Annotated in this window: 57 protein-coding genes and 1 tRNA gene (1 of these 58 only partly in view); 36 read left to right on the top strand and 22 right to left on the bottom strand. The window is 62.7% G+C overall.

All coding sequences use genetic code 11. The annotated features are described in order from the left end of the window. The 14 genes from BW09_RS05470 to BW09_RS10905 form a co-directional block, all read left to right on the top strand. Positions 1-393 carry the final stretch of a tyrosine-type recombinase/integrase gene (locus tag BW09_RS05470; RefSeq protein WP_181161752.1) on the top strand. It extends 501 nt beyond the left edge of the window, so only the last 393 of its 894 coding nucleotides appear in the window; its start codon lies off the left edge, out of view; the stop codon is at positions 391-393. A 342-nt stretch (positions 394-735) separates the two neighbouring features. Further along, on the top strand, positions 736-1,587 hold the full coding sequence (locus BW09_RS05465) for a tyrosine-type recombinase/integrase (RefSeq protein ID WP_100496529.1): 852 nt from the start codon (positions 736-738) through the stop codon (positions 1,585-1,587). Between the two features lie 165 nt (positions 1,588-1,752). Further along, the gene (locus BW09_RS05460; protein WP_140463590.1) at positions 1,753-1,944 is read left to right on the top strand and encodes a hypothetical protein; all 192 of its coding nucleotides are present in this window, start codon (positions 1,753-1,755) and stop codon (positions 1,942-1,944) included. A gap of 133 nt (positions 1,945-2,077) precedes the next feature. Beyond that, positions 2,078-2,245 carry a hypothetical protein gene (locus tag BW09_RS05455; RefSeq protein ID WP_240542049.1) on the top strand — a complete coding sequence of 56 codons (168 nt, stop codon included), beginning with the start codon at positions 2,078-2,080 and terminating at the stop codon, positions 2,243-2,245. A 10-nt stretch (positions 2,246-2,255) separates the two neighbouring features. Further along, on the top strand, positions 2,256-4,355 hold the full coding sequence (locus BW09_RS05450; RefSeq protein WP_140463592.1) for a hypothetical protein: 2,100 nt from the start codon (positions 2,256-2,258) through the stop codon (positions 4,353-4,355). A 3-nt stretch (positions 4,356-4,358) separates the two neighbouring features. After that, positions 4,359-5,015 (top strand): ATP-binding cassette domain-containing protein, encoded by a 657-nt coding sequence (locus BW09_RS05445; protein WP_140463595.1) that lies wholly within the window; start codon positions 4,359-4,361, stop codon positions 5,013-5,015. 178 nt (positions 5,016-5,193) lie between these two features. Further along, positions 5,194-5,667 carry an ATP-binding cassette domain-containing protein gene (locus BW09_RS05440; RefSeq protein WP_240542050.1) on the top strand — a complete coding sequence of 158 codons (474 nt, stop codon included), beginning with the start codon at positions 5,194-5,196 and terminating at the stop codon, positions 5,665-5,667. 186 nt (positions 5,668-5,853) lie between these two features. Then, entirely contained in the window at positions 5,854-6,582 is a 729-nt protein-coding gene (locus BW09_RS05435) for a hypothetical protein (RefSeq protein WP_140463597.1), read from the top strand. Next, the gene (locus BW09_RS05430; RefSeq protein ID WP_140463599.1) at positions 6,579-7,205 is read left to right on the top strand and encodes a cytochrome C oxidase subunit IV; all 627 of its coding nucleotides are present in this window, start codon (positions 6,579-6,581) and stop codon (positions 7,203-7,205) included. Before BW09_RS05435 ends, BW09_RS05430 begins: the two co-directional genes overlap by 4 nt. Before the next feature lie 156 nt (positions 7,206-7,361). Then, a complete protein-coding gene (locus BW09_RS05425; RefSeq protein ID WP_140463601.1) occupies positions 7,362-7,595 on the top strand; it encodes a hypothetical protein in 234 nt (77 codons plus the stop codon). A 131-nt stretch (positions 7,596-7,726) separates the two neighbouring features. Beyond that, a complete protein-coding gene (locus tag BW09_RS05420) occupies positions 7,727-8,254 on the top strand; it encodes a hypothetical protein (protein WP_240542051.1) in 528 nt (175 codons plus the stop codon). Beyond that, the gene (locus BW09_RS05415) at positions 8,251-9,192 is read left to right on the top strand and encodes an ABC transporter ATP-binding protein (RefSeq protein WP_140463603.1); all 942 of its coding nucleotides are present in this window, start codon (positions 8,251-8,253) and stop codon (positions 9,190-9,192) included. Before BW09_RS05420 ends, BW09_RS05415 begins: the two co-directional genes overlap by 4 nt. Next, positions 9,189-9,974 carry a hypothetical protein gene (locus tag BW09_RS05410; protein WP_140463605.1) on the top strand — a complete coding sequence of 262 codons (786 nt, stop codon included), beginning with the start codon at positions 9,189-9,191 and terminating at the stop codon, positions 9,972-9,974. Before BW09_RS05415 ends, BW09_RS05410 begins: the two co-directional genes overlap by 4 nt. A 138-nt stretch (positions 9,975-10,112) precedes the next feature. Beyond that, positions 10,113-10,388 (top strand): hypothetical protein, encoded by a 276-nt coding sequence (locus BW09_RS10905; RefSeq protein ID WP_181161756.1) that lies wholly within the window; start codon positions 10,113-10,115, stop codon positions 10,386-10,388. A 28-nt stretch (positions 10,389-10,416) separates the two neighbouring features. Here BW09_RS10905 and BW09_RS05405 read toward each other — a convergent pair whose 3' ends face one another. Both BW09_RS05405 and BW09_RS05400 read right to left on the bottom strand, forming a co-directional pair. Then, the gene (locus BW09_RS05405) at positions 10,417-11,613 is read right to left on the bottom strand and encodes a histidine kinase (protein ID WP_258184997.1); all 1,197 of its coding nucleotides are present in this window, start codon (positions 11,611-11,613) and stop codon (positions 10,417-10,419) included. Beyond that, positions 11,589-12,287, bottom strand: coding sequence for a response regulator transcription factor (locus tag BW09_RS05400; RefSeq protein ID WP_140463607.1), 699 nt, complete (start codon positions 12,285-12,287; stop codon positions 11,589-11,591). The genes BW09_RS05405 and BW09_RS05400 overlap by 25 nt, the downstream gene beginning before the upstream one ends. Before the next feature lie 187 nt (positions 12,288-12,474). Here BW09_RS05400 and BW09_RS05395 point away from each other — a divergent pair, with 187 nt between their 5' ends. The 6 genes from BW09_RS05395 (at position 12,475) to BW09_RS05370 (ending at position 18,797) form a co-directional block, all read left to right on the top strand. Then, on the top strand, positions 12,475-13,494 hold the full coding sequence (locus BW09_RS05395; RefSeq protein WP_140464790.1) for a hypothetical protein: 1,020 nt from the start codon (positions 12,475-12,477) through the stop codon (positions 13,492-13,494). Next, a complete protein-coding gene (locus BW09_RS05390) occupies positions 13,491-14,561 on the top strand; it encodes a hypothetical protein (protein WP_140463611.1) in 1,071 nt (356 codons plus the stop codon). Before BW09_RS05395 ends, BW09_RS05390 begins: the two co-directional genes overlap by 4 nt. Then, positions 14,558-15,250, top strand: a complete 693-nt coding sequence (locus BW09_RS05385) for an ABC transporter ATP-binding protein (RefSeq protein WP_219846517.1) — start codon at positions 14,558-14,560, stop codon at positions 15,248-15,250. The genes BW09_RS05390 and BW09_RS05385 overlap by 4 nt, the downstream gene beginning before the upstream one ends. A 67-nt stretch (positions 15,251-15,317) precedes the next feature. Further along, the gene (locus tag BW09_RS11105; RefSeq protein ID WP_240542055.1) at positions 15,318-15,890 is read left to right on the top strand and encodes a hypothetical protein; all 573 of its coding nucleotides are present in this window, start codon (positions 15,318-15,320) and stop codon (positions 15,888-15,890) included. A 79-nt stretch (positions 15,891-15,969) separates the two neighbouring features. After that, complete coding sequence (locus BW09_RS05375) at positions 15,970-17,094, top strand: glycosyltransferase family 2 protein (protein WP_140463613.1); 1,125 nt, start codon at positions 15,970-15,972, stop codon at positions 17,092-17,094. After that, the gene (locus BW09_RS05370; protein ID WP_140463615.1) at positions 17,091-18,797 is read left to right on the top strand and encodes a glycosyltransferase family 39 protein; all 1,707 of its coding nucleotides are present in this window, start codon (positions 17,091-17,093) and stop codon (positions 18,795-18,797) included. The genes BW09_RS05375 and BW09_RS05370 overlap by 4 nt, the downstream gene beginning before the upstream one ends. 131 nt (positions 18,798-18,928) lie before the next feature. On the opposite strand, the gene BW09_RS05365 is transcribed toward BW09_RS05370, so the two are convergent. Further along, complete coding sequence (locus tag BW09_RS05365) at positions 18,929-19,360, bottom strand: hypothetical protein (protein WP_140463616.1); 432 nt, start codon at positions 19,358-19,360, stop codon at positions 18,929-18,931. Positions 19,361-19,609: 249 nt separating this feature from the next. On the opposite strand from BW09_RS05365, the gene BW09_RS05360 reads away from it, so the two are divergent. From BW09_RS05360 to BW09_RS05335, 6 genes are read left to right on the top strand one after another with little or no spacing between them, the layout of a single operon-like run. Continuing rightward, complete coding sequence (locus BW09_RS05360) at positions 19,610-20,011, top strand: MobC family plasmid mobilization relaxosome protein (protein ID WP_081892082.1); 402 nt, start codon at positions 19,610-19,612, stop codon at positions 20,009-20,011. After that, entirely contained in the window at positions 19,993-21,435 is a 1,443-nt protein-coding gene (locus BW09_RS05355; RefSeq protein ID WP_140463618.1) for a relaxase/mobilization nuclease domain-containing protein, read from the top strand. Before BW09_RS05360 ends, BW09_RS05355 begins: the two co-directional genes overlap by 19 nt. 30 nt (positions 21,436-21,465) lie before the next feature. Next, a complete protein-coding gene (locus tag BW09_RS05350) occupies positions 21,466-22,383 on the top strand; it encodes a DUF3801 domain-containing protein (RefSeq protein WP_140463620.1) in 918 nt (305 codons plus the stop codon). Positions 22,384-22,393: 10 nt separating this feature from the next. Further along, the gene (locus BW09_RS05345; RefSeq protein ID WP_140463622.1) at positions 22,394-22,717 is read left to right on the top strand and encodes a hypothetical protein; all 324 of its coding nucleotides are present in this window, start codon (positions 22,394-22,396) and stop codon (positions 22,715-22,717) included. Next, positions 22,714-23,112 (top strand): hypothetical protein, encoded by a 399-nt coding sequence (locus BW09_RS05340; RefSeq protein ID WP_140463624.1) that lies wholly within the window; start codon positions 22,714-22,716, stop codon positions 23,110-23,112. Before BW09_RS05345 ends, BW09_RS05340 begins: the two co-directional genes overlap by 4 nt. Further along, positions 23,109-24,791 (top strand): VirD4-like conjugal transfer protein, CD1115 family, encoded by a 1,683-nt coding sequence (locus BW09_RS05335; RefSeq protein ID WP_140463626.1) that lies wholly within the window; start codon positions 23,109-23,111, stop codon positions 24,789-24,791. Before BW09_RS05340 ends, BW09_RS05335 begins: the two co-directional genes overlap by 4 nt. Positions 24,792-24,877: 86 nt before the next feature. Here the strand turns inward: BW09_RS05335 and BW09_RS05330 are convergent, their stop codons facing one another. Continuing rightward, positions 24,878-26,194, bottom strand: coding sequence for a HAMP domain-containing sensor histidine kinase (locus tag BW09_RS05330; protein ID WP_140463628.1), 1,317 nt, complete (start codon positions 26,192-26,194; stop codon positions 24,878-24,880). Beyond that, entirely contained in the window at positions 26,191-26,853 is a 663-nt protein-coding gene (locus BW09_RS05325; RefSeq protein ID WP_107043669.1) for a response regulator transcription factor, read from the bottom strand. Before BW09_RS05325 ends, BW09_RS05330 begins: the two co-directional genes overlap by 4 nt. Before the next feature lie 198 nt (positions 26,854-27,051). Between BW09_RS05325 and BW09_RS05320 the strand changes: the two genes are divergently transcribed. The 7 genes from BW09_RS05320 to BW09_RS05290 all read left to right on the top strand — a co-directional run bounded on the left by BW09_RS05320 (position 27,052) and on the right by BW09_RS05290 (position 33,081). Continuing rightward, on the top strand, positions 27,052-27,456 hold the full coding sequence (locus tag BW09_RS05320) for a hypothetical protein (protein WP_140463630.1): 405 nt from the start codon (positions 27,052-27,054) through the stop codon (positions 27,454-27,456). 36 nt (positions 27,457-27,492) lie between these two features. Continuing rightward, a complete protein-coding gene (locus tag BW09_RS05315; protein WP_140463632.1) occupies positions 27,493-28,179 on the top strand; it encodes a hypothetical protein in 687 nt (228 codons plus the stop codon). 32 nt (positions 28,180-28,211) lie between these two features. Continuing rightward, positions 28,212-29,264 (top strand): peptidoglycan-binding protein, encoded by a 1,053-nt coding sequence (locus BW09_RS05310; protein WP_140463634.1) that lies wholly within the window; start codon positions 28,212-28,214, stop codon positions 29,262-29,264. Between the two features lie 16 nt (positions 29,265-29,280). Further along, positions 29,281-30,009 carry an ATP-binding cassette domain-containing protein gene (locus BW09_RS05305; RefSeq protein ID WP_140463636.1) on the top strand — a complete coding sequence of 243 codons (729 nt, stop codon included), beginning with the start codon at positions 29,281-29,283 and terminating at the stop codon, positions 30,007-30,009. Then, on the top strand, positions 30,006-31,118 hold the full coding sequence (locus BW09_RS05300) for a hypothetical protein (RefSeq protein WP_140463638.1): 1,113 nt from the start codon (positions 30,006-30,008) through the stop codon (positions 31,116-31,118). The genes BW09_RS05305 and BW09_RS05300 overlap by 4 nt, the downstream gene beginning before the upstream one ends. Before the next feature lie 107 nt (positions 31,119-31,225). Next, positions 31,226-31,298, top strand: a tRNA-Lys gene (locus BW09_RS05295). Between the two features lie 526 nt (positions 31,299-31,824). Next, entirely contained in the window at positions 31,825-33,081 is a 1,257-nt protein-coding gene (locus BW09_RS05290) for an ISL3 family transposase (RefSeq protein ID WP_219846841.1), read from the top strand. Positions 33,082-33,420: 339 nt separating this feature from the next. On the opposite strand, the gene BW09_RS05285 is transcribed toward BW09_RS05290, so the two are convergent. The 10 genes from BW09_RS05285 to BW09_RS05240 all read right to left on the bottom strand — a co-directional run bounded on the left by BW09_RS05285 (position 33,421) and on the right by BW09_RS05240 (position 47,020). Beyond that, positions 33,421-34,833: an ATP-binding protein gene (locus tag BW09_RS05285; protein ID WP_140463204.1), complete on the bottom strand. Its 1,413-nt coding sequence runs from the start codon at positions 34,831-34,833 to the stop codon at positions 33,421-33,423. Positions 34,834-35,148: 315 nt separating this feature from the next. Then, positions 35,149-36,147, bottom strand: coding sequence for a hypothetical protein (locus BW09_RS05280; RefSeq protein WP_140463206.1), 999 nt, complete (start codon positions 36,145-36,147; stop codon positions 35,149-35,151). Positions 36,148-36,178: 31 nt separating this feature from the next. After that, positions 36,179-36,724, bottom strand: a complete 546-nt coding sequence (locus BW09_RS05275) for a hypothetical protein (RefSeq protein WP_140463208.1) — start codon at positions 36,722-36,724, stop codon at positions 36,179-36,181. A 28-nt stretch (positions 36,725-36,752) separates the two neighbouring features. Next, a complete protein-coding gene (locus tag BW09_RS05270; RefSeq protein WP_140463210.1) occupies positions 36,753-38,072 on the bottom strand; it encodes a CHAP domain-containing protein in 1,320 nt (439 codons plus the stop codon). Next, entirely contained in the window at positions 38,072-40,432 is a 2,361-nt protein-coding gene (locus BW09_RS05265; RefSeq protein ID WP_140463212.1) for a VirB4-like conjugal transfer ATPase, CD1110 family, read from the bottom strand. Before BW09_RS05265 ends, BW09_RS05270 begins: the two co-directional genes overlap by 1 nt. 2 nt (positions 40,433-40,434) lie before the next feature. Further along, the gene (locus BW09_RS05260; RefSeq protein WP_140463215.1) at positions 40,435-40,800 is read right to left on the bottom strand and encodes a PrgI family protein; all 366 of its coding nucleotides are present in this window, start codon (positions 40,798-40,800) and stop codon (positions 40,435-40,437) included. Between the two features lie 29 nt (positions 40,801-40,829). Then, complete coding sequence (locus BW09_RS05255; RefSeq protein ID WP_140463218.1) at positions 40,830-41,681, bottom strand: hypothetical protein; 852 nt, start codon at positions 41,679-41,681, stop codon at positions 40,830-40,832. Positions 41,682-41,745: 64 nt separating this feature from the next. Next, on the bottom strand, positions 41,746-41,949 hold the full coding sequence (locus tag BW09_RS05250; protein WP_033494380.1) for a hypothetical protein: 204 nt from the start codon (positions 41,947-41,949) through the stop codon (positions 41,746-41,748). 162 nt (positions 41,950-42,111) lie between these two features. Then, positions 42,112-45,024, bottom strand: a complete 2,913-nt coding sequence (locus BW09_RS05245; RefSeq protein WP_140463220.1) for an LPXTG cell wall anchor domain-containing protein — start codon at positions 45,022-45,024, stop codon at positions 42,112-42,114. A 286-nt stretch (positions 45,025-45,310) separates the two neighbouring features. Further along, the gene (locus BW09_RS05240) at positions 45,311-47,020 is read right to left on the bottom strand and encodes a SpaH/EbpB family LPXTG-anchored major pilin (protein WP_140463223.1); all 1,710 of its coding nucleotides are present in this window, start codon (positions 47,018-47,020) and stop codon (positions 45,311-45,313) included. A 407-nt stretch (positions 47,021-47,427) separates the two neighbouring features. Between BW09_RS05240 and BW09_RS05235 the strand changes: the two genes are divergently transcribed. Further along, positions 47,428-48,597, top strand: coding sequence for an ImmA/IrrE family metallo-endopeptidase (locus tag BW09_RS05235; protein WP_181161753.1), 1,170 nt, complete (start codon positions 47,428-47,430; stop codon positions 48,595-48,597). After that, entirely contained in the window at positions 48,594-49,157 is a 564-nt protein-coding gene (locus BW09_RS05230) for a DUF4411 family protein (protein ID WP_140463228.1), read from the top strand. Before BW09_RS05235 ends, BW09_RS05230 begins: the two co-directional genes overlap by 4 nt. A gap of 83 nt (positions 49,158-49,240) precedes the next feature. Here BW09_RS05230 and BW09_RS05225 read toward each other — a convergent pair whose 3' ends face one another. The 6 genes from BW09_RS05225 to BW09_RS05205 all read right to left on the bottom strand — a co-directional run bounded on the left by BW09_RS05225 (position 49,241) and on the right by BW09_RS05205 (position 52,809). Further along, entirely contained in the window at positions 49,241-49,459 is a 219-nt protein-coding gene (locus BW09_RS05225) for a hypothetical protein (RefSeq protein ID WP_033494383.1), read from the bottom strand. After that, positions 49,456-50,037: a ParA family protein gene (locus BW09_RS05220; protein WP_140463231.1), complete on the bottom strand. Its 582-nt coding sequence runs from the start codon at positions 50,035-50,037 to the stop codon at positions 49,456-49,458. Before BW09_RS05220 ends, BW09_RS05225 begins: the two co-directional genes overlap by 4 nt. Positions 50,038-50,081: 44 nt before the next feature. Next, positions 50,082-50,666 (bottom strand): WhiB family transcriptional regulator, encoded by a 585-nt coding sequence (locus BW09_RS05215; protein WP_181161754.1) that lies wholly within the window; start codon positions 50,664-50,666, stop codon positions 50,082-50,084. After that, positions 50,663-52,015 carry a helix-turn-helix domain-containing protein gene (locus BW09_RS10895; RefSeq protein WP_181161755.1) on the bottom strand — a complete coding sequence of 451 codons (1,353 nt, stop codon included), beginning with the start codon at positions 52,013-52,015 and terminating at the stop codon, positions 50,663-50,665. Before BW09_RS10895 ends, BW09_RS05215 begins: the two co-directional genes overlap by 4 nt. Continuing rightward, the gene (locus tag BW09_RS10890) at positions 52,012-52,164 is read right to left on the bottom strand and encodes a hypothetical protein (RefSeq protein WP_181162073.1); all 153 of its coding nucleotides are present in this window, start codon (positions 52,162-52,164) and stop codon (positions 52,012-52,014) included. The genes BW09_RS10895 and BW09_RS10890 overlap by 4 nt, the downstream gene beginning before the upstream one ends. A 192-nt stretch (positions 52,165-52,356) precedes the next feature. Then, positions 52,357-52,809 carry a helix-turn-helix domain-containing protein gene (locus BW09_RS05205; RefSeq protein WP_140463235.1) on the bottom strand — a complete coding sequence of 151 codons (453 nt, stop codon included), beginning with the start codon at positions 52,807-52,809 and terminating at the stop codon, positions 52,357-52,359. 451 nt (positions 52,810-53,260) lie between these two features. On the opposite strand from BW09_RS05205, the gene BW09_RS05200 reads away from it, so the two are divergent. Further along, the gene (locus BW09_RS05200; RefSeq protein WP_044089324.1) at positions 53,261-54,859 is read left to right on the top strand and encodes a C69 family dipeptidase; all 1,599 of its coding nucleotides are present in this window, start codon (positions 53,261-53,263) and stop codon (positions 54,857-54,859) included. A 407-nt stretch (positions 54,860-55,266) separates the two neighbouring features. Here BW09_RS05200 and BW09_RS05195 read toward each other — a convergent pair whose 3' ends face one another. Then, positions 55,267-56,310, bottom strand: a complete 1,044-nt coding sequence (locus BW09_RS05195) for a glycosyltransferase family 2 protein (RefSeq protein WP_140463237.1) — start codon at positions 56,308-56,310, stop codon at positions 55,267-55,269. Positions 56,311-56,783: the final 473 nt, after the last annotated feature.

Below are 56,783 nucleotides of genomic sequence, written 5' to 3'. Positions count from 1 at the left end.
GGCAAGGGCGCGAAGGACAGGATCGTGCCGCTGACCGACGAGCTGGCCGACGCGATCCTCGCCTCGCCCAAGGGCTGGCTGTTCCCGCACGTCAGTGGCAAGGGGCCGGTGTGCGGCGACACCGTGTATCGCAGGATACAGCACGCGACCGGTTGCTCGCCGCACACGCTGCGCCACCGGTTCGCGACCGCCGCGTACATCAGCTCCGGCGGCGACATCCGCGCCGTGCAGGAGCTGCTCGGCCATGAAAGCCTCGCCACCACGCAGGCTTACGTGACCGTCACCCCGCTCAACCTGCGTTCCGTGGTCAACTCCGTCAAGCAGTACGGCGAGGGCATGAACGTCGGGCAGGTCGTGTCCACCGGCGGCGAAACGACGCCGACTACAGAGTGACAACGTAAGCATAAACGGTCTCTCCAAACTGCCAAAAGGTTTTGGAGGGGCCGTTGTTTCGTTAAACGATTAGATTTACCGATACCGTAAATGAACGGTAAACGCAGTCTGAACTTCCCGTGCAGGTGTGCGGCTGGAATGATTGTTAACGTTGTCATAAACGCGGTTCTACGCTACCGTCTTGTGCTTCGGGCTTGACGGAAAGGGACGAGTATGGCCAGCGATGGCCGGCCCGCTTCAAGGACGAACCATCATACGCGCCGCACCGCCGGCGACGACCAGATACCCGCACGTCTCTCCCTGACCACGTCGGCGTATCGGAAAGCAAGACGAGAGAACCCCATGAGCAAGAAGAACATGATGCCCGAACCGTGGAACGACTGGGTCGACGAATGGTCCGCGGACATGCGGCTGCGCAGCCTGAGCGAGAACACCATCAACCTGCGCCGCTACCAGATCGGCGCGTTCGCCCGGCACACCGGCAAGCATCCCGGCGAGGTCACGGCCAGCGACATCCGCAAATGGCTCGGCCGTAAGGGACTGGGCAATGCGGCCAAACGCGGCGACCGATGCATGTTCTCCATGTTCTACGGCTGGGCGCAGCGCAACGGGAAGCGTCTCGACAACCCCGTGGAGGGCATGCCGACCATCAAACGCGAACAGCGCAAGAAACGAGCCGCACCAGAACAGGCCGTCCTCATCGGCCGCGACAGCAGCGACCCGCGCACCCGGCTGATCATCATGCTCGCCGCCGACGCCGGCCTACGCCGCGCCGAAATCGCCCAAGTGCGCGGCGACGACCTGATCGACGACGAACTCGGCTGGAGCCTGATCGTCCACGGCAAAGGAGGCAAGGACCGCATCGTGCCGCTAAGTGACGAACTCGCCCGGGAGATCCGCCGCCGCGGACCGGGCTGGCTGTTCCCCGGCGAGAAGGGCTGCGACCACATCTGCGGCGACACCGTATACCGACTCGTCAAGGACGCCACCGGGTACCCGCCGCACTCCCTGCGCCGCAGGTTCGCCACAGCCGCGTACATCACCTCCAACGGCAACGTCATGGCCATCAAGGAACTGCTCGGCCACGAAAGCCTCGCCACCACACAGGGCTACATCACCGTCAGCGGCCGCATGCTGCGCACCGTCATCGAACAAGCCCGCGGATACGAAGCACGAGGAACGGGAGACGGATAAAGAACCTTCGCCGGCAGTTATGCCCGCAAAAATTACAAGTATGGAAACACACTCTGACGATTGATGATGCGATGCAGCTGTCATGCGATTGCTTGACAGCATGTTGTCCCGTCCTGCATGGCGATGCTATGGATCGATGTATCAGATTGTCGAAGGGAATTCGTCATGGATGGTCACACGGTATCGGTCAGGCTTGCGGTCTGGTTCGAGGGTGTCAAGTGGCGTATTGCCGGTGGTCGTCGGGCGACGTTGCACTGGTGGTATCTGGTGTTGGCCGGCGTGCCGATTGCATGGATCGGATCTGAGGAAATCGTGGCTCCGCCTTGGGGAAACCGAGCTGGCGGGATGACCACATGATGAGAACCGCGTGCATCGTCCGTTCGGATGATGCACGCGTTCATCCCCTCGCCCGATGGCTGATGCCAGCGATTCGAGGGAGTATGAGACCATAGCGTTCGCCGCGAGGTTGCGGCGGGAAGGGGGAAGCGTCATGAACAGGCTGTTGAAGGTCGCCGTTTGTGTGTTGACGGTGGTGTTGGTCTCGGACGAGATGCTCGCCCTGCAGCACGAATACGGCAAGACGCTGATCGTCGTGACCCATGACACCGGCATCGCCGCGCAATGCGACCGGGTGCTGGAACTACACCACGCGGCATGACAGGGAGGCCATGATGCGGGGCAGGACCATTCAGCTTGCGATACTGGTGGCGGTGCTGGTCGCCGCTGTCGGTTCGTTTGTGATGCTTAGCGGGTTGGATGCCGTGGCGCCGTTGGGTGTGCGGGGCACGGTGCAGGTGTCTGGGTCGACGCCGTCCGCGCCCAGTGCGTCGACCATCGCGGGAGTCGAACGGACGGCTAGTGACACGGGCACCGACATCGTCAAATTGGTGGAGGATATCAGGGACCCGGGCGGGTCGCGCACGCTGTATGTGGCCGTCGGGGACAGGTCGGGGGAGCCGGCCGGTTGGCTGGCCGACGGGTATCCGGGGTTCACGCGTTCGATGACCACGACGGTATTGTCGTTCTCCCGGCTTTCGGGTCAGGACCCGCGCGGCAGCTACTACGTGTACGGTGATCCGGCCGCGACCCGGGCGTTCGCCGAGCGGTTCCGCACGGACGGGTACGAGGTGGATGTCAAGACCGACTACACGGCTTCGTACGCGCAGTGGCTGAGCAATCAGCCGCTGGGGGTGAGCTTTGCGGTGACGGTCCTGCTGTGCGCGATGCTGGCGGGCATGTTCGCGTTGATGAACGTCAAAGGGTATGCCGTGCAGCGTCTGCAGGGCAACTCCAGCTGGAGCGTCATCGCGCGTGACGTCCGCGCCAACATCCGCCAGACTCTGGCTGCGACCCTGGCTGTGCTGCTGGGGTTCACGGGATTCCTGGCCCTGTACAACCATGCGTCGCATATGGGCGCGGCATTGGCGTTGGCGTGCGGCGTGTTCGCCGTGTTCCTCATGGTGATCGTCGTGGCGTATCTCATCGGGTTTATGGTGGCGTCCCGTTCGCCGCTGCTGGCATCGCTCAAGGGACGACTGTCGGCGCGTTTGGCGTCCGGGCTGATCTACTGCGTGCGCGTGCCCGCCGTGATCCTGGCCGTCTGGGCGGTCACTTACGCGGGGATGGCCGCAAGCCAGGCCCTGGACCAGGCCGAAGCCCAACAGGCATGGGCCACGGCGGGCCAAGCCAGCGCCATCAGACTCAACCCCCGGCTCTCCTCCGATGAGCAGGACCGGTATTCGACCGCAACGGGCCAATGGCTGATCTCGCAGGAACGACAAGGCAGGATGATCCTCGCCGAAGAGGGATACACGCTGGAACAGCTTTCCGCCGTTACGAACCAGACGGGCTCGCCGGCGGACGGCGCGGTTTCCCTGTCCGGGAACGTGCTGGTGGTGAACTCGAACTATCTGCACGCGCAGACGGTGCAAGACGCCTCGGGCCGGCGGATCACACAAGTGCCGGGCCAGGGGGTACTGGTGGTGATACCCGCATCGAAACAGGACCAACGCGAGAAGATCGAGAACATCGTACGGGCGTTCATCGGCTCGCAGAGCCAGATGCATGGCGTCGCGACGCCCCGGATCACCGTGCTGACGGGCAAGCCCGGCCAGTCCCTGTTCGGCTACGGACAGCAGAACATGCCGAACCAGAAGACCCTGTTCCACGACGCGGTGCTCGTCGGCGTGGATTCCGACACCGGAATATTCTCGCCCGACGACTACACGGCCTACGCCTCCGCGGGCAACGCCATGCTCACCGACCCGGACCAGGCGCTCGTCTCGCTGCGCGAGGCCGGACTGCAGCCGTTCATCTACGCCGTGAGCAGCGTCAGCGCGAAGGCGGCCGCGGACTTCGCGAAGCTCCAGGCGAACCTGCGCATCCACCTGATGAACGTGCTCGTCGCCATCGCCATCCTCATCGCCTCGGCCATCGCCGCCGCCCAGACGCATGTACGCGGCGGTGCCCAACGCATCTTCGCCCGCTACGTGCACGGCTGGAGCTTCCCGGCCACCCATCGGCTCGCGATCACCGCGGAAACCATGCTGGCCCTCGCCCCGATCCTCTTCTCGGCATACCTGGTCATCCAAAGCGGACTGCGCGCCGGAACCCCTATGGGCGCCCGGAGCGTCGCCGACATCTACCTGCTGGGCGGATGGCAGCCCGCGTTCATCGCCGCTGTCACCGTCGTGAACATGCTCGTCTACCTGCTGGCGACCGCACGCTACGCGCGTATCCTCGCCGCCAACCACTCCAGAGAGGAATAAACCATGCACGACCACCACTGCCTGCCCGGCGCGCCCATCATCGCGACCGGACTCGGGAAGACCTTCGGGAAACGAACCCTGTGGCACGATCTCACGTTCCGCATCGAACCGGGACAGATGATCGCATTGACCGGACCGTCCGGCTCGGGCAAATCGACGTTGCTGAACATCATTGGCCTGCTCGACCACGCCACCGCCGGAACCCTGGAATGCGGGCCGGACGACCTGACGGCCATGAACCCGCGTCATGCCAGACTGTTCCGCAAACGCACCTTGGGCTACCTGTTCCAGGACTACGCGCTGATCGACAACGCCGACATCGAACAGAACCTCGACGTCGCAATGCACGGCACAGCCAGCCGGCAGGACAGGCGAAACCGAATCAGCCGGGCATTGGGCCGCGTCGGGCTCAAGGGACGTGAGCACGACCCCGTCTACCGGCTCTCCGGCGGCGAACAGCAACGCGTCGCGTTGGCGCGACTCATCGTCAAACGGCCCGGCGTCATCCTCGCCGACGAACCCACCGGCGCCCTCGACCACGACAACGCCGACATGGTCATCCACACCCTGCGCAGCATGGCCGAGAACGGCGCCGTCGTCATCATCGCCACCCACTCCGACCACGTCGCCAACGCCTGCGACGGCACCATCCAACTATGACGTGCCGCAAAAGGAAGGTATGGCGCATGAGCGAATTCCGCGATTGAGATTGATGTCATGCGATCGCTTGACAGCATGTTGCACTTCCGAACAGCAATGGATTAAATGAAACACGTGGTTCCGGGGCAAGGCACTCTTGGCTTGTACCTCTAGAAACACATTTCTTGAAAAGAGGATCATGTCAGTTATATCAGCGACCAATCTTTCGATCGGGTACAAGAATTCCCCGATTGTCAGTGACATCAACTTGCGGTTGAATACGGGTAGGATCGTCTGTCTGCTCGGGGCGAACGGCGCGGGCAAGACCACGTTGATGAAGACGCTGCTTGGACGAATAAGGCCCGTGAGCGGGGAGGTCACATACACCGGGACGAATATCAACGAGATGTCCGCGGCGATCGACCACCCCAGTTTCTTTCCTTACCTGAGTGGTAGAGAGAACGTCGAGGTGGTCTCCGCGTTCTGGGGTCTGGACGTGGACCCGGGTACGGCGTTGAACAGTGTGGGTATCAATCAAGCGGCGCATGGGCGGAAGGCGAAGGACTACTCGACGGGCATGAAAGAGCGTCTGGAGCTCTGTCTCGCCCTCGTGCCGCATCCGAGGTTCCTGTCCTCGACGAGCCGCAGAACGGCCTGGACCCCGATGGCATAGCCTCTCTGTCCGAAACGCTTCGCGCCTATCGGGACAAGGGCAACTGCGTCGTCATCTCCACGCATCTGCTCCATGAGATCCAGGGAGTCCCGGACGAATGCATCGTGATTCGACATGGCCGGGCCGTGCAGGTCACGGATCTGACCGGGGTGAACCTCGCGGATCTATATCAGGGGAGGTAGGGTCGTGAGCGCCGTTTCTCCTGTTCGCGCGTTGGTCGCCTATTACTGGAACGTATGGTATTTCCTCGCCGCGGCGTTCGGTGCCGTGGCGTCCCTCCTGCTGGGTGCGTGGATTTCAAGCGCGGCAAACGGAACCCCGATAACCGGAGGATACAGCTTCTTCTTCACCGGCACCCAGCCGGTGATTTGTCTTGCGCTGCTCTTCGTGTGCGATGCCAGGGTTGCGAAGGCGCACTATGGAGGTCTGCCCCGCCACGTGTATTCCGCATGGAAGCCATGCTCGCTCAGAACCATATTCCGGGCTCTGATTCTGGCCGCTGTGAACTTGCTGAGCGTATTGTGCTTCGACGTCATCATGGTTCTGACGGGTACCGGGATGCATCCGAATCTGGCTGCTGTCCTGTGCTTCGTCGTGCTGCAGAGCCTTGCGATTTCCCTGATCTACTCAATGATCGAGATTGCCGTCAATCCCGAAGTCGCCGGGATCGTCTCGGCCATCCTTTGCTATGCATGGGTTCTTCTGCCAGGCGACCTGTCCGACTATGCGACGCCCTACGTCGCGAACGCCCTACGGGTCGTCGGACTGAACCTGAACGGCACCGTGATGTCGCCGGCGGAAACGGCGAGCCGATCGCCTGTCGGCCCTGTGGTGGTGGTCGTCCCGATTGTGGTGCTCCTGGTTGTCTATGTTTTGTTGAGCTGGTTCCGTCGCGAAGGAGTGGACAGGAAATGAAGTCCCTATTGCGTATCGGGCGCGTGGCATTGATCCGTTGGTCGACGCTCACCTTTGTGGCCGTGCTGCTGCTTCCGCTGTTCTTTTTGCGTTACGGGAGCATGGGCGCGGTGGCGCAGTCGGCGATGGTGATGGCGCTTCCCATAACCACGGCCGGTCTCGTCTTCTCCCATGCGAGGGTGCCCCGCTCGTATCGTTCCTTCAGCATCCACGATCGGCTCCTGCTTCGCTTTACCTTGAAGTCACTACTGCTTGGCGTCGCGGTCAGCATCTGCCTGACTCTACTGTACGGATTTGCCGTCGGATTTATCGTCAATAAGAGACCGCTCTCGTTGCATGTCGCTTTGATGTTTGCGTTCACCGCTGTCGTTCTTTCCCTTGCATGCTTCGTCCTGCGACTCTGGGCCAGTCCTGTTGTCGCTTGGAGCATTGTCGGCTTCTTCATTCTCGCCGGCCTTCCGGTCAGCTCCGGCATGTTCGAGGGCTCGCCGATTCTGCATGCCGTTATACCGACCACATGGATGCTAAGCGGGACGCGCTTTGCCGGTTATGTGATTCCGGTCGGTGCAGTTGTTGCCATGGCAAGTGCATGGCTGCTGCTTAAGGCGGTGAAACGTGTCTAGATAACCCTGACTGGATTCTCACATGTGAGGATACAGCACTTCCGCAGATCAACATCATGTCATGCGATTGCTTGACGGGATGTTGCCCCGTCGATTGTCCTCGGATTGAATGGATATAGCGACGAAACCGAGTCCCGAGGAAGGGAAGTGATCGCAATGGAAAAATCCACTGGCGAAACACCGGTGCAAGAACGTGAAAGAAAAGTATCGTATCGTTTGCCCGTAAAATGGTGGGAGTTTTTGGCGTACGTGTTGATCCTTGCAATGGCATTGGTTTTCAACGCGATGCAATTCCCTAAATGGGTGGTCGTCCCACTCGTTCTAGCAATCCTATCAGTCCGGGCCACCCGAATACTTCTCGCAAAAAGAAAGAAGGATCGGGCAGATTAAGCCTATGAGCAAGGACATCACATGATGAGACCATAACGGCTGTCATGCGATCGCTTGACAGCATGTTGTCCCGTCCTGCATGACGCCGCTATAGCTTGATGTGTCACAGTGATTGTCGAGGGGGATTCGTCATGGATGGTCGCACGATATCGGTCAGGCTTTCGGTCTGGTTCGAGGGCGTCAAGTGGCGTATCGCCGGTGGTCGGCGGGCGACGTTGCACTGGTGGTATCTGGTGTTGGCCGGCGTGCTGATCGCATGGTTGGGTGTCGCGGAGGTCGTGGCGTTGCCAGCGTATGGCGGGTATGCGCGGGAGGTGTTCTCGAACCTGTTGGCCGGGGTGCCGTCCGCGCCACCAGCCGCCGTGCAGGTGACGGTGTTCCAGTGGTCGTGTTCGGCGGCTTGGCTGGTGTCGGCGTATCGGCAGTGGGCTCGCCGCCAGTTCGCGTGGATGATCGTGACGATGGTGTGCAGTCTGCTGTATGTGCCGTTCGTGGTCTATCTGGTGCATGAGGTGATGGACCAGCGTAAGGGAGTCGTCCGTTTGGAGGAGAAACCGGCGGAACCGGATGATATCGTTGCCGACGATGGGACGGCCGACGACGAGACGGATGCGCAAGCCCCGGAACCGCCGGTTCGTCACGGCGAGGTTTTGTCATGAACACTGTGGTCGAGGCCCGTGGCTTGATCAAGCGGTATGCGTCCGGTCCGACGGTTGGCCCGATCGATTTCGAGGCCCGGCCGGGTCAGGTGCTGGCGGTGGCCGGGTCGAATGGTGCGGGCAAGTCCACCACGCTGCGCATGGTGCTCGGCCTGTCCGCTCCCAGTCAGGGGCGGGCGTTGGTCATGGGATGCCCGTACCGGCGGTTGGAACAGCCGGGATTGCATGTGGGCGTGTTCCTGGGTGGGCGTCTGGGCGACGAGTCGATGACGGGCGGCGAGTATCTGACGTTCATGGCCGGCATGATGGGATTGCCCGACGTGCGCCGTCGTGTGCGTCACGTGCTGCGCGATTGCGGGTTGGACCGTTGGCCGAAGGCCCGGATCAAGGGGTATTCCACAGGCATGCGCCAACGGCTGGGCGTGGCCGGGGCGATGCTTGCCGACGCGCCGATCATCGTATTGGACGAGCCGTTCAACGGGCTGGACATCGCCGGCAGGCTGTGGCTGCACGGTTTGCTGCAACAGTGGGCCGCCGCCGGCAAGACCGTTATTCTGGCCGCCCACGAGATCGACGAACTGCAACGCATAGCCACCCATGTGCTGATCATCATGCACGGCAGGCAAATGGCCTGCGGTTCGCTCGAACAGGTCGCCGCTGCCGGTGGAGGCGAGTCGGGAACCGTGTTCCGGTTCGCTCCCGACGCGAACGAAACCGGGAAAGCTCTGGCGTTGGACGATCTGACCGCGATGGGAGCCGACATTCGTTCCTTGGAGGACGGCCAATACCTGGCCCGACGGACGGACGCGGCCGACGTGTTCGCCGTCGCGGCCAGACGCGATGTTCCACTGGTCCGGCTCGACCACGTCGAGCCGACGCTGCGCGAGGTGATGACCGGCATGATTCGCCGATCCTCGGGAAAGGAAGGCACGTCATGAACGGGTGCAACCAATGTTTGCGACGCATGATGCTGCTCATGCGTTACGTGGTATGCCGCCCGGCGCCGCTCATGGCATGGGCCGGACTACCGGTGGCGTTCGCCGCGTTCGCCGCACTGACCAGCGCCTCCGTCAGACTCATGCTCTCCTCCGGTTCCACACTCGATGGTCTCGCCACGCTCACGGGATTGGGGCCAAGCATCGCCGGGGCGGTCATGCCCATGAGCGAACCCGTGGCGATCATCGCTGCGCTGCTGTCCGTCCGCGTCCTGACCAACACGGCCACGGCCATGCCGTTGTTCCTGATCGAACCGAAACGAACACGACTGTTCCTGACCCTGTGCGCCGACATCGTCGCTGTCGGTCTCATCACGGTCGCAGTCGGAGGGCTCGCCGCGACCGGCGCCTCCCGTCTCATCCTCGGCTCGGTCGTACCGGCGCGAGTATGGCCCGCGCCGCTGTCCGTATCGTTGTTCCTCTGCTTTCCCGTGGCTCTGATACTTACAGGGCGCATGCTTGTCGCCGCCTCACTGTGTGTGGCCTTCAACTCGGTCGGCAAGGGCGCGGTCGTCTACATCGCCTTGTATTATCTGCTGCCCATCGTCGTAGCGAATCTGCCGAACCCGCGGACGTTGCACGAGTGGCTACCTTCCATCGCCGGCACCGCCATACTGGAACAGTCTCCCAACATGAATCCGACGTTGAGCGGGCTGGTCGCACTGGCATACGTCATCATCGCGGTCACCGCCGCATGCGTGGCCCAGACGCAAAGGGACGTCTAAAACCATGCAGAAGAACTTGCTTATGGCTGCGAAGACTCCTGTCATGCGATTGCTTGACATGATGTTGCACCGTCGACCGTTCTCGGATTGAATAGATATAGCGATGAACCCGAGTCCCGAGGAAGGGAAGTGATCGCAATGGAAAAGTCCACTCATAACATGTCGGTGCAAAACGGCGGCGTCAGACGGCTGGTCATGATCCTGGTGTGCGTATCCGTAGCATTGCAGGCTCTCGCGTTCGCGATCCCCGGAGACGTCCTGAGTTTGTTTTGTCGAGCCGCTGGAGTGTTGCTGCTGATCGCGGCCCTGCTTGCGGCTTTGAAAGGCGACGTGAAATCAAACTCCTTCCTTGCTGTAGGGATTGGCGTAGCGGCGGGTTTGGCCGCCATCGCTCTGGTGATTGCGCTCCTGTAACCCGAGCTGCAGAATCTGACGATGTTTTTCATGGCTTGCTCGGGATGCAGACGTCCAGTTGCCAGTGTCGCTGTTCCGTGCGGATGGCGAAGCTGCCGTTGGCGGTTTCGATGATGGTGCGGTAGCGGTCGAGACCGCTACCCAATCCAAGTTTCCCGTCATGTTCGGCGCTAGTGTCGCTGACGGAGATGCGGATGTCGTTTGCGTCGAAGCTGGTGGAGACGGCGTACCATTCGGTCGGGTCGGCGTGTTTGGCGATGTTCGCGTACAGTTCGGTCAACAGGCCCGTGAGCAGTCGCATCATGTCGGGCGGGAGCGGATGGCGGAGTTTGCCGAGCAGATTGTCGCCGGTGAAACCGAGCGATTCGAGTCTCGTCTCCTCGTCGTCGATCAAGGATTGCAGTTCTCCCTGTTGCGCGGATACGAGATCGCCGGCTGGAATCGGCGCCGGTGTTCCGTCTTGTGCTTCCGACGGTTCCGGCTGCGGCTGCCGCGATGGCTGTGTTTCCAGTGAGTCGATGACCGCGTGCGTGTGGGTCATGGCGCGATCGGCTGCGTCGCGTAGTTCCCGGAGCTGTTGCCGGTATTCGGGTTCGCTGTTGGGCATACCGTTGGTTTCGGCGTGGTCGATGCGCAGGATGAGGTAGGCGAGGTCGTTGCTGATGGTGTCGTGCAGGCTGCAGGCTGTATCCTCGCGTTCCTGCTGGCGGCGCAGCAGATACGAGTCATGGTCACGTTGGCGCATCATGTGCAGCAGCAGGCCGGTCAATAGCGGGAAGCAGTAGAACGCGAGGTTCTGCAATGTGGCCACCAGCAGGCGGCCTCTGCTGGGTTCGACGCCGAACGTGGTGGAGATGAGCAGCATGCCGGTGGCGATCGCACCCGACCAAGTGTCCAGGTAGGCGAGGAACCCCGTGCAGGTGATGATGACGGCAAGCGGCGTGATCATCGGCATCGCCAGCATGAGCATCTCCCCGGCCACAAGCGCCGCCCACAGGAACCATCGCGGGCGGAACATGCCGCCGATCAGACCGACGAGTATCACCAGTACCAAGGCAAGATGCTGTACGCTCACCATTGAGGAGACATACGCCGTGGCCCGGGCCATGTATTCCGCAATGAGGGCCACAGCCAGCAGCACGCAAGTTACGGCGATGACCGGATGGTCGTTGCCCGGGCCGACTCGTTCGATAAGCCGGTTTACAGCAGATCGTATCTGGCGCATGCCTCCAGCACCTCCCTGCGACTGGTCACACCGAGCTTGTCGGCCGCCCGGTGCACGTACGTGAACACGCTGCCCTTGGCGATGCCCAACCGGACCGCGATCTCGTCGGTGGTCAAGCGTTGCGCGTACAGGCGTAGGATGTCCTTCTCACGTGTTGACAACGAGTCCTTCATGTCTTCGGATATCTTTGCCGGCACCGTATCGGACAACAGTTCATGCGCCGATGCCGCATCACGGAAGCCCAAGGCGGCCTGCGCGGCGGTTGGCTTCCCGACGGCCGTCCGCCGCACCGCGTCGGCGATGTCGGTTTTGAGCTGTTCCTTGGCGAGCAGTCCCTGCGCGCCAGCCTTGATCGCCTCCGTCCGATAGACGTCCGTCGAATACGAAGTGACGCAGATGACGCCCACCTCGCTCGTCCTGCGCCGGATGCGCCGGCACACGTCCGCGCCGGTGATGCCGCCCAACGCCATGTCCAGCACGAGCACGTCCGGCCGCGTATGCGCGTTGTGGCAGTGCTCGATCGCCACCGCCGGCGACCCCGTGCTCCACACGACGCGGAAATCCCGGGACATGGCCGCGATCATCGCACACATCGCATCCAACGCGAACGGATCATTATCCAACACGCCGATACGGATCACGCCCGCCGTCTCCGGCTCGCTTCTAAGTCCCATAAAGCCCACTGTACCGCCGGTGACCATTGGTTTCCCGGCATGAAACGGCATCGCTGTCATGCGATTGCTTGACATGACATTGCGGATGTGATGCGCGAGGGTATGTAATGCATTCAGCTGGACGGATCGGTCGCTTTGATATCGATCGGTAGAACGGCTGTCATGTTGCAAGGTTGGAGGGCGTCGCATGGATAGGTCATCTCCGAATGGGTTCCGCGTCTCCATTGCCGTGGTGTCGTTGCTGTTGGGTGTGTTGTCGTCGTTTTTTGCCTGGGCTGCGTACTGGAGCGTTCTTGATTGGCGTGGCTCGCAGTGGGGCATGTCCGATGCGCGGGCGCAGCTGGTGCTGACCGCCTCGGCGGATGCCGGGCACGGTGACGGGAAGAATCTTGAGGCGACGCGTGATCTGGCCAGGTATCTTTCCGATCACGGTATTTCCCTGTTGGAGGGTTCCGTGGGGGACGGTTGGCCGGCGATCGTATTCCAGTCGTCGGGCTCCTCCGTCGGATGGGCCGATGCGCTTCCGCGCGGATGCCGGGACATGGACAGTCGCATAGCCTGTGTGATCGAGTCGTCGTTCTCGGCCGGCCAATGGCGCGAGCAAGGGGATGCCCCACTGCTGCCCCAGGGGTTTTCCGTCGGCGGTGTCGTCAGGGTTCCGGGGGCGAACGTGGGCGGCAATCTGCAGTATGTGCTCCCGTTGGGGGCGGTTCCCTTGTTTCCCGGCAGCGTGTACGTGAACACGAGCGACCCGCAGCGGCTTCGGGAGATCTCGGATCTGTTTGCGCGCTGCGGCATGGACGTGACCCGGCCGCAGGCGCAGTCGTTGTGGTCGTCCCTTGCCGGGGATTCCTTCGTGGGCATCACCTTGTTGTTCCTCGTACTGGCGTTGGTCTGCGCCTGCGTGTGCGTGACGACGATGGAGACGGCGAGGAAGGCCGACCTGCATGTCAGACGATTGTTCGGCGCCACCAGGAGACAGGTGTGGACGGGCCGGGTGCGCGGGGCCGTTGTCCCGATCGTGACGGGCGTGCTGGCGGGAACCATGTTGAGCGCCGTGCTCATCACCGTGGTGTCGGGCAGGACCGGCCTCGGCCCGGCCGTCGCGTTCGCCGCGGCCTTCACCGTTGGCACGATTCTGACGGTGCTGGTGACGGGCCTGGCCGAATGGTTCGGCATACGATCGAATGACGAGGTGGAACGATGATCCATGAACTGATGACCGGCGTCCGCATGGGATTGAGACGATGGGGATCGATCCTCGGCATCACGCTGCTCGTCGTCTTCGCGGGCAGCGTGTTCACGATGACGCTCAGCGACGTGCTGACCGAGTCCAGCGTGATCAGCGGCGAGGCCCGCTTGCGGGCCGCCGACGCGGTCACGTTCTCCCCGCAATACCTCCTGCAGTCCCCGAGCAAAACGGACCCCAAGGTCGCGGACGACCTGCAGGACATGCTGGAACAGGGCAGGGCGTACACCGCGATCATCAACAACATCGAGATCGACGATCCCGGGTTCGCCAACGGCATACCGACCATCATCCTGATGGGCAACGTCGACGACGTGTTCCCCCGATTGGGCCTGTGCTCCCACGCGCCCTGCGCGTCCACCGGCTACCGGGTGGACCGATCGCAGGCGCCCGACAGCGTACATATCGCCGGCACCGACGTCAAGGTGTCCGGCACGCTGCCGGCCTCGGCGGCCATATTCGACCCGAACACCGCCGGCATCAACCTGGACCGGTATCTCGTCATCCGACTCGACCCGAGTTCGTTGAACCGACTCAACGACATCGAACTCGAAGAGGCGGTGACCAAAACGGTCATGTTCAACCCATCCCGAACCCAGCTCGACGAATTCATCACGGGAAGCCGCGACGCCGGCCTGATACTCGTGCCACACCGATTGAACACGGAACAACCCCAACGGGACAAGGACCTCATCGTACGCGCACTGATGTACCTGCTCGGACTGTCCGCCTTCCTCACGCTCACCGTCATCGTGATCATCCAAACACTGTCCGTGACCCTCGCACGGGAACGGCCGTCGATGCTCGTCTGCCGGCTCTACGGCGCCACCGCCGCAGACGAGGCGATCCGCGTCGCCGGACTCATCCTCATCATGCTGCTGCCCGCCACCGTGGTACTGGCATGCTTCCAGCTGATAGGCGAACCGGTGGCCACCGCATCCCGGACGATGATCGCCGTCATCCTCGTCATGGCGATCCCGATCTGGACGACCGCCGCACGACGCGCAACCACACACATCCAATGAAAGAAGCAACGACCATGCCACAGACGACCATAGACGCCCGACACCTGACCAAACGATACACGGACGGACAGGCGCAGCTCCTCGCCGTGCACGACATATCCCTGCACGCCTCGGTCGGGGACTCGATAGCCATCATGGGACCATCCGGATGCGGCAAATCCACCCTGCTGCGCATGATCGGACTGTCCATGAAACCCACCTCCGGCTCCCTGCTCCTGCAAGGACGCCCGGCACCGGAAAACGACACGGACCGTTCCGCATGGCGCAACCGCATGTTCGGCTTCATCCCGCAGGACTACGCGATCCTCGAAGACGAACCGGCATGGGCCAACGTCGCCATCCCCATGGAATACGCAAACCCACGGATCGGACGCGCCGAACGCAGGCAACGCGCCACGACCGCACTGGAACAAGTCGGACTCGCCAGCAAGGCACGACGCATGCCCAGACAACTGTCCGGCGGCGAAAGACAACGCATCGCCATCGCCCGGGCGACCGTGATGCACCCGGCCATCATCATCGCCGACGAACCCACGGCCGCACTCGACACGCACACCGCCGACACCATCATGACCATGCTCCTCGCGCAATGCAAACAAGGCACCACACTCATCCTCGCCACACACGACCCACGCGTCGCAGCCCAATGCGACACCACCCTCACCATGCGAGACGGCGCGTTCCTCTGAAAAACGGCAACGTCATGTCATGCGATCGCTTGACATGACGTTGCCTGTACCGTTGCCAACGGATTAAATGAGCCAATACCGAAAAGAAAGGAAGCCGACAACGGACACGCTGCTCATCATCGACATGCTGCCCGCGTACGGGTTGCTGTGCTGCTTACTGGTCAGCATTTGCGTCACGCTGGCGTTTCACTGGCTTGCACGTGCGTGCGAAGACCGGCGGCAACTGCGTTTCGCCGTCATCACACTGCTGATCGGCTCGCTATCCGTCGCTCTGCTCGCCGGCTGCGTGTACACCATCGCGATGCCATACGCACAACCGGACATGGTTGATTTCTACCGCACATATCGTCCCGCCGCGTTCGTGTTCCTCACTGGACTGTTCTGCGTACAGTCCGTGTTCGGCGCCGCGACCGTGCAGGCATCCCGTAATCGGCATAATACCGGCAATGGATCCGATCATGCTCACCAATGTGAACTGTCTTACCGGCATGACGATGCGCATCACTCCGGTCGAACCACGGCAGCTCACGGAAAAGGCGCGAAAGCCAGCGTCGGAGTATCCCTGTATCGTCCCCCATACCCTGAACGACGATTAAGGGCTGAATCAGGGGCGATACAGGCATGTTCCGCGATTCGGTGAACGCACACTGGAATCGTATCGGACACGGGCCGCATGGTAGGCGCAAGGCGGCGCCAGCCGCGGGGAAGAAGGCAGTATCATGGGCAATCAGCAGCATCCGCAGCGGTGTCGTACCGCACATGCTTCTGCGGAACGCGAATCCCGCAATATAGTGGATTCCGCGGGCGGCGCGCGTCCTGACAGGCAAGTCACGTTGTCCATCGTCGTGCCCTGCCATAACGAGGAGGCATGTCTGCCGTTGTTTCTGTCGGCCGCAGCACAGGCCGTTCGCGAGATCATCGCAGCATATCCCGGCACGACGGCCGAACTGGTGCAGGTCGACGACGGTTCCACGGACAGCACCGTGGCGCTGCTGCGGCAAGCGGCGGACGGGCACGCCGCCCTCCCATTCGCGATCCGCTGGCTGTCGTTGTCGCGCAATTTTGGCAAGGAAGGCGCGCTGCTCGCCGGGTTGGAGGCCGCGCGAGGCGACGTCGTGGCGGTGATGGACGCCGATTTGCAGGACCCGCCGTCGCTGCTGCCGCGCATGTTCTCGATGCTTGCCGACGACCTGACACTGGATTGCGTAGCGACGCGGCGCACCACGCGCGCGGGCGAGCCGCCGATTCGTTCCATGTGCGCACACATGTTCTACCGGCTGATGAACGCCATGTCGCCGGTCGCCGTACCCGATGGGGCGCGTGATTTCCGTATGATGCGGCGTCGGGTCGTCGATGCGTTGACGTCGCTGACCGAACGCAATCGGTTCTCCAAGGGACTGTACGCGTGGGTGGGGTTCCGTACGGCGTGGATCGACTATCCGAACACGCGCCGCGCCGCGGGCAGGTCCAGCTGGAATTTCTTCGCGTTGGTTCGTTACGCGATCGAGGGGCTGATCTCATGCTCCACGGTGCCGTTGGCCGTCGCCTCGTATATCGGGTTGTTGCTGTGCGCGGTCGCGTTCGGCGCGACCTGTTTCATCGCGGTGCGCGCGGCCATGTTCGGCGACCCGGTGGCTGGTTGGCCGTCGCTCGCGTGCATCATCACGTTCATCGGCGGACTGCAGCTGATGTGCCTGGGCATCATCGGCCGGTATCTGGCGAACACGTATCTGGAGTCCAAGCGTCGGCCGAACTACATCGTGCGTGACGGCAACATCAGCGTTCGTGATGCCGGCAATATCCGTTTCGACCATCCGGCACATGACGGGGAGATGCTGTCATGATCACGCCGAACCGCAAGACCGCCGGTCCATACGTCGAGCACGCCGGCGGACGCGCTGACGACAGCAGTGCCGGTTCCGCCGTTGCCATCCACCACTTGGTTCCCGTTCCCGTGTTGGCCGTCTGCTGTGCTTTGGCGACGACCGTGTTGAGCTGGCTGATGGGCTGCGGCCAGTCGTTGTGGTTCGACGAACAGTATTCGTTGATCCTGACGAGCCGACCCGTACGGGAGCTGATCGCGCTCACTGCCGTCGACGCGCATCCGCCGCTGTACTATCTGCTGCTCAAGGCATGGATGCCTGTAGCCGGCGACGACGTCGCACTCATGCGGATGCCGAACTGCGCATGTCTCGGCCTTGCCGTGTTCGTGCTGGTCATGCTGATGCGCGATTTGTTCGGCGACCGCGTCGCAGCGGCGTGCATGCCGATGCTCATGTGCGGCGGTTTCATGCTGCGCTACGGCTACGAGCTGCGCATGTACTCGCCGGCGATGCTATTGGCCGTGGGCGGTACGGCGATGCTGCTGCGCGCGGTCGGCGTGATTGCATCGCGCGACCGTCAACACTGCGTTGTAGATGCGGCCGAGGTCGATCGGCATGATCGACGATGTGACCGTTGCCGGTCGCACGATCGGCAACGTCGCATCGTATGGTGGGCCGCGTACGCCGTGGCTGTCACGCTCGGCATGTTGACGTTGTATCTGACCGCGTTCGTATGGTTGACGCATGCGATCTGGCTCGCCGCCCGATCGTGGCGTATGCGGAGCCCGTCCACGTGGCGATGGTTATTCGCCTATATCGCGTCGGTCACTCTGTTCTTGCCGTGGATGCCGGTGTTGCTGGGCCAGCTCGGCGGGAGCTCCGTTTTGCCTCCGGTTCGTCGGCGCTCGAACATGTCCGGCGTGGCGAACGCATTCGACATTATGCTGCTCGGTATGACGGAAAAGGAACTGCCGTCGATCGTCTCGCTGCTGGTCGCGGCCACGATGACGCTGATCGTCGGTATATTCGTCGCAGTATGGCTGTCTGCATGGCAACAGTCAGTCGGAACACTGACTTCGCGACAATCCGCCGAAGCTGCATGGCTGATCGTCATGCTGTTCGCCGTGCCGACGATGCTTCTGATGGTCTGGTCCGCTGTCAAGGAGCTGTCCAGCGGCGGCTACGGGATGTTCTCCGTACGCTATCTGAGCGTGGTCGCGCCGTTTTTCTACGTCACGCTCGTGCTGGCGTGCGTCATCGCGTATCGATTGCGCGGCCGTCGCGCGGCGATCGTCTACGTTGTGGTTCTTGCGATGCTGGTTGCGGGGACGATCGTGTACGGCGTGCGCGGCAACCATAGTTTCGACCGCAACGATACGCCCGGATCGGCCCAGCTCAGCCAACATGTCGTCTGCTCGGCCGAGCGGCCGGTCGTCGCGCAGGACGAATACACGTACATCGACGCATACTGGTACTACCGCGACTGCCCGTACTACTACTTCCTCGACGCCGATGACGTTCCCACGCGCGGCGGATACGTGCCGCTGCACGATTCGACGGCACAGTTGAGGACCATCACCGACCTTGATGCACAACAGTTCACCCTGCTGTCATGGTCCACGACGCGTCACTACGGCAGGCTCCTCGGCGACGCAGCGGGACAATGGACGCAAACCGGCATCATCACACGAGATGCCAACGCGTCCATCGCCTACCGTCGATGACATCAATGGCATATCAACGATTTGCAGCGTCCGTTGTTTTGATTGACATCATGGACAGCGATTGCGGAGCGGTGTGACATTGATGCACGCAACACTAGTGGTCGATATCTCCACTCCCATTGTCATCGACGTTAGCAATGCAATGCGTAGACCTGCTGCGGCTGATCCGACAAATAGTCTGTTTGCATAGACGCTGGTTCAACGGAGGCGGTGGACATGGAATTCAGTTGCGATGCCGAACCAATCGAGGTCGCATCTGCTATGGGCGCCTGTGGTTCCGTGTCTTCTGCCGTCGCACCGGCATCGGTCGACGGTTCAAACAATGCGCTGAGCTGCCGTTGCGTGAGCCCGAACTGTTCGCCGATTTCGCGGCGTGACATCCCGTAGTCGCGGGTGTAGTCCTGGACTAACGGTCGCGCGGTGTCCAATGTCCTGGTGAAATCGGTGAGCGCGTCGTACAGCGCCGCGGTGCGATTCTCCCGTTCCTTGAGCTGCGCCTTGTACGCTCCAAGTGATTTGCGTACCCAGTCGGCGCGTTCCTTGCGACGGTTTCCGACGGCCATTCTCGCCTCCTTTGGCTGTGTGCTCGATGCCGCGCGTGATTATCCTTGCGTGACCATCAGCGCTGTGATGGTGCGGTTCAATCGCCGGTATCGGCGTTAGGAATCGAGGCTAGTCATGGCATGTTCAGGTGGTGGTCCCAGACTAATTTTTGAGTCAGGTCAGGGAATAGCAAGCATTGCAACCGTACGTACGGTTGCGCGGATTCCCTGCCGGTCATCCGCTGCGGGACACCCGCGACCCGATAGGCGATGGCCATGAGCTGGCAAGACTCGCACCCCAATCGCTGCCGTCGCAAGACGGTCACGTTCACTCCCGACGAGTGGGCCGAGGCGAACCGTTTCTACCAGCGGGTGAAACGATCACGCGGCGGAGTCCTGTCGTTCTCGGCCCATGCTCGCGCACTGCTGATCGACGCGCATACGGTCGTGGTCACGGTCGCGCTGGACCCCGGCATGGTTCGCGCGGACATGGCGCGTATAGGCAACAACATCAACCAGATCGCCCATGTGGCGAACGCGACAGGGCTGATCACGAGCGGCGATATGACGCGCGTGCTGGACAGCCAGCGCGAACTGACGGCGTTGCTGCTGCGCATGTGCCGGGAGCGTGACGAAGCGGTGGAGGCGGCGCGATGGCGGTCGTCAACATGAGTCAGATCACCGTCACTCTGCACAAGGCGATCGCCTATATCGCCAATCCCGATAAGACCGAGCATGGCGCTTTGGTCTCGGCGAACTTCAGCGACGATGCAACGAACCCTGCGGAATTGGCGCGGCGCATGATGGACACGGTCGAACAGTCGGTCGGCGGGAATCGAGCCAACGGCGTGATTGCGCATCATGTGATCCAATCGTTCAGTCCAGAGGACAGTCGACGCATGACCGCGCGGGAACTGCACGAATTGGGTGTGCGGTTCGCCGATGCGTTCACCGGCGGCGAATACCGGTACGTGATCGCCACGCACGTCGATCGCGGACACACGCATAACCACATCATCATCTGTGCAACCAGTGACGTGACATTCCATAAGATGCGCACCAAACCGGGAGCGACGATACGCAGACTGCGCGAGATCAGCGACCGGCTGTGCCGGGAAACCGGACTGAACGTGCTGCCCGAACTGAAACCGGCGCGAGAGCGACGCCGTCATGGCGTGAGCTTCGCGGAACTGTATGCGTCGGCGAAAGGCGACGCGATCAAGGATCGTATTCGCGCCGCGATCGACACGGCCGCAGGCGCCTCCACCGATTTCGATTCGTTCGCACGCGAGTTGAACAGCGCCGGCGTGACGGTCGTCGTGCGCGGCCGGCACTTGACGTTCACGGACATGGCGAGCGGGCTGCGTGTACGCGACGTGAAACTGGGACGCGCCTACGACGAGCCGAACGTTATGGCCCGCATCGGCCGGCATACGGTCATGCCGATCAGCTTCAACCGTCGGATGATCGCCGAACAAACCGACAACGCGGTACGCGTATGGCTGCCCGGCACGAGACGACGACTGCTGATTACGATTCCGTTGACGCGGATCGTGCGCGACGGGGACACGTATCGCGCGTACCTGCCGGCGGCATCGCAGCAGGTCGTCACGGGCCGGCGAGGCCGTTACGCCAAGCAGGTGCGTGCGGAAGACCTGTACGGGTACTTCTCCCGTCCGCCCACACAGCTGGAGCCAGTCGTACGCGAGCGGATGCCGGTCACGGTCGGCAAATCGGATGCGCAGCGCCGCTGGTACGCGATGCAGGCACGTCGACTCGATGAACTGCACCAGCTGGCAAATGAGCTGAATACGGCCAGTCGTCTCGTCGACGACGGCACCACAGTGGACGATGCGATCGCCGGAACGATGCGTCGCATCGAGGCCGAGCGGGAAGCGTTTCAGGCGGCGTTGGTCTCGGTCTGCGACACGGCCGAAACGGACGGCGACGAACCGCCGTCGGACAAGGCGGTTGTTGAACTGCGGGAGCGTGAACGCAGACTCGACGAGTTGGCTCGCGAACTGGACACGTTGCGTCGCGTGCGTGCTCAGGCTCGGCATGTCAAGCAGCGGCGGCATATCCGCCAACCCGAATAGACGACGGTTCATACACGGAAAGGATCAACGATGATCGAGGAACGATTGGAAGACACCGGCAGACAGATCGCTATGGGAGTCGGTCGTGCCGGTGGAGGTCTCGCGCTGCGGGTCGGCGAGAAGACCGCCGGCTGGTTTCTGCGATTGGGCGGGCGTGGCTTGTCGGCGATGCGCGGCGTGATACGACGGGGCCGTGATACCGGGAGGATGAGCGAGAAACGATTGCAGCGCCTGGCCGGCGGCGATATTCATGCGATCGAGTTGGAGCGGCATCAGGTGCGTGCGGTGGTACGCAGTCTGCGTCGAGCGGGCGTGCGGTATTCGGTGGAGCGTGATAGTCAGTCAACGTGGATTCATTTCGAGGGGCGTGATCTCGATCATGTGACGCACGCGGTACGACGTGCACTGCAGGATGTCGGCTATGAGCTGCGGATCGACGGCCGGAGGCCGGTCGAACAACTCGGGAGCAAGGATACGCAGGTGCAGCCGGCAGCGGACCCAGGCCGGGATGAACCGCGGGAGCCTGCACCGGTGAACCCCGAACAATCGTCACCAACGCTTTCCGATGCCGCTCAGTCAGGATCGCGTGTCCCGACCGCGACGGCCGAGCGGTGTGACGAGGCATCCCCGGCAGTCGTGGCGGAACAATCCGCACGGCCGATATCGGACGATGAGCAGCCGCCGCAATCCCCGGTCGTATCGTCACCGGCTGCACGTGGCGAGACTGCGACCACCGCCGATGAGGCCAATCGCCAGACCGTGCCAGAACCTGCTCCATCGGGGCCGCGTGCGCCGGTTTCGCCGAAACCTGCTGTGCGATGTGGGGAACGGAAAGTCAGCCGGCGTGACACGCTCGCGGAACTTCGTGCACGGATCGAACGCAAGCTCACCGGCAAGCCGGTGCGACCGGTCGCGACGCGGAAACCTAACCGTTCTCAGAGCAGATAGGAGTTTCAGGATGGGAACGAAACGATACATGATCGTACGCGGCGAACTCCTCGCCGACCCGGCGTTCACGATCTCCGCCACGGGCGGCGAGCTGGTGCGGCTGAGGGTCGGTGTGCGCATGCCGAGCGGTTTGGCCGAGCCGGTAATCGTACAGGGCGGCTCCGTGATGCCTGCGTACTGTAAGGCGCAACGACTGGAACAAGGCGACCTGATCGTGGCAAGTGGTTGGGCCGACGCCGACAGCACATCCCATGACATCGTCCACACTGAAGTTCGGGTGAACGCGGACATGATCGCCGCTTCCACGTCAATGAACTGGAAGGAACTGTCATGATCGAGTGGAACATGTCAATGACGCTCACACGGCTTGACCGACTGATGTGCGGGGAGCGTGAGGTATCCAGCATTGAATGGCGTGGAACGAACATGCTCATCATCGACTATGTGGATAACCTTCGCGAGGTGGCGTCGGCATCGGGCGAAACAGTGACGGAGGATATAAGTGCCGGTTCCTCAAACGGCGGTCGTCGAATCTCCGTCACATCACTTGCAACCACAGAACCGTTGCCGAATACGACGGAGTCTCAGGCCACGTCCCAACCGAACCAGGATGCTGCACCACTTACCCGTGAGATGGTGCTGGAATCACTAAGGCGTCGCACCGATGAGCGGCTACAGCGCAAACAGTCGGAGCAGTGTGCGCGACTAATGGAAGGCGCGGTGCGATGAAGCGTTTCCCTGTAATCTGTCTGACGATATTGTCCGCCTGTCTGCTGTTCTACCTCGGTAATCGCGTGTGCCTGCAGGTGCGCGGCGACATGACGGCCGGTCTGTCCGTCAGCGAGATCATCGACCGGATGTTCATCGGGATAGCGGAGCGCCCGCTGTTTCTGTCCCTGCATCAGACCGATCTTCTTGCCGGACTGGGCGCGGTCGCCGCCGTTGGATTGGTGTGGCTGTACCGGTGGTCGATGCGACGTGACCTTCGCGAGGGAGAGGAGCACGGCTCGGCCAAATGGGGCACGCCTGCCGACATCAAACCGTTCCGGCAAGGCGGTCGGCGAGACCTGCTGATGACCGCGACGGAATCACTGGGCATTGATGGGCGGGTGACGAAACGCAACCTGAACGTGCTGGCGATCGGCTCGTCCGGTTCCGGCAAGACTCGACGGTATGTGCTGCCGAACCTGCGGCAGGCGAACATGTCGTATGCGATCACCGATCCCAAAGGCGAAATACAGAATGAGGTCGGCGAGCTGCTGCGCGGCAAAGGATACGCGATCCATTGTCTGAATCTCATCGATCTTGAACGTTCCGACCGGTTCAATCCGATGCGCTACCTCAACCCGGCCGACCCAGAAGCCGGCATCCTGCGTCTGACGGAAAACATCATCACGAACACGGCCGGAAACAACCGGCAGCCCGGCAACGGCGACGGGTTCTGGGAACGCGCCGAACGCAACCTGTTGAACGCGCTCATCGCATGGGTGCGGTTCTCCGAGGACGAGCCGGATCTGAACCGGGTCACGGACATGCTCGACCGGATGGAAGCCAGCGAAGCGGACGAAGCCATGCAATCCGATGTGGATCTCATGTTCGACGCGGCGCGTGAACTCGTCGCCGAATACCATGCAAACCCCGGCCGGCATGACGCCGAATCACGGCAGACGCTGGAAGGCCTGGACTTCGCCGCACGCCAGTACCGCAAATTCCAGCAGGGAGCCGGCGAGACGAAGAAGTCAATCATCATCTCCCTGGGCGTCAGACTCGCCCCATTGCAGGTCGGTAGCGTGCGACGCATCCTGTCCGGCGACGACATGCGGCTGGATGAGATCGCTTTGCGGCCGACCGCCGTGTTCCTCGCCCTGCCGGATACGGAGAACACGTTCTCGTTCCTTGCGGCGATCCTCTACCAATGCCTGTTCGAGTCCAACGTGTATCAGGCCGATCATGCGAACGTCTCCGACTGTTCGGCGCGGCGATTGCCGGTGCACTGCTTCCTTGACGAGTTTGCGAACGTCGGTCGTATCCCGAACTTCCAGCGGCTCATCGCCACCATCCGCAGCCGGAACATCTCCTGCTCGGTCATCATCCAGAACTACGCGCAGGGCAAGGCCATGTACCGCGATGATTGGGAGACCATCGTCGGCAACTGCGACTCGATGCTCTTCCTTGGCGGTACTGAAACCAGCACGCTCGAATGGGTGTCCAAACGATTGGGCTCCCAGACCATCGACGTCATGGACGACAGTGAAAGCAAGGGCGTCAACGGCTCGTACAGCGTGAGCTGGCGGCGCACCAAGCGCGAGCTCATGCAGCCCGACGAGCTCGGCCTGCTGCCCACCGACGAGTGCATCTACATCCTGCGCGGCGTCCGCCCGTTCCGCAGTCGCAAGATACCGATGTAATGCGCCCTCGTCGCAACATGGCAAGCGGCCACGTCAGCAGTGTTTCTTTGATTCTTTGTTTCTTTACATACATAAATACAGAAAAACTACTGGATTGGAGGAATACTGTCTGGATCTCTGTTGATGATCGGAAGGCTGATTTCCGCCCGGAACATGTCGGCTGTGGGACGGCTGATGTTGAGGCTGGCGCCGATGGCGTCTGTGCAGGCTTTGGTGATGGATAGTCCGAGGCCGTGGCCGGGTTGGTTGGCCATGCGGGTTGCGTCTCCTCGATGGAATGGTTGGATGAGGTCGGCCGTGGCTTCGGGGTGGTCCGGCTGTCTTGTGGTGTTGGTGATGCTGATGGTGACGTGCTGCTTGTCGTCGTGGATGGTGCAGGCGATGGTGCCGTGGTCGGTGTTGTGGATGATGGCGTTGCGTATCAGGTTGTCCACGGCGAGCGAGAGGTAGCGCGGGTTCGTCTCGATGAAGGGGCCGTGGTATGCGGCGAGTCCGTCGGCGTCGATGCGCAGGTGACGTGCCTGCGCCTGTTCGCGGTGGGTTTCGAGCGTGTCGCGTACGATGCGGGCAGGGTCCACGGCTTCCGTGCTGGTGTCGGGCACGGTCTGGATGCGGGAGAGTTCGAGCAGGCTGTTGATGAGTTCGCCGCTTTTGCGGTTCGCTTCGATGGCGTGGCGGATGGCTGGTCTGACGTCCTCGGGGAACCGGTCCTGGGCCATGAGCGCTTCGAGGCTGGTGCCGATGGTCGTGATCGGTGTTTTCAGTTCGTGGCTGGCGTTGCGGATGAACGATCGTTGCAGTTCGTTGGATTGCTCGATGCGGTCGAGCATCGTGTTGAGCGCGTCGGCGAGGCTGGCGGTCTCGGCGTCGGGATGATCGAGGCTGATGCGCCCGGCAGGATGGTCGGGGTCGAGTTGGCCGGCCTGGCGGCTGATGGAGTCGAGGTGTGCGGTGAGTTTGCCCGACAGGTTCCAGACGAGGAGCACGGCCAGGAGCGCGGATACGGCGAACACGGCGAGCGATCCGTAGCGCATCCATTGCACGACGCCGTCCCTGACGGTGAGCACCACGCCCTCCGTGCCGCCCTGTCCGGCGTTCGGGGTCGGAATGGTGCCGGTCACGTCGCAGGGGTCCGCGTTGCATGAGTCGGCCGTGCCGGGAACCCCGTCCTGGGGTGTTGCCGGTTCCGTCGTGATGGTGTTCTGGTTGCTGCCGGTGGCGATGGTGTCCACCTGATGCTGGAACGCCCAGTCGAGCGAGATGTTCTGCACGAGGATCACGGCGAGGAGCATGCCGAGCAGGAGCAGTCCGACGGTGACGGCGAGGCGGATGCGGAAGCTGACGGGTTTGCGCGGGTGCGCGGCGTGCCCGGCCGGCTGGTTTGTCGTGTCGGTGTCGGTCATGGTATACGGTATCCCTCTCCGCGCGACGAGGCGATGAGCGAGGGGTCGGGCAGCCTGCGCCGTAGCGAGTAGACGGCGGTCTTGACGAGGTCGGGCTGGTCGTGCGCCTCGGACGGCCACAGGGATTCGAGGAGGGCGCGGGTGTTGATCCACCCGCCGTCGGCGCGCAGCAGTTCCTCCAGAAGCGAGTATTCGCGGGGTGCGAGGTCGAGGGGCCGGCCGTCCGCGTAGGCGAGCCGTCTGACGGTGTCCACCGACAGACGTCCCCGTGAGATTACGGTGGGCGCGTCGTCGGCGTCGCCTCGGCGCAGGAGCGCGCGGATGCGGGCGAGGAGTTCGGGGTAGGCGAACGGTTTGGGCAGGTAGTCGTCGGCCCCGAGGTCGAGGCCGTGCACGCGGTCCTCGATGCTGCCGGCCGCGGTGAGCATGAGCGTGCGCACGGGGATGCGCAGCCTGTCCACGGTGCGCATGACCTCGTCTCCGGAGAGCACGGGCAGGTCGCGGTCGAGGAGCATCACGTCGTATTCTCCCCGTGAGAGCAGGTCCAGCGCCTCGACGCCGGTGCCTGCCAGTCCGGTCGCGTATCCCTCGTGCCTGAGACAGTCGTCCAGCACTGCCGACAAGTCGGCGTCGTCCTCGACGATCAGGATCCTCGCCATTCTTATTGCCTCCGATTCCTCGCATGGTCTCCATGCGATTGCCTTCGTGCTCTCCATTGTGCCCGGTGTGGGTGTGCGTTAGGTGAGCGCGACACGCACCCATCGCACACGGAGAGCCGGCTGTAATGGGCATCGTCCGGCAGCCGCCGGGCCAAAGCATCGCCCCGGCAGCGGCGAACCCATGCAAGGGAGGAACACATGCGAACCACATCCGTATTCAGACTGGCGGCGGCCGCGGCGCTGGCCGCCATGCTGGCCGCGCCATTGTCGGCGTGCGGCCAACAGCAGCCGACGCAATCATCCGGCGCGCCCTCCGCGACGACGTCGCAGGACGCGGCGCCGAAGACCGACAGCCAGGGCGGCGACGCGCCGCAGGGATCGAACCCGGCCTCGAAACAGGCTGCCGAACGATACCGCGACTGTCTCACGGCGGCCGGCGTGCCCGCGCAGATCATGGACGGCAACTGGGTCGTGCTCCAATGGACCGGCGACGGCTCCGGCTCGGTGTCCTCGGGGTCCACGGACGGTGACCGGGACAAGGCCATCAAGGAATGCCAGGCCAAGGTGCCCGACTACCACGATCCCGACTTCAACACCAAGTAAACAGACCGGCACCAGCCGATGGAAGGGGAAACCACCATGACCACCAGCACATCATCCATCCTCCGCCAAGAAACGCTGCGCAGGGCCGCCGCGCTGCTGTCCTGCATGGGACTGCTCGTCTCGCTGACGGCATGCTCGACGCCCTGGAGCCGGGACACGGCCGACGACGCGCAGACATCCGGCACCAGAATCGCGCCGAGCATGAGCGCCCTGTTCGACCAGTACCTCGCCAAGGACACACTCAGCCAGTTCGAGCGCGACGTGCTCCAACGGGCCAAGAAGACCGGCAAGATCAGCGCCGAGGACTACGAGACCGCGCACGACAAACAGGCCGCGTGCATGGCCGAGAACGGGTGGCAGGAACAGACCCGCAAACTGTCCAACGGACTCTACCAGACCACCGGCGTGACGCCAGTGCCATCGACCGACGCCGAAGTGAACAAGTACATGGAGGCATCCAACACCTGCTCCGAGGGCACCAGCAAGATCATCGAATCCCTCTACCAGCTCCAGCAGGGCAACCCGGGTCTTCTGGCCGACCCGTACGAGACCGCCGTGGAATGCCTGAAGAAAAGCAGCCTCGTCGATGACTCCTACACCGGACGCAAACTCGAAAACGCGTTGAACGGGGACGGAGCATCCAAGGGACTGCCGTTCGACGCCTCGTCGGACACCGCCCAGTCATGCTTCACCGGAGCAGGCCTCGCCGTCAACATCGGCTGACGAACAAGCATCCGACGAAAGGAAACGACCACATGAAAACACGAATCCTGACCCCGCTGATCCTGACCGGGCTGGGCATGCTGTCCGCGGGCGTGCTCGTCACCGCGCTCGTCATCCCCACGCCCACACCCGACGGACTGTCCGCGGCCACGAGCCCCGACACCGTCACGGCCAGCCGCCAGCAGTTCGACGACGAACGGACCGTCGAGGCCTCGTTCGAGACCAGCGCGGAACAATCAATCACCTCGCGCGCCGCCGGCACCGTCAGCGAAACCCTGTGCACGCCCGGCCAAGCGGTCGAATCCGGCAAACGACTGCTGTCCGTGGACGGCAAACCCGTCATCGCCCTGCACACCGACACGCCCCTCTACCGCGAGATCGGCACCGGCGACACCGGGCCCGACGTGCTCGCCCTGCAACAGGAACTCGCCCGCCTCGGCTACAACGCCGAAGGCAACGGCACCTACGGGTGGCGCACCAAGGACGGCGTCAACCAGCTGCTCTCGCAGGCCGGCGACCGCAACCCCGACGGCAGGATCGGACCAACCGACGTGGCATGGCTGCCCCAGACCACCGCCACGCCAACCCAATGCACGGCCGGACTGAACACCAGCCTGACGGACGGTGCCGAAATCATGAAGACCGGCGGCCAGCTGACGGCCATCACCTTCCCCACGCCGGCGAACCTGAGAGAAGGCAAACGCACGTTCACACTCTTCGGCGTCAAGACCAGCCTCGACAAGACCGACGGCAGGATCAGCGACCAGAAATTCCTCGACCAGGTACAGGCCAGCGACGGCTACAAGACCACCCTCGCCGACCAAGGCGGCAAGAAACCCACCGCCACCCTCGCGCTCGAACAACCCATCGACGCGATCAAGGTCCCGCCCTCCGCCATCACCGGCCAGAACGGCACCCGCGCCTGCGTCTCGCCCGACGGCAAACAGGCCATCCCCGTCACCGTCATCGGCTCCGCCCTCGGTGCCACGCTCATCCAACCCGAACAATCCGACGCGACAATCGGCAAAGTCGCCCTCGGCCACAAACTCGACGACATCCAATGCCCCGCCGCAACGCAGCACTGACACAAGGAGGACGCGCATGAGCACCAGCATCCTGCCCCTCGAAACGGTCGCGGACCCCGTGCCGGCACGGCCAATCGACTCCGCGCGGCCCGCGGCCGGCGGAATACCGTCGGTCACGGGAGAACACGTGGGCCACCGGTTCGCGGACGGCCCCTGGCTGTTCCGCGACCTTGACTTCACCCTCACGACCGGCGAAGCCGTCGGCCTGTGCGGGCCGTCCGGCTCCGGCAAATCCACCCTCCTGTCCATCATCGCCGGCTTCGAGCCGCCCGCCGAAGGAACCATCCGACGCAGCCGGGTCAACCGCGTGCGCTGGGTGTTCCAGAACCCCCACGGCATGCCACGGCGCACCGCCATCGACCACGTCGTCCAACCGCTCCTCGGCCAAGGCATCGACCGCACGCAAGCCGAAGACGAAGCCATCGCCATCATGAGCACGTTCCACCTGACCAAAGTCGCCGCACGCGAGTTCCGTGAACTATCCGGAGGCGAAGCCCAACGCCTCATGCTCGCCCGCGCCATCGCCAGCAAACCCGACCTCCTCCTCGTGGACGAACCCACCGCCCAACTCGACCAGCGCACCGCCAACGACATCGACTCCACCCTCACCGGACTCGCGCAAGGCGACGCGATCGTCGTCATCGCCACCCACGACCCCAACACCCGGGCCGCGTGCACCCGCGTCATCGACCTCGCGTGGCACAACCCGAACCCCAACATCGACACCAAGGACGACACACGATGAAACCAACCGCCATCCTGTCCGAAGCATGGCGCAACATCGCCACCGGCACCACACGCGCCCTCGCCTGCGCCGGCATCCTCACCCTCATCGCAGCAGGAACCGCCGTATTCGACCTGACCGCCATCACCTCCCTCCAACACGAATCCCGACAATGGGCCACCAGCGCCGCCGCCATCCACATCATCTCCGGCAGCAAACAGATCGACCCCACCACATGCGCAAACCTCACCCAAACCACCGGCACCACAGGCGACACCACCACGAACCCCATCCAAGCGGCCGGCGCGCTCAAAAGCAACGGGGAAATCACCCTGACCGCCATGCCCGCGGCCCCACTGGACGCATGGCAGGCCACGCCGGGACTCGCTAACGTGCTCGGCGTCGGAGCAAGAGAGCAAACCCAACCCGGCGTATGGATCTCCAGTCAACTCGCCGCCACCCTCCACGCGCGAGAAGGAGACGACCTGCCCACGACCCAGGGCGTCATGCACATCAGCGCGGTCTTCCCTTGGACCGACGACAGCCGTGACCAACGACTCGCCTACGCGATCATCACCCCAACACCCATCAACGCCGGCCAGCAATGGGACGAATGCTGGGCCACCATCAACCCCGCCAACCCCGACGCCGAAGACTTGCTCAACACCACCGCGACCGCCATACCCGGAGCCGCACCCGCCACCCAAACCAAACAAGCCAACACCATGCTCGGCACCAACCCTGACCTCGACACCCGCTACCGGCAGCGAACCACACGCCTCATGCTCGCCATCACACCCATCGCCGCATTCGCCATCGCCATCATGGCCACACGCGCACGACGCATCGAAATAGCCGACGACCTGCACATGGGAATACCCCGCCAAGGCATCCTCGCCACCAACGCGCTCGAAACCCTCGCATGGACCCTGCCGGCAATCCTCGCCGCCACCGCCATCACCTACACCACGGCACGCTGGACCAGCGGACACGCCAACGCGATCACCCTGACAGCCATCCAACTACCCGCACTCACCACAGCCCTCATTACCGCGCAAATCGGGGCCGCCATCACCATCACCGCCATACACGACAACCAACTCTTCGCCTTCTTCAAAAACAGGCAGTGAGCAAATTTTTTCCACGCCGGCACTAGGATGGCCACGCCCTGCAATATAGCCATCCCGCCACGCCGATTTTTGGATTGTCTGGCGGAGATGTGTATCTTAGTGCTGTTGCCCCTTTAGCTCAACGGTTAGAGCAGCATCCTTTTAAGTTGTGGGTTGTGGGTTCGAATCCCACAGGGGGCACAGCTTAGTCCTTGGAATCTCAACGATTCCAAGGACTTTCTGTTTGCTGGGCTGTACCCCTTTACTGATTTCGGTGATTCTGCTCATCGAGAACACTGTTCGTGTATTCAAGATGAGATATTGCTTCCTCTTTCAGGAGTTTATCGCTTGATATGATCTCGTTCTTCTCTCTTAGCAATTCCCAGGGGAAGATACTGTATCTATGATCCGGTTCCGTATATTCCGGCAACTTGGGCCTTTCAAACTCAGACAATCCGAAGTCCCGTGTGTTTGTTTTTTCGACCTCCGCAGAAATCAAGGTTGCATAGTTCCAGAAGACCTGATCGGATTCCCAGCGTGAATATGCGGTAGATACCTGAAATATCAGCGTGCCCGTCACACAGACATATGCTAAAGCAATAATTGAGGCGCTATTGCTGTTTTCGTGGGTGTGGGTTCGTTGTTGAGTCGTTGAGGGAGTAAGAGAAAAGCGCTTCCTGGGTAGGATGTTTAACGACCAAGAAAAACAACAACCAAAAAGCGCCTGATGAACAGCATATTCAACCAGCTCCTCAACGTCAAAAACACGGTCGTCGAGGACGCGCGCGTCGTCGACTCGCCGCTGCGTCCCACGCCCGTGCTCGAGATCCGCGTGCGCCCGCGCAAGGGCATGCTCAGATGCTCCCGATGCGGCAGGAGACGCCACGGTTACGACCAGGGCGGTGGCGTACGCCGTTGGCGTCATCAGGACTTCGGCTGCTGGCGGGTGGAGCTGGTCGCCGTGATGCCGCGCGTGGACTGCCCGAAGTGCGGCGTGGTGGTCGCCCGGGTGCCGTGGGCCGAGCCCGGCAGTCGGTTCACGCGTGATTTCGAGTCGGAGTGCGCGTGGCTGATGACCGTCGCCAATCAGAAGACGGTCAGCGGGTTCCTGCACATCGCATGGCGTACCGCGGGCGACATCTCCCATAGGGTCGCCGAACGGCTGAAAGCCGGGATGCCCTCGCCGTTCGACGGGCTCACCGCGATCGGCGTGGACGAGACCAGCTACCGGAAGGGCCACACGTACATCACGGTGGTCGTCGACCACGAACGGCATCGGGTGATCTGGGCGCACGACGGATACGGCAAAGACGTGTTCGACCTGTTCTTCAAGGCCCTCACACCCGAACAGCGCGCCTCCATCCGCGTGGTCACCGGCGACGGGGCGCGTTGGATCGACTCATGCGTCGCCGAGCACTGCCCGAACGCGCAGCGCGTACTCGACGGCTTCCACATCGTCAGCTGGATGACGGGCGCGCTCGACAAGGTCAGAAAACGCCTCTGGAACCAAGCACGCCGCGAGCACGACGAGGAGACGACCAAACGCATGCGCGGCGTCAAATACGCCGTCCTGAAGAACCCCGGCCAACTCACCGACAGGCAGAACGAGACACTCGACGGCATCAGGAACACGGACCCGAAGGGCCAGCTCTACCGCGCCTGGCAACTCAAGGAACTCCTGCGCACCCTGCTCAAACACCCGATCGGCCAGGCCGAAGGCGAGCTCCGGCATTGGATCTTCTGGGCGTCCCACAGCCGCATCCCCGAGATTGTCGAACTGGCGAGGAAGATCAGGAGACGCCGTCCCGACATCCTGCGCACGATCGAACTGGGATGCTCCAACGCCAGGCTCGAGGCGTTCAACAACAGGATCAAGGTCACCATCCGCATGGCCTACGGCTTCCACCACGTCACCAACCTCATCAGCCTCGTCATGCTCCGATGCGGCGGCCTCAACATCCAACTACCAACACCAACAACCTAACCCACGAAAACAGCAGAAGCCTCATAATTGATGCTATCCGAATAATTCCTCTGCGATTCATGCCTATCGCACCTTCCATAGTTTTACCTTTTCGACCGCGACAGTGTTGTAGAGCGCGCTACAACATGTCACCTTACCGCCCCGAATGCCACATCTACGGCTGCGTCAGCTCGAACGGTGCTGAATCTGTTGCTTCGCGGCACTTTCTCACGATCAAGGTCGATGATTTAAATAAATTTTCCCCGGAATTGCAACGATACTTGACCAGAATGGTCTCTGATGAAGCCCATCAATTAAATAAATGGATCGTTGATTCTTCAACCCGTGACTCGCTTACTCTCAATCATTGCGGTAGTAGAACGGTAAGTAGCGGGCCGTTCTACGGGAGCCGGCGGTGGCGGGGTCTTGGAAGATGAGTCCCTGTTCCACGGTTGTGGCGATCAGTTGAGAGATCAGCGCCGATTTGCCTTGCGGCAATCCGAAACGGGTCCGCAACGACGCATTGGTCAAGTACTCGTTTTTAGCGGCCTGTAGACAGCAGTGCAGATAGGCGGCGTTGATCCGCTCCTTCATGCCCATGTCATTGAATCGGCTTTTCTTTAATGAGACGGTGGTGCTGCGGCTCTTGACGATGAACTCCGGGGCGTCGGTCTGCTGCCCTTCAATGTTTTCCAAGGCTCGGTCGATACCACTACCGCGTTTCTCGCAGATGTGCATCATGCGTAATGCTTCGGCAAGACTTTCGTTGCGTTCGTAAACCTCGTCCACGAACCTGTTCACCGGGATTTCGGGAAGGCCGGGGTTGGAGACGGTGATGCGATGATCACTGACTGTCACGTCGATGCCGCCATGTTCGTCGAAGTCCTGATGTACGCAGGCGTTCGCGACAATCTCACGTATCGCCACCTCGGGGAAATCCCGATGCTCATTGCGTAACCCTTCCTCAAAGGTCTCGCTAGTCGGTAGCAGGGCATTGATCTGTTCGATCACGTCGGAGAACACGAGAGCATACCCTTTGTCGTAAATTCGGTCAAACGACATGTCTGTGATTGACGAGCCACGCAGACGCATCACCCTGATGGTGTGATACTCCACATCAGGAAAGTCACGAAGGGAACGGGCTAGCGTGACTGCGCCGAGACGACGGATATAGAACAATCTTGAATCGAAGGCTGCACGTTCCACGAAATGCAGACGTAGAAAGTCTCGGATCTGGCTTTCTTCATTCGGCAGCCTGGTTCCGGTCAGCTCGTAATAGCGTTCCACCGCAAGTAGTGAAGCCACTTCGCTCCACGTTCTTGCCCCGGGCTCGTTCTCGTCCAGAAAGCTCGGAGCGGCCTCGTTGAGCAGCTCGCGCAACCGTTCAGGGCTCATGAATTCGAGAGATTCGCCGTTTCTCATCCAGTACTGTCCGTCAAAGGAAGTCGGATGGCCGACAATGGAACGTGGAATATGCAGAATCAGCACGCGCAAACCATTAGCATCGACCGTCTCGAATGTGCAACGGATACCGAGCCGGTTGTAAATGTCACGTTCCGTCTTGGCAGTATCGGGAAACGCCTGTGTTCCCACGATCTCCTTGCCGTCAGTGACGCCGAACACCATCTCGCCGCCGCCCTCGCAGCTTAACGCGCAGCAGTACTTCATAAGCTTGTCGGAATCGAACTGCTTCGACGCTGTCTTGAACTCAAGACGACGAGATTCGCTGCCGGAAAGGAACTGACGAAGCCCATCAATGCCGGAAACAGTCATCGGAGTCTACCGCCTTAAATAAAGAAACCTTGGAAAATCAACGTTTTCTCAACGAGGAACGCTCTTGACAGTCTACCAGCTTAAATAAAACTCTCGGTCCTACTACGGAATCGGACAATGGGCAACCTCCTACTGTCATAATCTGGAAATGAGCAAGCCGTCGGCATATCGGGGATATGCCGACGGTCTGGATTGATTGGCTTGCGTTGGCGTAGGGTCGGGAATAACCACTTGCGTTGGCATAGAACGTGACGGTTGGTGCCGGGTTGGGACGCGGGGTTACGTTCGCGTTTGCATGTGATCCCGTGCCTGCCGTCAGAGGCTGCCGTCCCGGTTGGGTAGGCGATCTGTTTGCTGGCCGGGAACGTTCCACGAGGGCGCCGGCTGCGGCGTGGACGGCTGGTACTGCGGCTGCGTCGGTGCCGTCGCCTGTTGCTGCGTGGACTGCTGTTGTGCGGTCTGCCGTTCGCGTTCCTCTTGCTCGCGTTGTTCCCGCTGCCGTTCCTCTTCCGCAGCTTTCGTCTGCTGCGCGTCGACCGTTGCGGCGAGGTCGGCGATTTGGCGTGCGGCTGCGATGGCATCGGCCAGGTTTTCCTCGGTGACGGTCTTGTCGCGCCATGTGTCGGCAAGCCGGTCGAGCCGTGCATGTTCGTCGGATTCCGGTGCCGCGCGCAGCTTGTCGGCTCGGCCGATCGCCTCACCGAGGGTCTTGGACGTCTGACTGGTCGTGTCGTCTAGCGCCGTAGCGTATGAGGTTTCCAGCTGTTTGGCGAATGCTTCCATACGTTCGATGTCCTGATCTTCCATAGCCTGTTCGAGCTGGCTGGGGTTGATCTGATCGGCGATGGGACTGCGCTTGACGCGTTCGAGCAGCGCCTTCGCGATCGTCATTGCATCCTGCAGGCGTTCCGCTTGGTTGCGCTCCTCGTCCGCCTGCGCTGGCTGTTGAATGGTCGGCTCGGCATGATTCGTCGCGGTGATGACGCGAACGCCCGCGATTACGCCGCCGACCAGCAGCAGGACGGCCAATCCTGCTACCGCCGGGTTGACGGTGTTTCCCGGGAATCGTGACATGAATCGACCGCCGTCGGTATCGGCATGCCCGTCCTCGTCTTCGTTGCCATTGTGGTCGTGGAGTTCGGCCGGGCCGAGGTTCAGAGGCATGGCATCGTCTGCATTATGGGTGATGTTGGCCGTGGAGCCTTCGCATCGTCGCGGCGGAGCATCCAAACTGAGGACTTGGGTCGCGCTTGGATCGTCGTCGGCGATGGCGGGAAAGCTGGACGGGCCGAGGTTGAACGGCTCACCGGTCATGATCTTGTTCCTTTCCGTGACGTGCGGCCGGCTACATGGCGTCGGTGCCGGGAACGTAGGCACGTTCCCTGTCGTGGCTGATGATCTTGCTGGCCTTGTAACCGTCACGGTCGAAGTCCGCGTAGTAGACCTCCCAGATCACGCCGGACTCGGTCTCGACCACGCATGCGGCCGCGTCGTCGTTGATGGCGACCTTCACGTAGCCGTTGCCAAGCGAGCCGGCGTCGTCGTGGCGTATGCGTTCGACCGGTATCTGCAGGCCTTCCGCATCCTCGGTGAACAGGTCGCTCAGGTTCCGGTCGCGGTCGTCCCGGTCGGAAACGTACGCCTGTACGGCGAGTGGCGCCATCAGCACGCACGCTTCGTCCGTGCGGTAGACGTCGATCCTCCGCCCGTTGACCGTCGTATCCGATTTCGGTTCGACCGTCCGGTTTTGATCGTCGCGCACGATGATCGGGACGCCCGTATGCCGTGCGGGCATGAACGTGCGCAGGCATGCCGCGCCGAGCAGGATGACGGGAATGAGCGCGACCGTGACGATGATGATCAGATTGCGTTTGGGGTCTCGATTGTTCATGGATGCTCCTTTGCGTGATGTGGTTCGGTCAGTGGATGAAGTCGATGTTCGCCCGGTTGTCCGCGAGCTGTTGCGAGGTGAGCGTGCGCAGGGTGACGCGGGCTGCTGCGGCTCCGCTTTCGGAGATGATGATGTCGCCGTCTTCGTTGACTTCCTCGACGATGGCGACGTGCCCGTAGTAATCGTCGGCGCCGAGCGTGCCCGCTTGGAAGACCATGACGTCTCCGGGGCGGGGAGCCTTGTCGATCGGATAGCCGAATCGTTCGGCACTGGCGCGCCACATGCGCCCGTCGCCCATCCACGGGTCGACGGGCTTGCCGATCTGCTCTCGTCGGGACGCGGCCCACCATGTGCACTGCCAGCGCTCGTACGAGGTGATTGCGGGCAGGTCCATCGCGTCCACGTTCACGGCCGTATCGTCGCCGTTCATGACCAATGGCGGTTCCAGCGAGCCGATCACGCTGCCGGTGACGAAACAGTCGCCGCCGGTGCAGCCCTGCTGCGTGGCGTTGAAGCCGGGCAGCCATGACAGGAGCGCCATGAGCGTCGCGAGCACCATGATCGCGGCCGTCGCCAATAGGAACACCGGCATGCCGACTGTGCCCGTCACGGCCGAAACGACGGATGCCATGATCCTGCGCGAGCCTTCGACGGCCGCCCGCATGAGGTTGGACAAGCCGTCCGCCGCCTTCGCCACTCCCTTGGCGGTATTTCGAGCGCCACGCGTCGCGGGGCCTGTGCGGCCGGGCGTGAATCTGGACAATGGCGACGCGAAACGTATGCCTCCGGCCGTTCCGTTCGCCGTGTTCCCTGCACGGCGTATCCCGCCTGTTCCGGATTGCGCGAGCCGGCGTGCGACACTGCGGGTGCTGCTGGCCGGAGTGCTCAGCGTGGCAGTGGGGCTCGAAGCCGTGCCGGATGACGACGTGACGGGCGTATGACGAGCCGGACCGTTCACGATCTGTCCGCCGTTTGCCGGTTCCGCGAAGACGTCCACAGCCGGCTTGGCATCGGCGATATCGTCCAATGGTTCCTCCACGGTCATCGGCCGCCGGTTGCGTCGCCCGCCGCGCCTACTGGTGTTTGGCACCAGTCGGCCGGCGGAACGCAGCCCTTGCCCGACGTCAAGGATCGCGCCGTCCGGATCGGTACCGTTTTCCTCATGTTCGTCCGTTGTCCCCGTCGCGGTTTGCATGGTGCCGCGGCCGAACGTGGCGGCGTCGCCAGCAAGTTTGACCGTGGTCGAGCGCAGTCGGCTCGTCAGTCCTTCGCCTTCGCGGATACGGCCGGTGTATGAGGTGAGCTTGTCGGCGGTGCCGGCCTGCCGTGGATCCATGAGCTCGACCATCAGGTCTCCCCGAATTTCGTGGTGTACAGCCGGTAGAGCGTGGAATCGGTCGGGATGCGCCCGTCGAACGGGATGAACGCCTCGCCGGCCTTGAGCAGGCCCTCGCCGGGACGCGCACAGCCCAACCGTTCCTTCAGTTCGGGCGACAGATGCCACATGTCGGCCAGTCGCGCCGCGTCGGTGGGCGTCTGGTTCATGAGCAGCAGGAACGCGGAGTTGGCGAGCATGAACCGCGCCTCCTTGCTGGCGAGCAGTTCCTCGATGTTCTGCGTGATGCCGGTCATGCCGAGCCCCCATTTGCGGGCGCGTTTGAACATGTCCAGGAACTGTTCGGACGCGTACCTGTTGGAGAACATGCGGTGAAACTCGTCCACGTAGATCCAGGTGCGTCGGTTCGTCTTCCGGTTGCGGGCGACCCGGTTCCACAGATGGTCGAGCACGACCATCATCCCGAACGTCTTCAATTCGCCCTCCAATGCGGCCACGTCGAACACGGTGAACCGGTTGGACATGTCCACGGTGGTCTGCCCGGCGAAACCCGACAGGCTGCCGAGCGTATACGATTCGAGGCTCAACGCCAGCCCCCGCGCCTCCGGCTCGTTGCTGGCCGCGAGCCTGCGATGCAGGTCGGCCAGGGTGGGTTGCGGCAGGGCGGGATTGTTGCGGTATTCGCGGTACAGGCCCAGCGCGCACCGGTCCACGATGGAGCGTTCCGCGGCGTCCAAGCCGTCGGAGCCGCCGATGAGCGCGCCGATCATGGAGATGACCGCGTTCGCCTTCGTGCGGATCGGGTCACCGTCCAGCGTGGCGTCGAGCGTGATGTCCATCGGGTTGATGCGATCGGCTGAACCGGCGCTGACGATCACCCTCGCGCCGTGCAGCGCGTCGCACAGGGGCGCGTATTCGTGTTCGGGGTCGACGATAATCAGATCGTCGTCGGGGCGGGATAGGAACAAGGCGGTCATTTCGGCCTTCGCGGCCTGCGATTTGCCGCTTCCGGTGGTGCCGAGCATGAACCCGTTCGCGTTGATCGTGGTACGGGTGCGGTCGACCATGAGCGCATTGCCGCTGCGCGCGTTGACACCGTAGAACACGCCATGCTCGTCCATGATCTCCTGATTCGTGAACGGCATCATGATCGCGGCGCCGCTCGTGGTCAGCGTGCGTCGCATCGGCAGCGGGTTCACGCCCAACGGCAGGCTTGCGTTCAACCCGTCGAGCTGCATGCAGGCGAGGGTTTCGGCCGTGCAGGAAAGCTTGCGGCAGGCGGCGAGCACGTCCTTGACCCGCTGGTCGAGCAGCGGGCGCGTGGGAGCCGAAACCGTGACCGCCGCCAGCGCCTCCACGAGCCGTTCGTTCGACCGGCGCATCTCGTCGCGAAGATTATGCGCCTCCTCCAACGAGTCGCGCAGGTCGGCGGGCAGCTCGTCGGCGGGAATGTGCCGGCGCATGTTCCTGCGACGCTCCTCCAGGCGTTGCATGTCCATTTCGGCGATCTTGCGGTCCACCAGTTCCGCGCCGACGCTGCGATCGTACGGCGCGAGATGAATCGACACCGTGCCCTCGGTCTTCAAGCCGGTCAGTTCGGCGATCAGCCGGTCGGACATGATCGGTGGGAAGTCGCGTATCCACAACGTCGAGCGCAGCATGTCGCCCGCGGCGTTCGACAGTCGCAATACGCGCGCGTCCGTCGCGTCCACGCACCACGGCGTGACGAAGTCCTTCGACGTGGCGCGGCCGGATTCGACCAGCTTGTCGTCGTAGCGGAACGGTTCGCCCGGACGCAGCAGCAGGGCCAGCAGGCGCAGTCGTTCGCCTCGGCCGAGCGGCGTGATCTTGCATCCGTCCAATGTGGAAAGCTGGCTTTCGGATGATTTGACGAGCCGGTTCAGCGTGGCCTGCGCGCGTTCCGGGTCCTCTTCCGTGATCGTGATCGTCAGGTATTTGTCGGTGACCGCGTTGTGGGAGCGTTCGCCGAGCTTGGCGAGCATGATCCGGTTCGATTCCGCGCGCAGCGCGTCGAACTGGCCGCCGTCCAATCGCATGCCGACCATCGACATCACGTCATGGGCGTCGAGCGTGCGCGTCACGCAGGTGACCTGCAGCCGCGTGGAGCCGTCGAACGTGTTCAGGAACTCCGCCCACGCGTTGATGAGCTGCGCCTGCCGTTCGCGCGTGGCCGTCTCATAGTTGATGTCGGACATGCGCACGGTCACGCTCCACCGGTCGTCGCCCAGATACGCGATCCCGTTGGAGAGCATCGCCTCGTAGCCGATCAGCTCCTTCGCCGTGCGATACCCTCGCTCCCGCCGCCGGCGCATCCTGCGCCCTTGCCTGTCCGCCGGTTTGCGTCGTGCCATGATCATCCGTCCTTCCGTTCGCTGATGGCCTTCCTGCCCCGTTTCCGTTCCCGCCGGCGAGACCGGGCAGGCCCGTCGATGAAATACCGTTGCTGCCCGAACCGGCATGCGATCACGTATCCGAACCAGACCTCCGGTTTCAGACCCTTCGGCCGCAGCCAACCCCATGCGGCCAACGGCAGGTTCACGAGGAACACCACGTACTGGCCGACGTCGGGGAGCCCGAACAGGCGCCAGAACACGAGCCACACGACCGCCGACAGGCAACCCATCATCGCGGCCGCGGCGAGCTGCCGCCAGCTCATGCCCCACATGACCCGCGCCTCGGTGGCCGTGATCTCCTTATAGATCCTGATCTCCAACGCCATCGCCGCCGCCTTTCCCCTGTCGCTCGCGTCTATTCGCCGAACACGGCCTTGGCGGTGGCCGAGGACACCATGACCAGACAACCGAGCATGATCGCCCCCAACAGCAGCGTGCCGAAATTCGCGATGATGTACTGCCACAGGTCGCCGCCGTCCACATACCCGTCAAGCCGCAGCGCCTCGCCGACGAACGTGCGGTACAGGATCACGCCGACCGTCAGGGTGATCGCCTGGAACGAAACCTGCCCGTAGCGTTTCAGATAGCCGACACCCATCATGCGCGTATGCTCCGAAGCCATGAACACGATCGGCAGCGACGCGAAACAGGTCAGCATGTAGATCTGCATGAACCGCATGTACACGACCGCCAGCAGCACCACGCCGGCGATCTGCGAGACGATGAACGGGATCAGCACCAACACCATGAGCCCGCTCTGGCCGATCAGACCCGCATCCTCGATCGCGGATCGCATCTGATCGCCCAACAGCTGCGTCTCGCTGCCCGGCGCGGCCGCGAGCACGCCCGACGCGGCGGACACGATCTGCGAGACGACCGCATCGATGCCCTGCAATATCAGCGCCGCATGGGATGCGAACAGGAGCACGAGCGCGCATTTGAGCAGCACGCCGCCGATGATCTTCACGCCCAGTTCGCGGTCGCCGTCCGCGCGGGTCGACGCGCGGGCCAGTTCCAGCGTGAACACGATGCTGGCGATGGTGGCGGACACCGGTTTGACCGCGCTCGTATGCACCGATCCCGCCATGTTGTACAGGCCCGCGTTGAACTCGGCCGGCCCCAATGCGAGCCGGCCGAGTATGCTGCCGTCGATGCCGCCGCCGATCGCGTTGAGCATGTTCACGCACGGTTCCACCAAGTCCGCCATGACCGGTTCACCTTCTTCGTTTGACTGTCCGATGCGAATCGAACGCCCGCTTGCCGACGGGCGTTCAGAAGCTGAGGTTGGCGAACAGTGCGGCTGCGGCGATGATGACCGCGCCTCCGACCAGCTGCCATATGCCGGATTGGGTTTGCGGGCCGGAATGGTCCTTCAACCCTCCGGCCAGGGTGATCGCGCCCCATACGCTCCAGATGCCGCCGCCCAGCAGCGCGGCCTTCTGCAGCAGTTCGAGAATCGTGGTGATCGTGTCCATGACGGCTCCTTTGCGGTGATGGGACTCAATGGTGAGTGACGGCCGCCCGGTGTTGTCGAAAGCCGGACGGCCTTGGCGATGGGATGCGGCCGGTCTGATGGTCGGCGGCATCCCCGTAGGAACCGTTGCGGCCATGCGAATAATGCGCGGCTGCAACGGAAGTCAGAGGTCGGAAACCGGGTTCCTGCGATGTGTGTGGGCGATGCGGAGCATGGCGAAACCGGTCAGCAGGACGAGCACGCCGATCGTGATGATGCCGGTCAGATCGACGCCGGTGTGCGGCAGCATGCGTTTCATGTAGGCGCTCCAGTCGTCCGGTTCGCTCGTGATCGGCGTGTCCGTGCACACCGTGCCGGGTTCGACCGGCTGCGCGGGCTTGTCGTCGAACGGGTCGTCGTCCTTCGGCACGCATTCGATGACCGGCGCGGCCTGTACGGTCGCGCGATCGGTGTGCAGGTCGGTGACGCCGGTCAACGTGCCGGTCACGTCCACGGATTCGCCCGGCTGCAATACGAGCGCCGCCCAACCATCCGGGTATCTCAGATCGGTGACCGTGCCGTCGCCGGCGATCGTTTCGTCGGACAGTTCAAGACCGGTCAGGGGCACGTCGCCGGTGTTCGTGATGCGGAACACGATCGTCGTGCCGTCGCCCGTGATCTCCAACGCGTCCTTCGTGTCGTCGCGGTCGCCCTCCTCTAGGCCGGACGCTTCGTCGAACTTCTCCACGACCACGGACGGGGAGCGTTCGGGCGTGCGCGTGGTCACCGTGTTCGACGGGCGTTCCACGCCGTTCAGCGTCTCCGTGAACGTGTTGGAGAACTCGCCGGCCTTCACCCGGCGGAACTGCACGTACGCGCGCCATGCCTGCGCGTGCGCGCCGTCGGCCGACACCAAGTCGAGATAGCGCTGCGTGGCTGCGACCGTGAACGTGCCGTCGCGCATGTCCAGAGAGAACAGGTCGCCGCCGAACTTTGCGGAATCGAAGCCGCTGCCCGCGATGCGCGAGCCCTTCGCCGCGATCACGCTGCCGGCCGCGTCGTGCAGGTCCTCGGCCGCGTACACGGCCCACTGGCCGGCGTATTCGTCGCCCGACTCGTCGTAATCGTCGTCGATGCGCCATTCCGTCACCTGCGGGTAGGCGCGGTTCGCGGGCAGCAGGGAGGAGTCCAGCCGGTAGAGGAACAGCTGATCCTTGTAGAGGCTCATGCCGTCCGCGCTGTCCGCGCCGACGTCGACCGTCACGTCCTTGAACGGGTCGAGCCGAGCGAGCACGTTCGTGACCGTGTTCGACACCGCGCGGCGCTTGTTCGTGACCTGCACGGCCGTGTTCTCGACCGAACCGCCGTCCGCCGCCGCGATGACCGTCATCGGCAGCACCAGCTGGTACGTCTTGCCGAGCAGCGACTGGTCGATGCCCGCGTCACGTTCCGCGGACAGTTCACGCCGCGCGTATTCGGCCAGATCGGCGGGCTGCGGGTCGCCCGGCAGCACCGTCCCGTCGACAAGCGTGGTGTCCACGGTCTTGAAGAACGCGTAGACGACGCCATCGGCGACCTGCACGTTCACCCGGTCGGTCACGTCCGCGCCCTGCTCGTCAAGCACCTGGATGCCGGCTTCGTCCACGTCCAGCACGGTTTCGTCGTAGTCGTCGATCACGCCCAGCCGGCGCACCGGATACGCCGGGTCGGCCAAACCTGCCGCGTCGATCGTGATCCGGTAGTACAGGCGGTCGCCGACCAGTACGGTCTTGCCGTCGATGTCCACCGGCGCGTCCGCCTGCGTGTCCTGCTTGACCGGCTGCGGGTCGACCGGCCGGTTCGTCACCTCGTTCGACTCCAATCCGGAATTGTTCAACGTGATCCAGCCGCGGTTCGCGATCACCGTGTCCGTGGCCGCATCCTCGGACACGGTCGCGTCGAACTCCAGCCGATACCGGTGACCCGTGTACGGATCCCAATGCTCGTCCAGCCAGTCGCGCCGGAACGAGACCGACAGTTTGTGCCCGGCGTCGTCCCACTCCACGTCGTACGCTTCGGCCGGCACCGTCACACCGTCACGCGCGTCGATGACCGTCAGGCTCTCCTTGACCGGCGTCGTGCGCACGTCGTACTCGTCCACGAACTCCAGCGTGTGCAACGTGTAGTCGGATGCGGCCCCCACCTGCAATTCCAGCTCATAGGTGACCGTCTGGCCGGGCAGCACGCTGCGGCCGTCGATGCTCGACCCGTCGCCGCCTTCCGTTTCGCTCGCGGTCACATCCTTGTCGAACTCCGGGCGCACGATGCACAGGCGAGGCTCGTTCGTCTCCCAATACTCGTGATCGGCCCAGAACACGCCGCCGCGGTTGACCAGCTCGTGTTTGCCGTCGCTGCACGTATTGTCGAGCGATCCGCTGCGCGTGCGCATCGCGTCGATGTCCCGCTGCAGATCCTCGCGCACGTCGAACCTCACGTCGAACGGCACCAGCATCGAGAACTGCAACGACTTTCGACGTTCCCTCAGGTCCAGCGACGCCAGATACTCGGCCGTCGCCTTCGCCGTGACCGTCATGCCCTCCGAGACGATGTCGAAACGGTCGGTCACGTCCTTGCCGGTCACGTTGATGCCGTCCAGCGAGGGAGCGTCGTATTCGTCCATTTCGGCCACGTACACGCGTACCTCGGACACGTCCCGCACGTCGAGATACCGGTCCACCAGCGTCCAATCGTCCACCAGCTCCAACCGGGTGGGCTCATCCCACCACGGCACCGTGAAATTCACCGCCGCCGCGACCACGTCGCCGTCAAGGAACGACATGCCGTCCGCGCCGACGTGATTATCCCTCTCGGGATCGGAAACCATCCGCCAGACGCCGTCGTCGCCCATGTGCACCCACGCCTTGTTCGGCAGATACCAGCCCAGCGACGCCGTATCCGCCGTATTGCCATGTCCGCCGGCCGTACCGCCGACCACGCCGCCGCTCCCGGTGCCGGCTGCGCCGTCCGGCGACCCCAATGCCAGCATCGGCGACACCAGCAGGCACACCGCCGCGGCGATGGCCGCCGTGATACTGCATTTCCTTCCCAACACGCCCATATGAAACACTCCCTTTCACGAGGAGCCAGACCCCGGCCGACGGCCGCCGCCGCGAGAAAAAGGGAGAGAGAAACCCGCGACGGCGAACGACGAACCGGAAAGCCCGTGCGGATCATTTGACCGGAGCCCACCATTGGCGCCCCACCGCACGCCAGACAGTATCCGGCCCCGCATCCGCCGCCCGTGGTCCCGGACGGATATTGGAGTTCCGTATACCGTGAGCAAACACGAAAGCCCCCGTCGCGCGATTCCGTGGGGTTGCGCGACGGGGGCGGTTGTGGAGCATTTATTTGAGCAGGCGCCCCTTGCGGTAGGTCATGACGGCGATGATCGTGCCGCCGGCGGCGAGCAGGCCGCCGATGACGAGGAACAGGACGATGCCGCCGCTGCCGGTCAAGGGCAGGTTCGTGATCGTGGTGACGTTGCGCACGAACAGCAGGCCGTTCTTCTCGATCTGCACGAGCGAATCGGCCAGTGAGGGCACGCGCCCGAACACGACCAGCGCCGTTTTGCCGGGATCTGCGGTGATCGTGACCTTGAACCGCACGCCGAGGTCACGGTAGCCGTCCGGCACTCCGGTTTCGCGCACCCAGTACGTGCCGGCGGCCAGACCGTCGAACCTCACGAGGCCGTTGCGGTCGGACGTGGCGGTCACGTCCTCGTCGGGACGGTCGGCGCGACGGTATTTGGCGTCGTCCGCGAACGTGTCCGCCGTGTAGAGCGTGAACGTCGCGCCGGCAAGCGGCGTCTTGCCGTCCTCGCCGATTTTGTCGAACTGGAAGCCGTGCGTGTACACGGTGGTGTCCGGAGGCGTGAGCTCTCCGGTCTGGTTGGTTTTCGGATCGTTCGAGTACGTGAGCGTGACCGTGTTTGTGTTGCCGTCGCCGTCGATCGTCGCATGCTCGGTGAGCGTGGCCGAATAGTCGACGCGCAGCAAACCGCCCGCCATGCCGTCACGGCCATTCGCGTAAACCCATGCGCTCAGATCGAGATCGATCGTGGTTGCCGTGCCGCCGTCGGACTCACTTGCCTGCAACGTGTAGTCGTTGCCGTCGAGCGAACTCCATGACCGGCCGTCCTTGCTGGCCGTGACGGTCAGGTCGTTGTTGAACCGCTGGCCTTTCGACAGGGTGTCCGTCAGACGGAACACGTACGGGTTGGCCGCATCATTCGTGTATTTCGTGGTATCGGGGATGAGGGTTTCAATACGATAGTCCACGATATCGCCCACATTGCGGTCGTCCGTCAGCGTCGCGTCGTCGCCGTCGATGATGCTCTTGCCGATCGTGACGCGCTGGTTCTTGATCTCGGCCGTGCCGTCGGCGTTGCCGATCGGTGGTTTCGCGGCGGTGATCGCCGTACCGACCAGTATCGGCGCCGAACGCGTGGTACCGGTCAACGCCGTGTTCGCATCCTCCAATAGGTATAGTCCGGGCTGCAATCCGGCGAACACGACCGAGGAAATCGTGCCGTCGTCGGCCGGCGTCGTCGTGCCGGACATGACCGGCGCATCCGTGACGGAAACGGTGGCCGCCATGCGATCGGCGAACAGCCGCCAAACCGGGGAATCCTTCACATCGCCCTGTCGCGCCAACCATATGATCGGATCCTCGCCGCCGGAACCCGTGTCCGCCGCACCGTCGCCCCGTGTAGTCTCGCCAGCCGTTCCGCCGTCGGCATCGCCTGTGCCGGCCGGGTATTCGCTGTCGCCGACTTTCGGCAGCGAGGCGATCACATCGCCGCGCACCGTGTCCTCGGTGCGCACGGTCATCGCGGAACCCTGGATCGTGAATCCGGCGAGCTTGACCACCTTGAAGTCCGCGCCGTTCAACGACGAACCCGGGCCGGCGTTCAGCGTGATCGAATCACCCAATACAGGCGTCGTCTCACCGGCCTCATCGGCATGAGCGATGCCGCCGGCCGACACTGTGGCCAGCAACAGCACGGCCGTCATCGTCGCGCGCAGCAACCGGCCGATCCTGTGGGAAGAGAACATGATCGGAATCCTTCACTATCCGCATCCCCTGAACCAAGGCACGAACCGCGTCGACGGGGAAGAGAAAGGAAGAGAACCCGACGGCGCGGCCATACCATGAGAGGGAAGGTGCGGAACGTTTACCCGAACCACCCTTGGCCCGACCGCACGCCCCTCATCCTGCCGCCGCCCGCCACGGCATCGTGGTCCCACCACGATAATCGTCACCGTCCGATGCCATCTATCGGTCGGTAGTTTCGTAGCATTTCTTTATGTTTGTATTTCTTTGTTTATAGTTGCATCGCTCCCATGTTGAAATCCACTCAGTCGGATATGATGAGATTTACCAATACCCACCCGAGGCTGCGGATCGCCGCTGTGACATGTGGTGGGTCTTTTTGTCTGCGGTATCGGAAGGGAGTGTGGCGATGGCGTCCATTACCGTGCATCCGGCCACGCTCCGGTGGGCCGTCAGTCAGAGTGGTGCTGATCCCGCGGCTGTGGCGCATAAGGATGGTCTGGCTGAGTTTCCGCAGTGGTTGAACGAGACGGGTCCGTTGAGCCTGTCCTTTACCAAGTTGTCCGCGATCGGTTCCGCGTTGCAGGTGCCGTTCGGCGCGCTGGTACGTTCCGTGGTTCCCGAATCCCGCGAGGATGAGTTGATCCGGTATCGCACGATTGATAACCACGGGGTCGAAGCGAGCCGGAATCTTCAGGATACGATCGCGGTCATGCGCAACCGTCAGGATTGGGCGCGTGACGAGATGATCGCGCAGGGCTTCGGGGAGAATCTGCTGGTCGGCAGTGTGCCGTCCCATGCAACCGCGGGTGAACTTGCCGCGCGTATTCGCGAGGGATTGTCTTTGGACGTTGGCTGGTGCCGGCATAAGAGCAGTGCCGACCGGTTCCGTTTCCTGCGCGGCAAGGCTTCCGACGCGGGTCTGATGGTGATGGTCGACTCCCGGGTGGGAACGTCCAACGCGCGCCGTCTGGACGTGCGCGAGTTTCGCGCGTTCGTGCTGTTGGATGACGTGGCGCCTCTGATTTTCGTCAATCGCAATGATTCCTATGCGGCGATGCTGTTCTCCCTCCTGCATGAGATCGGTCACGTGCTGCTCGGTTCCAATGAGGTGTACAACGACTCCTCCGTGGATGGCGGCAATGGCGTCGAACGCAAGATCAACCAGGCCGTCGTTCTGACGGTCGTGGATGACGAGCAGGAGTTCCGCGCGTATTGGAAGAAGATGGTTGCGGATGGCGCTCGCGTGCAGGCCATTGCGGATGGTTGCGCGAAAAGGTACGGTCTGAGCGCTTTGGCATTGACGATTCACGCCCGTAAGCTTGGCTTGGCCAGTGACGAGGACGTGCGTCTGGTCCGCGCCCTGAGCGAACGGCATGTGACGGATACGGAGGCCGCCGGTTCCGGTGGCAATCAGAACCTGACGAACGCTTCCCATCTGGACACGAGGTTCGTGCGCATGATCCGGGATGGTGTCGACCGGGGAAGCCTGCCCTATTCCGATGGCCTGTCCCTGCTGGGAGTCAGGTCCATGCACGCCTATGACGGCCTGCTCAAGGCGAAAGGCTTGGATCAGTGAGCGATCTGTTTTTGCTGGACTCGAACATTTTCATCGAGTCCTACCGCACCCATCACCCGTTCGCTTACAAGGAGTTTCATCCATTCTGGCGGTGGCTGGAACGTATGGCGCACAACGGCAAGATACAGCTGCTTGACACCGTGTTCAAGGAGATCACCCAGAAGGACAGCGACGGCAACCGTGACGAGCTGGCCGAATGGGCGTTCAACCTGTTCTCAGACAAACAGCTTTCGCATAAGACCGATGAAATCGGTGTGGCCTATGCGCAGGTTCAGGATTACCTGGCCACCTGCGGACTCTACCGGCCAGCCTCGTACCGTCAATGGGAGCCGGAAACCAAAGCCGACCCGTGGCTGATCGCCGCTGCAATGGTCGAGGACGCGATCGTCGTCACCAACGAGCAGGCCGTGCATCCCATGCCCAGCAGCCCGTTGAAAAAAGAACCCAAGATTCCCGACGTGGCCGACGCGATGGGCGTACGCACCATGAACCTACGCGAGTTCTACGACGCCAGCGGAGAACTCGTTTCATCGCCATACCCCATCCAGCCAACACTCTGATCCTGCATCGGCCATGAAGACATCGCGATGCAGTGCGGTGCCGGATACCTTCCGTCGTGTGATTGCGCATCCGGCACCTTAGATCACTCGTGCCGGTCGAGGTATTCGGCGAGGGCTTGGGCGACGAGGTCCTGCATGCGGATGCCCTTGATGCCGGCGGCCGCTTTGATGCGGTTGCGCAGCGAGGTGCGGATCTTGATGCTGGTGACCATGTAGGGGTCGTTGGCCGGTTCCTCGCGGTAGATATCGTCGACCGACGTGATCTCGCGTTCGGCGGGCAGATAGCTCAGGTTCCCTTTCATCGTCCGACCGCCCGTCTCAGCTCGTGCAGGACGAGACCGTATTCCCAGAGTTTGGCCGGGCGGTGGCCGAAGCTGGTCTTGATCTCCTGCCGTTTGGGCACTATCGTGTCGAATCGTGGCGTGTCCTGTGTTTCGAGCGCGTGCATGGCCTGCCGGAACGCGACCGTATTCGTTTCGACCCTGTTGAGCAGTACGGCGGCGGGCGTGCGTCCGGCCGCGTTGACGGTCGCCCATGCCTGCTGCAGGTCGACGGGCGATTCGGTGGTGGGCACGATCACGAAGTCGGCCATGTCGAGCGCGGTTTTGAGGCCCGCGTGCGTGGGCGGCGCGTCGATGACGAGCCATTCCCCCGGCGTGGCGCGGATTGCGGCGAGTTCGTCAACGGAAGCGGCCCGCACGTTGAACGGCAGCGTTTCGTTGCTGAGGTTGGCGATTCTGTCCCACAGGGTCGCGGAGTACTGCGGGTCGGCGTCCAAGAGCGTGACATGCTGCCCGTCGCGGACGAGCGCGTGGCACAGGTATTGCGCGATGGTGGTCTTGCCGACCCCGCCTTTGGCGTTGGCGATGGCGATTCTCATAGTGGTCTCCCTTTGTGTATGTTTTTGTGTTTTTCTTTGTTTCTTTATTTCTTTGCGGATGTGTCCGGTAGTGCATGATCGTCGGGCGTATCCGGGGGATCGCGTTCGCCGGGTTCAAGCCGGGTGAGCCTGCGTGGTCGGCCGAGTGGTTCGCCGTTGCCGGTTTTGCGGGCGCGCTCGTTGCGTCGCCGGTTGCGGACGATGCTGTGGATTTCGGGGTGGGCGTCGAGCCAGTCGAGTAGCAGCCGGTACGGTTTGGCGATGTCCGTCGCCTTGCGTTCGGGTAGAACGTCGTGGACGATGACGACGCGCATCGCGTACTGTCGTTCCTTGTAGGTCATGCCGCCGAGGATGCCGTGCGTGACCGGGCGCAGCAGGCTGCGGGCCAGGCACGGCATGAGCATCGGGCATTGCGCGCACAGGCGTTTGGCTGCGCCGCGCAGCATCTGGTCGGGGCGCGAGTCGCCGGCGGCGTCGAGTTCCATCCAGATCATGTCGTACAAGTCGAGCTGCGCCTGTGCGCACAGGCCGCCGGGCGGCAGCATCGACGTGTGTATCCACTCGTCGCCGCCCGGATCGCGTGCCGGTCTGCCGTCCGGCTTGCCAGTGGGACGGAACCCATCCATCATGCACTCCGTTCCATGCTTGGCATCCTGTCGAACGAGGCCGGCTGCTCTTCCTTCCGCCGCAGGTGTTCCTTCCAGCGTTTCGTCTGCTCGTCGGCTTCGATTCGCGCCCGCTTGACGGCTTCCGTGGTGCGCGCGTTGCCGTGCAGCGCCAGGTTGCGTTCGTCGTACGCGCATACCGGGCATTTGTCCCGGCGAATGGAGCCGTTGAGGTGGTTCTGCGCGAATGCGATGCGGCTGTTCGATCTGCCGTGCTGGAACGACGAGTAGCCGAACACCGGGCACTGTGTGACGGTTTCGCATGAGACCAGCACCGCCGCATGCGGGTCTTTCTCTTCCTTGTCTTTCGCGGACATGATCCCTGATTTGACGTGTTTGGCTCTGAGTCGTCGCTGCTCGATCTCGCCGCGCCGTTCCTGCCATAGGCGTTCCCAGCGTCGGGCGAACTCGGACATGCTCAGCATTTTCGGACGCCAGAACGGATTCTTGGCGGCCCACAGCACCAGCTCCAGAATCTCCATCTGGCTGTGTTCCGCGAGCAGTCCCGCTGCGGCGCGCTGGTCGCGCGCCCGTGGCGGTTTGGCCGTCACCTGTTCGCCGGCAAGCAGTTCGGCGAATCGTTTCAGCAGCGCGTCGCAATCGGACGCGGAGACGTTGTCCCCGACGACTGCGTCGTCCGACCGACGGTTTTCGCCGGTAAAGCCGAAACCTTGGTTCGGTTCGACGTCGAGGTCCGGCGCGTTGGACGATTGGCTGATGGTGGGCGTGTTGTTCTCGGCTGAGTCTCCCCGTGGGGAGATGTCCCCTTTAGGGGACAGAGGGGTAATAGGTTCATGGGATGGTTTGGGTGACTGCACGGTCACCGGGCTGGTGACTCGTAGTGCGTCGGGCGTCCTGCTGCCGTCCGGTGCTTTTCCTGCACCCGGTGACTGTGATGCACCGGGTGTCTCGCATGCGCCGGCGTCGGTATCCTGTGTGGTGTCGTCCGTTTCCTCCGCTTGGTTCTCGTCCTTGCGTGGCGTGCGCGGCTTGCGGTCCGTCGGCGCGGGCAGCGTCTCGTCGCGGTCCATGCAGATCTCCCATACGGTCGGTCGCTTGTACTCGGGCAGGTACTGGATCACTTCAGTGGCTTCCGACTTGCGGATGAAGCCGTTCTCCTCCAGCCAGCGCAGCTTGCGCTGCACCGACCGTTCGCACATGCACGAGTTCCTGGCCATCTTCTTGATGCCGGGGAAGGAGTTGCGCCCGTGCTCGTCGGCGTTGTCGGCGAGGTTGATGAGCACGAGCTGGGCGTACGGGTCCTCGATCAGCCGCTTGAGCGTGAACACGCGGCTCAATGCCTGGATGCTCATCGGCGCTCACCTCCCGCGGGATGCGCGGCCACGGCACGCCGCAACCGGTCAGCGCGGCTGACCGATTCGTCGAGATACGGTGAAACCGTGATATAAGACTTTCCCTCAAAACCTTGGTTTTCCGGGCTTTCGCACACGATGACGGTCACGCGCGCGGGTATACAATCCTGCTTGTAAGACATAAGAATCCAATCTCTGTCTGCACCGCGAAAGCCGAACCTTTCTCTTAACAAATGCTGGCTCTCGCGATTCTTGTGATTGGAATCCGGGAGACGGTTTTGCCGGCCGCCTCCACGGATCCCGAACGGACCTGGCCCTCTCCCGCAAGGAGAGGGCTTCTTCTATGTGAAGGCGACCACCTCCTTCGCCATCGAAGGAACGGGATCGTCGGACAGGCCGAGCAGCCAGTCGCTGGAAACGCGGAAATGCGACGCGATGCGCCGAATGTCGGGCAACGTCCAGTTGATGTCGCCGTTGAGCTTGCCCGTCACCGACGACTTCGACAGCCGCATGATACGAGCCAGCGCCGCGTAGCTCACATAATTCGGCTCGCCCATCAGCATGCGCACGCGGCGCGTGGTCACGCCGTCACGACGCAACTCGCGTTCGCTCGCCGCACCCTGCCCGTCCGGTACGCTTATGCCACGGTTCGAGGCGGGAACCAGCAGAAAACGGGTATCATGGGATTGAGGAACGACACCACGCCCGAACAGGACGCGCGAGGCATCGGCGAGGCCGTCAACGGCAAACACCGGCGGCAACGCGCACGCGGCGGAGGCACTGGTCCGAGACATGGAAACACGCTTTCCATGACCGGGAGCCGTTCAAATTTAATCCGTGAAGCGGGTCGGGGCAGTACGTTTAATCCCCGAAAAACCCACGACTTAAAAGGACGCTGCTCTAACCGTTGAGCTAGAGGGGCAACATTTCTAAGATACACATCTGCGCTAGACATGCCAAATCGGCGTTGCGCGTTGTGTGATCCAGTGGTCGATCATATGGGTCACAGACATACCGCCGACGTATCGCACGCCGCAAAGACCGTGTGCGGCAAGCTGCCAACCGCACACTAGTAGTCTGTTTCGTAATTGTCTGAAGGGTATTGGCCCCCTCTGACGAGGGGGCTGTCAGCGAAGCTGACTGGGGGAGAGAAAAAGCTGAATCCCTCAGCCAATTACGAGACGGACCACTAGGAAACCAACGTGAGACCGGCGCGCATCCTCCACTGGTCCTACAGTGGTCGGCATGTCATGCACCACCATTCTCATCGGCAAGAACGCCAGCTACGACGGCTCCACCATCATCGCCCGCGACGACGATTCCGGTTCCGGCCGTTACGATCCCAAACACCTCGTCGCCGTGGCGCCCGAAGACCAGCCCCGGCATTACCGCAGCGTGCTGAGCCATGTGGAAGTCGACCTGCCCGACGATCCCTGCCGGTACACCATCGCGCCGAACGTGCTACACAACCGTGGCGTACTGGCCGAGGCAGGCGCCAACGAACATAACGTGGCGATGAGCGCCACCGAAACCATCGCGGTCAACGAGCGGGTGCTCGCCGCAGACCCGCTGGTCGAATTCAAACCCGCTCAAGGTGAGCCCGGCGACCCTGATTACCGCCCCGAACAGCCGGGCGGCATCGGCGAGGAGGACATCATCACCCTCGTCCTGCCGTACGTCACCACCGCGCGAGAGGGAGTGGCCCGGTTCGGTGAACTGCTGGAGGCCTACGGCACCTATGAGTCGAACGGCGTGATTATCTCGGATGTGGACGAGATCTGGTATGTCGAGACGATCGGCGGCCATCGTTGGATCGCACGCCGTGTGCCGGACGACTGCTACGCCACCATCCCCAACCAGCTCGGCGTCGACGACTTCGACCTGACCGATGCGTTCGGCAGGCAGCGCGAATACATGTGCAGTGCGGACCTGCGCGAGTTCATCGTCGAGCATTATCTCGACCGCACGATGGGGGTGCCCGCTGTGTCTGGTGGCCGTCATTCCCACAGCGCCGGTTTCGGGGCCGTTGCCGGGGCGAACTCCGGTACAGCCAGCAATTTCAATCCGCGCAAGGTCTTCGGCACAAATACTGCCAAAGACCATATCTACAACACGCCGCGCGCCTGGTACATGCAACGTTATCTCAACCCCAGTGAGGACTGGGATTCGCCGACCGCCCGGTATACGCCGGAATCCAGCGACATCCCATGGTGCCGCGTGCCGGAAGACAAGGTGACCCTCGAGGATGTCGATTTTCTGCTCTCGAGCCATTTCGAGGGCACGCCGTACGACCCGTACGGGACCAAGGGCACCGCCGAATCGCGCCACCGCTATCGTCCGATCGGTGTGAACCGCACTGGACATATGGTGGCGATTCAGCTGCGCCCGTACGTCCCGGCGTGCAGCCGTGCGGTGATGTGGGTGTCCTTCGGTTCCGGCCCGTTCACCACCATCGCCCCGTTCTATGCGAACGTTGACGATACGCCCGCCTACCTGCGCGATACCACAGCCACCGTGTCCACCGACAACCTGTACTGGACGAACCGTCTGATCGCGGTGATCGCCGACGCGCACTGGTTCGAGACCCGCAATGCCATCGAGGGGTATGCGGAAGGCGTCCGCGCGTTCGGTCATCGTCTGGTTGAGCAGACCGATGCGCAGGTGGCCGAGGGTGGTTATGGCGACGAGGACGTGCGCGCCGTGCCGGCGGTGCTGGTGGTCACCAACGAGCGCATGGCCGACTATCTGCGCGAACATACGCTCGAGTTGCTCGACAAGGTGACGTACATCGCCAGCAATCTCATGCATAACGGCTTCGCCATGTCCGATCGCTGGACGGACTAGTTATATCCTCGGCTGAGTATGAGATTTGCCCTGCTGAGTGGTGTGTAAGCGGGGCGGATCCTCGGTGAGATGGATGATTTGCCCTGCTGGCGTCCCTCAATGGGGCAAACCCTCGGTTGGCTATGGAATTTGCCTCACTAAGAGCCTCTCAGTGAGGCAAAACAACGGGGTATGCGATGTTATGCGCCGCTGAGTGTTGCTAGCGGGGCGGATCCTCGGTCGGTCATAGGTGTTGCCCCGTTTAAGGGTATGCAGGCGCGTCAAAATCCCGATTGAACCGATGATTTGCCCCGATGGAGACGAATACGCGCAGTGACGACGCCGGATTGGCGACGTAGGCCGCGACGGATGCCTGGCCGCCGGACGAATACGCGCAGCGACGACGCCGGATTGACGACAGTGCCGAATCAGTTGAAGCCGACGACCTTCTCGGCGATGGTGTAGCCGTTGCGCACCAGCCAACGGCCGCTCTTGCCGGGGAGGTTGATTGCCCGGGACATGAGCTTGCCCCGCACGTCATGCCCGATGGTCGGCGAGTAGTCGTCAAGCGCCGCCCACAGTTCGCGTTTCTTGGCATAGTTCGCCTTGTCCCGCGACAGAATCAGGAACACCGAGGTCACGCATGATTCGATGGCCAGGAAGTGGATCATGTACCGATACAGGCCGTCCGGCACCGTGCCGCGCTCCGGCGTGGCCTCGGTCATCAGCCGGTTGACGAGCCGCAGCTGGTCCACACGGCGAATCATGACGTCCGTCTGCACGCTCTGCCCCTCGCGCCCGATGAAATAGTGGTAGAACGGCACGTCCAGATACTGTATGCGACTGACCCACGGGAACGGCTGGTACGAGTAGTAGAAGTCCACGTAGAACGTGTGCTCCGGCAGCTTGAGCCCCGAATCGCGCACCACCTGGGTGCGGAAGGTGAGCGCATGCATGATGATGTACTGCGCCAGCCCGAAATGCCCCAGGTCATCCCAGCCGAGCACACGGCCGGCCGGGATGACGCGGCGGAAGTTCACCGTGTGCTTGTGGCGCTTGGCCACCTTGTCGTAGACGTAGTTGGTGACGAGCATGTCGATGGGTTTGGCGGCCTCGCGCTGCGCCCGCAGTGTGGCCATCACGGTATTGATGGCCTGCGGGTCGACCCAGTCATCCGCATCCACCACCTTGACGTACATGCCGCGCGCCGCCGCCAGCCCTGTGTTCACTGCGCCGCCGTGTCCCTTGTTCTCCTGATGGATGGCTCGCACGATTCCGGGATTATTGCGTTCGAGCTTCTGCGCGTATGCCAGCGTGCCGTCCTTGGAACCATCGTCCACAATCAGCACTTCGATGTCCTGAGTGTCCGAGGCGGAGAGAATCGAGTTGACGCAGCGGTCAAGATAGGACTCCATATTGTATGCGGGGATTACGAAGGTGAGCGTCTTTGCCGTCGTTGCCGCGTTGGCCATACCAGTTACATCCTCACATGGTTCCATCGAAGGTTGCGAATCGCGGGCCGCGGACTGCGGGTCGTGCGAAACGCAACACGGATTTCGTTCGTTTGCTGTTCAAACCGTAGCACTTCGCCACGGTGAATGATAGGCGCGTTACGCAAGATGCCACGTCTGTTGCATATTCTGCACGCCTGCAGTATTACGCTGCCGTACTAAGACAAGGCTTGACTGGTATGTGGCGTCAGTAGTTCGTTGATGGATTGACTACCCCTCAGTCCCGCTTCGCGGGACAGCTCGTCCTGCAATCAGGGACGCGCTCCGCGCGGCATCCTGCTGGCTCGCCTGTCGGCTCGCACGTTGCCTACAAACAGCTCCGCTGTTTGCTTCACGGCAACGGTCCCGCAATCACGGACGCGCTCCGCGCGGCATCCTGCTGGCTCGCCTGTTGGCTCGCACGTTGCCTACAAACAGCTCCGCTGTTTGCTTCA

Origin of the sequence: Bifidobacterium sp. UTCIF-1 (genome assembly GCF_006408915.1) — a bacterium.
Classification (GTDB): domain Bacteria; phylum Actinomycetota; class Actinomycetes; order Actinomycetales; family Bifidobacteriaceae; genus Bifidobacterium; species Bifidobacterium reuteri.
This window is presented reverse-complemented; position numbering and strand designations above follow the sequence as displayed.

Bases quoted from the DNA above. Each gene is read 5' to 3' on its own strand.
- BW09_RS05370 (WP_140463615.1), top strand. From the start codon at position 17,091: ATGATCACGCCGAACCGCAAGACCGCCGGTCCATACGTCGAGCACGCC.
- BW09_RS05205 (WP_140463235.1), bottom strand. From the start codon at position 52,809: ATGTCTCGGACCAGTGCCTCCGCCGCGTGCGCGTTGCCGCCGGTGTTT.
- BW09_RS05395 (WP_140464790.1), top strand. From the start codon at position 12,475: ATGGATAGGTCATCTCCGAATGGGTTCCGCGTCTCCATTGCCGTGGTG.
- BW09_RS10905 (WP_181161756.1), top strand. From the start codon at position 10,113: ATGGAAAAGTCCACTCATAACATGTCGGTGCAAAACGGCGGCGTCAGA.
- BW09_RS05340 (WP_140463624.1), top strand. From the start codon at position 22,714: ATGATCGAGTGGAACATGTCAATGACGCTCACACGGCTTGACCGACTG.
- BW09_RS05365 (WP_140463616.1), bottom strand. From the start codon at position 19,360: ATGGCCGTCGGAAACCGTCGCAAGGAACGCGCCGACTGGGTACGCAAA.
- BW09_RS05200 (WP_044089324.1), top strand. From the start codon at position 53,261: ATGTCATGCACCACCATTCTCATCGGCAAGAACGCCAGCTACGACGGC.
- BW09_RS05290 (WP_219846841.1), top strand. From the start codon at position 31,825: ATGAACAGCATATTCAACCAGCTCCTCAACGTCAAAAACACGGTCGTC.
- BW09_RS05450 (WP_140463592.1), top strand. From the start codon at position 2,256: ATGATGCGGGGCAGGACCATTCAGCTTGCGATACTGGTGGCGGTGCTG.
- BW09_RS05445 (WP_140463595.1), top strand. From the start codon at position 4,359: ATGCACGACCACCACTGCCTGCCCGGCGCGCCCATCATCGCGACCGGA.
- BW09_RS05360 (WP_081892082.1), top strand. From the start codon at position 19,610: ATGGCCATGAGCTGGCAAGACTCGCACCCCAATCGCTGCCGTCGCAAG.
- BW09_RS05455 (WP_240542049.1), top strand. From the start codon at position 2,078: ATGAACAGGCTGTTGAAGGTCGCCGTTTGTGTGTTGACGGTGGTGTTG.
- BW09_RS05255 (WP_140463218.1), bottom strand. From the start codon at position 41,681: ATGGCGGACTTGGTGGAACCGTGCGTGAACATGCTCAACGCGATCGGC.
- BW09_RS05345 (WP_140463622.1), top strand. From the start codon at position 22,394: ATGGGAACGAAACGATACATGATCGTACGCGGCGAACTCCTCGCCGAC.
- BW09_RS05270 (WP_140463210.1), bottom strand. From the start codon at position 38,072: ATGGTCGAGCTCATGGATCCACGGCAGGCCGGCACCGCCGACAAGCTC.
- BW09_RS05335 (WP_140463626.1), top strand. From the start codon at position 23,109: ATGAAGCGTTTCCCTGTAATCTGTCTGACGATATTGTCCGCCTGTCTG.
- BW09_RS05375 (WP_140463613.1), top strand. From the start codon at position 15,970: ATGGGCAATCAGCAGCATCCGCAGCGGTGTCGTACCGCACATGCTTCT.
- BW09_RS05410 (WP_140463605.1), top strand. From the start codon at position 9,189: ATGAACGGGTGCAACCAATGTTTGCGACGCATGATGCTGCTCATGCGT.
- BW09_RS11105 (WP_240542055.1), top strand. From the start codon at position 15,318: ATGAGCCAATACCGAAAAGAAAGGAAGCCGACAACGGACACGCTGCTC.
- BW09_RS05465 (WP_100496529.1), top strand. From the start codon at position 736: ATGAGCAAGAAGAACATGATGCCCGAACCGTGGAACGACTGGGTCGAC.
- BW09_RS05215 (WP_181161754.1), bottom strand. From the start codon at position 50,666: ATGATGGATGGGTTCCGTCCCACTGGCAAGCCGGACGGCAGACCGGCA.
- BW09_RS05245 (WP_140463220.1), bottom strand. From the start codon at position 45,024: ATGGGCGTGTTGGGAAGGAAATGCAGTATCACGGCGGCCATCGCCGCG.
- BW09_RS05260 (WP_140463215.1), bottom strand. From the start codon at position 40,800: ATGGCGTTGGAGATCAGGATCTATAAGGAGATCACGGCCACCGAGGCG.
- BW09_RS05280 (WP_140463206.1), bottom strand. From the start codon at position 36,147: ATGACCGGTGAGCCGTTCAACCTCGGCCCGTCCAGCTTTCCCGCCATC.
- BW09_RS05300 (WP_140463638.1), top strand. From the start codon at position 30,006: ATGAAACCAACCGCCATCCTGTCCGAAGCATGGCGCAACATCGCCACC.
- BW09_RS05310 (WP_140463634.1), top strand. From the start codon at position 28,212: ATGAAAACACGAATCCTGACCCCGCTGATCCTGACCGGGCTGGGCATG.
- BW09_RS05430 (WP_140463599.1), top strand. From the start codon at position 6,579: ATGAAGTCCCTATTGCGTATCGGGCGCGTGGCATTGATCCGTTGGTCG.
- BW09_RS05440 (WP_240542050.1), top strand. From the start codon at position 5,194: ATGTCAGTTATATCAGCGACCAATCTTTCGATCGGGTACAAGAATTCC.
- BW09_RS05355 (WP_140463618.1), top strand. From the start codon at position 19,993: ATGGCGGTCGTCAACATGAGTCAGATCACCGTCACTCTGCACAAGGCG.
- BW09_RS05400 (WP_140463607.1), bottom strand. From the start codon at position 12,287: ATGGGACTTAGAAGCGAGCCGGAGACGGCGGGCGTGATCCGTATCGGC.
- BW09_RS05460 (WP_140463590.1), top strand. From the start codon at position 1,753: ATGGATGGTCACACGGTATCGGTCAGGCTTGCGGTCTGGTTCGAGGGT.
- BW09_RS05315 (WP_140463632.1), top strand. From the start codon at position 27,493: ATGACCACCAGCACATCATCCATCCTCCGCCAAGAAACGCTGCGCAGG.
- BW09_RS05195 (WP_140463237.1), bottom strand. From the start codon at position 56,310: ATGGCCAACGCGGCAACGACGGCAAAGACGCTCACCTTCGTAATCCCC.
- BW09_RS05425 (WP_140463601.1), top strand. From the start codon at position 7,362: ATGGAAAAATCCACTGGCGAAACACCGGTGCAAGAACGTGAAAGAAAA.
- BW09_RS05420 (WP_240542051.1), top strand. From the start codon at position 7,727: ATGGATGGTCGCACGATATCGGTCAGGCTTTCGGTCTGGTTCGAGGGC.
- BW09_RS05275 (WP_140463208.1), bottom strand. From the start codon at position 36,724: ATGAACAATCGAGACCCCAAACGCAATCTGATCATCATCGTCACGGTC.
- BW09_RS05250 (WP_033494380.1), bottom strand. From the start codon at position 41,949: ATGGACACGATCACCACGATTCTCGAACTGCTGCAGAAGGCCGCGCTG.
- BW09_RS10895 (WP_181161755.1), bottom strand. From the start codon at position 52,015: ATGAGCATCCAGGCATTGAGCCGCGTGTTCACGCTCAAGCGGCTGATC.
- BW09_RS05305 (WP_140463636.1), top strand. From the start codon at position 29,281: ATGAGCACCAGCATCCTGCCCCTCGAAACGGTCGCGGACCCCGTGCCG.
- BW09_RS05385 (WP_219846517.1), top strand. From the start codon at position 14,558: ATGAAAGAAGCAACGACCATGCCACAGACGACCATAGACGCCCGACAC.
- BW09_RS05325 (WP_107043669.1), bottom strand. From the start codon at position 26,853: ATGGCGAGGATCCTGATCGTCGAGGACGACGCCGACTTGTCGGCAGTG.
- BW09_RS05265 (WP_140463212.1), bottom strand. From the start codon at position 40,432: ATGGCACGACGCAAACCGGCGGACAGGCAAGGGCGCAGGATGCGCCGG.
- BW09_RS05235 (WP_181161753.1), top strand. From the start codon at position 47,428: ATGGCGTCCATTACCGTGCATCCGGCCACGCTCCGGTGGGCCGTCAGT.
- BW09_RS05415 (WP_140463603.1), top strand. From the start codon at position 8,251: ATGAACACTGTGGTCGAGGCCCGTGGCTTGATCAAGCGGTATGCGTCC.
- BW09_RS05320 (WP_140463630.1), top strand. From the start codon at position 27,052: ATGCGAACCACATCCGTATTCAGACTGGCGGCGGCCGCGGCGCTGGCC.
- BW09_RS05405 (WP_258184997.1), bottom strand. From the start codon at position 11,613: ATGCGCCAGATACGATCTGCTGTAAACCGGCTTATCGAACGAGTCGGC.
- BW09_RS05220 (WP_140463231.1), bottom strand. From the start codon at position 50,037: ATGAGAATCGCCATCGCCAACGCCAAAGGCGGGGTCGGCAAGACCACC.
- BW09_RS05390 (WP_140463611.1), top strand. From the start codon at position 13,491: ATGATCCATGAACTGATGACCGGCGTCCGCATGGGATTGAGACGATGG.
- BW09_RS05285 (WP_140463204.1), bottom strand. From the start codon at position 34,833: ATGACTGTTTCCGGCATTGATGGGCTTCGTCAGTTCCTTTCCGGCAGC.
- BW09_RS05350 (WP_140463620.1), top strand. From the start codon at position 21,466: ATGATCGAGGAACGATTGGAAGACACCGGCAGACAGATCGCTATGGGA.
- BW09_RS05330 (WP_140463628.1), bottom strand. From the start codon at position 26,194: ATGACCGACACCGACACGACAAACCAGCCGGCCGGGCACGCCGCGCAC.
- BW09_RS05240 (WP_140463223.1), bottom strand. From the start codon at position 47,020: ATGTTCTCTTCCCACAGGATCGGCCGGTTGCTGCGCGCGACGATGACG.
- BW09_RS05225 (WP_033494383.1), bottom strand. From the start codon at position 49,459: ATGAAAGGGAACCTGAGCTATCTGCCCGCCGAACGCGAGATCACGTCG.